Consider the following 54,451-nt stretch of genomic DNA (forward strand, 5'->3'; position numbering starts at 1 on the left):
GGGCCCCGCGTCCCACCCTAGCGCCTCCGGGCGCCCGCCGGGGGTCTCTATGTTCCACCCGCCGCCGTTGGGGGTCTGCGGGGGTTTTTGTTGGGGGGGGGCGCCCCGGCCCCCCCCGCCCCTCTCCTTATTCCGGCTTTACCAAAAACTGACCGGGTGGTCTTTCTCACCTCCCGTCAACCCTTTATTACGGTCGCGTAGGTCACAATCGAAGGTGCAAGATAAGCCCTTGTGGCAGACGATTCGAGAAACAAACAACGAGGCATCATCGGGTCGTACGCAGCGATTGGCGACAGCTTCACCGAAGGCGTCGGAGACCCCGGCCCAGGCGGGACACTCGTCGGCTGGGCCGACCGGCTCGCGGTGCTCCTCGCGGACCAGCTCCCGGGCCCCGACGCGACGGTCGCCCCCGCGGACGACACGCACGGCAACTTCCGGTACGCCAATCTCGCCGTACGCGGACGGCTCCTCGACCAGATAGTCGAGGAACAGGTCCCCCGAGCCAAGCAGCTGGCACCTGATCTGGTGAGCTTCTGCGCCGGCGGCAACGACATCCTCCGTCCCGGCTCCGACCCGGACGACGTGGCAGAGCGCTTCGAGCGCGCGGTCGCCGACCTGACGCAGGCCGTCGGCACGGTCTTGGTCACCACGGGCTTCGACACCCGTGGCATCCCCGTGCTCAAGCATCTGCGGGGCAAGATCGCCATGTACACCGCTCATGTCCGGTCCATCGCCGACCGCTACGACTGCCCGGTACTGGACCTGTGGTCCCTGCGGTCCGTGCAGGACAGGCGGGCGTGGGACAACGACCGGCTGCACCTCTCGGCGGAGGGGCACACCCGCGTCGCGCTGCGGGCCGCCCAGGTCCTCGGCCTCCAGGTGCCGGCCGACCCCGACCAGGTGTGGCCCCCGCAGGCACAGCGCGGAGCGCTCGAGGTCCGGCGCGACGACATCCAGTGGGCGCGCGAATACCTCGTCCCGTGGATCGGCCGCCGACTGCGCGGGGAGTCCTCCGGGGACCACGTCGAGGCCAAGCGCCCCGACCTCCTGCCGCTCTGACCGCTCGGCCGCTGCCCCGTCGTCAGGGGCCGGCCATGGGGAGCGGACGCCGGGCCGGGCCCGGCGGAACGAGCCCGTCCGATGCGGATACCCGCACCGGACGGGCGGGTATCCGCTCCAGCACGCCGCCCGCGAAGACGTCGTACAACGGCAGTGTCTCCAGGTGCACATAGCCGATGTGGCAGTCGCAGACACCGAGCGGGCAGCCACGCGGGCGGAGCGAACCCCGATAGCTGCCGTCATAGAGATTGCCCAGCTCGGCACGGACGAAGTGACAGCGCCGCACGGTCCCGTCACCGTCCACCGAGATCACCGACTCACCGGTCCGGCAGGGCAGGCCGGCCGAGCGGTGCGGGTGCCTGCTGTAGGCGAACAGCGGGTCCAGGGCCGTCCAGCGGGCCGCCTGCTCGTCCGTGTAGGTGTGCCCCTCCGCGGCGTTGACCCAGAGATACACCTCGGGCGGCAGCGCGGACCGCAGTCTTGCGGCCTCCTCCAGATGTTCGTCGAGACCGACGACACCCACGCTGAAGCGCACCCCGAGTGCCGTCAGCTCCCGGCACCTGCCGAGGAACCGTTCGTACGGCGTCTGCCCCGGGTGGTAGGTGCACCACAGGGCGACCTTGTCGCGGTCCGCGCCGGCCAGCCAGCCGGTACGGCCGCTGAGGTTGGTCTGGATGGCGACCCGGCCGATGTGCTCCAGCCGCGACAGCTCGACGATCGCCTTCCGGTACCAGGACCGCACCAGGCCCTCACCCCACGGGGTGAACAGCACCGACAGACGGTCACCGGTCTGTGCGGAGGCCCACGCGGTGAACCGCTCCAGGGCCGCACGGTCGGACCGGAGCTGCTCCACGCTGTCCCGCCGCTTGGCGAACGGGCAGTAGGGGCAGTCGTAGTCGCACGAGGCGAGCGGACCCCGGTAGAGGATCGTCAGATCCATGGGGGTGGCGGGCGCGTCGCTCATCGGCCCGCTCACTTCGCCTCGTACGCGGCCATCGCGGCCCGCACCGCCGGGGAGAACAACTCCGGTCCGAGGGCGTCGGAATGGGCCAGACCCTCGGGGGAGAGGCGCAGCAGCGCAGGTCCCGTCGTCCCGTCCAGCCATCTGCGCGCCGAGAAGAGCTCCAGCTCGGCGGGGAAGTCCTCGTACGGATCGGTGCCGAATCGCTCGTGGTACTCGGCGAGCCGCATGCCCTCGGCCTGGAGCAGCGACTGGAGCAGGTGACGCCGGCGCGCCTCGCCCTCGTCGACGTACCGGCCGACCTCCGCCCGGGAGAAGTCCCCGGCGGTGGTGAAGCCGTCGATGATGCCCCGGATCTCCCGCATCTCCACCGCGTAGTCGAAGGAGTAGTGCAGGGAGGAGGTGTACGAGCGAGCCCCGCAGCCGAGCCCGATCATGCCGTCGGTCTGGCACGCGTAGTCGTCGGGGCCCGCGTGCGGCGCGTCGGTGCGGCGGAACATGCGCATCGACACCTGCTCGTAGCCGTGGGCCAGCAGATGGTCGCGGCCCGCTCGGTACAGCCGCAGCCGCTGTTCGTCCCACGCGGTGTCCGGCCCTTCCGGTGCCTCCGCCCCGGGGCCCAGCCGCCCGAGCCCGGTCAGCGGGCGTACGTACAGCGGATAGAGGTAGAGCTCCTCCGGGCGCCAGGCCAGGGCGGCGTCCAGCGAGGTGCGCCAACTGGCCTCGGTCTGGCCCTCGATGCCGTAGATCAGGTCGATGTTGAGGACCGGGATGCGGGCGTCGCGGATCCGGCCTAGGGCCGCCTCCACCTCGGAGCGGCGCTGCGGGCGGACCGCGGCCCGGGCCTCGGCGTCCACGAAGCTCTGCACACCGATGCTGATCCGGGTGGTGCCCCGGCCGGCCAGGACGGCCAGCCGGTCCGCCGTCGCCGTCGACGGCGAGGTCTCCACCGAGAGAGGCACGGCCCTGAGGTCGGCACCCATCCGCTTCTCCGCGATGTCGCAGAGGCGCTCCAGCTCCCCGGCGGTGAGGAAGGTGGGGGTGCCGCCGCCGAACGCGGCGGCGGCGAAGCGCACCGGCTCGTCGTCGCCCAGCGCGTCCCGGACCGTGGCGGCCTGCCGGTCGAGCGCGTCGAGGTAGCGCGTCGTCAGCTCGTCGGGGGCGCCGATCCGGGTGAACAGGTTGCAGAAGCCGCAACGGACCTCGCAGAACGGTATGTGGAGGTAGAGGGAGAGCGCGTCCTTGCGCTCCGCCGCCCAGAGCTCGCTCAACCTGGGACGCCCGGCGGGGTGGCCGTCGAGCGGGCGGTAGGCCGTCTTGTGCGGGTAGGCGTAGACATAGCTGCGGTACGGGCTGGTGCTGTGCGTGGTGACGGTCATCGGGGCGCCCCGGGTTCGAGGAAGAAATGGGCATAGGGCACGGTCCATACGGCTTCGTGACCGATCCGGTGGCCGGTCCAGCCGTCGTCGCCGTATGCCGTGCCGTGATCGGAGCAGACGATGGCGAAGCACCGGCGTCGGCTGCTCGCCGCCGCGAAGAGGCGTCCTATGTGCCGGTCCACGTACTCCAGGGCAGCGGCGTGCGTGGCCATGGAGTCACCCGCCTCGGCGGTGGCGCCGGGCAGGTGGAACCAGTTGGGCTGGTGCAGCGCCGACACATTGACGAAGAGGAACAGCCTCTGGTCCTCCGGGAGTCCCGCGACCACCTGCTCGGCGCGTGAGACCTGTGACTCGAAGGACGTCGGAGACGCGACACCGAACTCCGGCTCCCAGTGGCTCTCCTGGAACATGCCGGGCAGCACCGAGCCGAGCGGCGGGCGGCGGTTGAAGAATCCCACGCCTCCGACGCACACGGTGCGATAGCCCACGGCGGCCAGTCCGGAGAGCAGATCGGGGGTCTCATGGACGAAGGTGCCGTCCGCGGTCGACTCACTGCCCGCGAAGCGTGCGGCGAACAGCCTCGGATGGGGACCGGGCACGGCGGGCGTCGGCAGGAAACCGGCGAAGATCGCCTGGTGGGAGGCGTAGGTGAAGCTGCCCGGCGCGTGCCTCTTCTCCCAGACGCCGCCGGGCAGATGCCGGGCTAGATGAGGGATGCGCCCGGCCGCGGCCAGTTCCGCGGCCACGTCGAACCGAAGGGTGTCCAGGGTGACGAGAAGGAGATCGTGGCTGCCCACGATCGCGTTCATGTCGGGGTCCGGGGCCCGGGCGTCGCCGGACATGGAGTCAGAGGGCGTCGATGGCACGGTCGTTCCTTGCTCGGTCGTTGCTCGCGGGACCGGGCCGGCGGCGGTCGCCGCCCGCCCGGTCCTCCTGTGAAGAAGCCGCCAGGACGGCGGCGATCTGCGCGCCGTACGTGTCCAGGCCCTCCGCGCCGCTGCCCGGCAGGCCGGTCAGCCGGGGGAGGAGGTCCCCGAACGCGTTCACCTCGCCGACGGCGAAGCGCCGCCAGCCGGCCGTGGGCAGCAGATCGACGCCCACGCACAGCGTGTCCGGGAAACAGGCGGCGGCCCGCTCGCACACGGCCAGGGCAGCCCTCCAACTGCCGCCCGCAGCCTCGACGGCGGCCCGCACCTGGTCCAGGTCGCCACGGGCCCCGCCCAGATGCAGATTGGTCATCGGGGACCGGCTGGTCCGGACGACCGCGTGCGTCGCCCGTCCCGCGACCACCACGACGCGGAGGTCGGCCGCCCGCCCCCGCTGGGAGGCCTTGGGCAGCCAGCGCTCGATGTGCAGCCCGTCCGGGGCCAGGGTGTCCACGAGGGCCGCCACCTCGCGCTCCGTCGTGCAGCGGCGTACCCGCAGCGAGTTGAACAGCCGGCCCTCCTCGTCCCGCTCCACCGAGGTGGCCGCCCGGATCCTGCCCGCGCCCGCCGTCTCCAGGGCCATCACGCCGGAGGCGGACGAGCCGTGCGCCGGCTTCACGAACACCCTGGGCATGCGATGGTCCGTCATCAGCCGGCGCACATCCGCCCACCCCCGCACGGGGGCCACGCCGGGCCCCGAGGTCGGGGATTCGGGCACCGGCACCCCCGCGGCGTCCAGTACGCCGTGACAGAGCCGCTTGTCGAACATCACCGCGATGTCCTCGGGGTCGTCCAGCAGCACCGCACCCGCCGCCGTGGCCGCCCGCGCCACCTCCCGCACGGCCGAGGTGAAGCGCGCGTACCAGCGGGCCGAACCCTCGACCCTGGTCGGATCGTCGACCCCGCGCAGGAGGCGGTCCACCTCGGCGTCCTCACCTGGCGAATCGATGCGCACGGTCTCCCCCGGAACGAAGCACGCCTCGCCCCGCAGCACCTCCAGCCAGGACACCGTGCGCGCGGCGGGCAGCCCGGCGGCGCGCACGGCGTCCTGGAAGAGGCCGACCCTGCGGTTGGCGGGAACGCCCACGACCGCGAGGCGCGGCGCCCGGTCAGGCGCTGAGGGCGACACAGCGCGCCTCGTGGTCCTCGGCGGCCCGGACGAGGACCGGCAGGCCGCGAAAGGTGTCGGGTCGAATGACGTCGGTCATGGCGGCGTCACTCCGCGACCGCGGTGTAGCGCCCCTCGGGGCCCTGTCCGTCCCACGGCTCGCAGCGACCGGACAGGTCGACCGACACCCCGTGCGGCTCCAGGGCCTCCGCGAGGCGGCGCTCCATCGGCTCGGTCAGGAAGTGGTGGTGCAGGTCCAGCGAGGCGAGATGGGTGAGCGGCTGGCCTTCGAGCAACGCCGACGCGCCCTCGTCGCCCAGCGTGCCGTTCGACAGGTCGAGCGTCCGGAGCTGCGCGACGACCGGTGCGGAACCGATCGCGGCCGCGATCTCGTTCTGCAACTCGCTGTTGCGCAGGCCCAGGTGGTGCAGCCGGGGGAAACGGGCACCGCTGAGCAGCGGCGCAAGGTCCGGGACCACCGCATCGCCCCCGTACGCGGACACGCCGAGCCACAGGTCCAGACGCTCCAGGGCCGGCAGCTCGCTGCCCAGCACTCCGCGCAGCGCCTCCCCGGGCAGGCCGCCGCTCTCGATGGTGAGCTCACGCAGGGCTTCGTGCGCGACGGGCGGGAAGACCAGGCCCGTGCCGCCGCGTATGCCGAGATGGGTCAGTGCCGGGAAAGCGGTGAGCAGAGCGGTGACATCGGACTGCTCGATCCACGAGATCTCGGCCTCCTCCGCCACGAGGTCCCCGACGAAGACGGCCTTGAGCGAGGTCAGCCGGTCCGCCGCGGCCACGACGAGCCCGATGGGGTAGGCGGAGTCCTCCTCGTACGACTCGCCCCACTGGCCGATGATCAGGGCGCCGACACGTGACGGGTCGACAGCTTCGAGGAAGGCGTGGAACTCCTCCTCCCACGTGCCGTCCTCCTCGTACGGATCGACGCTGACGCGCCAGGCCGCGGCATCGGCCGGGGGAAGGGGCGACCCCTCGTCCTCGCGCCGGAAATCGACGGCCGGAAGGCCGAGCAACTCGTGCAGACGGTCCGCGTCGGACATGACACCGATCTCCTGATGCTGGGGAGGGCTGATGTCCGCAAGGTTTATCAAGCGGCACTGACAACGGAGCGACCGGCCCCGGGCCGCCGTCGATGTCAGACCCCTCTCGTAGCGTTTTCCCTGTGACCGGCGCAGTGGGTGCCGGGGCGGAGGGGAGACGTCTGTGTATCGGCAGGGCGACGTACTGATGGTGGCTCTGGAGGAGGCGGACGTGCCCGCACCCTTCCTCGACGCACCGGGCGAACTGCGCGACGGCCGGGGGAGGCTGGTCCTGGCGCTGGGTGAGGTCACCGGCCACGCGCACGCGGTGCAGGGACCGGGACGGCTGATGCGGGAGGCCGGGCCGTTCGGCCCGATGCTGCTCCATCTCCCCGAGGGGGGACGCGTGGTCCACGAGGAGCATGCCGCGATAGCGCTGCCCAAGGGCTGGTTCCGCGTCGTGCGTCAGCGTGAGTACGCCCCGGGGGCGGTCCGGATGGTCGCGGACTGATCCTCCCGGGGCTCAGGACGGCCCGGCGATGTGCGGTCGGGAAACGGGAACAGGAAACGGAACAGGGGACGGGGAACACCGATGCAGTACGTGAACGCGTGGCGGGCCGTGGCGGCGGCGACGGGCAGGGCCGACCGTGGGGCGGCCGAGGGCGGGGTGCGGCTCGCCTACCGCAGCGCGGGGCTCGCGGAGCCGGAGCGCGTCATCTGGGCGGCCTCGCCCAGGGCGGCCGTCGAGGTGGTCGAGAAGCTGTCCGGCGCGGGACGCTCGGTGCGCGAAGAGGTCCGCACCCGCCCCTGGGCGGAGGAGCGGCGCCGGATGTACGACGAGCTGGGCCCGGCCGGCTGGTCCGCCCTGTGGTCCGCGACCGGCGCCCAGTTGTGGGAGACCACGGGCGCGCTTGCCGAGCGGATACGGGCGGGGATCGTCGCCGAACTCGCCACGCGGCCCGAGGACGAGCCCGACGTCCGCCTCCTGCTGCTCGACGCGGTCCTCGGCCAGCACGACGCGGCCTGGCTCGCGGCCTTCGACGGCCGGGGTCACCGCCTGACCGGACTGTCGGAGGTCGCCAGGAACGCCGGCTGGTGGTGGCCGTACGAGCACGCCGTGGTGATCAGCGAGCGCCCCGCGGAGCTCCACCGCGACGAGGCGGGGCGGCTCGACCGTGGCGACGGACCGGCTGTGGCCTATCCGGACGGCTTCGCCCTGTACGCCTGGCGCGGCATGCCCGTGCCGGTCGACTTCCTGGACGGCCTGGCGAGCCTGACTCCGGAGCGGATACGTGCCGAGGAGAACGCGGAACTGCGCCGTGTGATGCTCGAGTACTACGGCTACGACCGCTATCTCTCGGAGTCGGGCGCGGAGCCGGTGCACCGGGACGAGACCGGGATCCTCTGGCGCATCGCGATGGACGGTGACGAGGACGTCGTCATGGTCGAAGTCGTCAACTCCACCCCCGAGCCCGACGGAACGCACCGCGTCTACTGGCTCCGGGTGCCGCCGAGGACCCGGACCGCGAAGGAGGGCGTCGCCTGGACCTTCGGGATCGAGGGGGAGGCCTACGCCCCGGTGCGCCAGACCTGACCCGCCCGGCGGCCCCTCAGGCGGTCAGGGCCTCGTGGTCGATGCCGAGTTCGCGGGCGAGCGCCTCCTCGGTCCACTGCAGCATGGTGGCCCGGGAGAGCGGACCCGCGTACGACGTCATCTGGACGGCCAGCCCGTCCAGGAGCGCCGTCAGCCGCCAGGCCACGGACATCGGGTCGTCGCAGTGGAACTCACCCGCCGCCGCCCCCTCTTCGATCACCTCGGCAAGCTCGGCCTTCCACTGCTGGTCGAGGTCTTCGGCCACCTCGCGCAGCACCGGGTCACGGAGGGCGGAGGCCCAGCCCTCGATCCACAGCCGCCAGCCCTTCGCCTGTCCGGTCGGCGCGTACCAGCGAACGGCGGACCTGAGCCGCCGGACCGCGCTGGTACGCCGCGTCAGCAGCTTGCGCAGATGGGCGAGATCGGCCTCCGCCGCGTACGCGAACGCGGCGGCCACCAGTTTCTCCTTGGACGAGAAGTGGTAGAGCACCAGCGCGTTGCTCACCCCGAGAACGGCGGCCACATCGGCGATCCTCACCGCGGACACGCCCCGGACCTCGATCTGCTCGACGGCAGCGCGCAGGAGCTCCTCACGTCGCTCCGCCACACTCAGCCGCACTCTCGCCACGCCGTTACCCTAACCAACGCTCCGGCGCCGGTATCCGGCCCCCGTGCCCAGGGGGCTACCGGTACCAGCCGAACCGCTCCGCCATCACCGGCAGGCGGTCCGCGACGAGCGAGTGCGCCGCCGCCCGCGGGGTGCAGCCGTCCGCGGCCGCCCGCTCCAGAACGCCGTCCATCAGGACACGCATGGAGCGACGGGTGTGTCCGAACGCCTCCTCCGCATCGGGTCCGATGTCCCCGAACAGCGTCCACCACCACCACGCGTTCGTACCGGAGTTGACGACCACGTCGGGAAGAACCGTGATGCCGCGCTCGGCGAGCAGTGTCTCCGCCTCCGGGAGCACCGGCATGTTCGCCGCCTCGACCACCCAACGCGCTCTGACGGAGGCCTGGTTCACGGCGTCCACGGCGTACGACACCGCGGCCGGGACCAGCACCTCGGCGTCGGCGGCCAGCCAGGCGTCGGCCGGCAGCTCCTGGTCCCCGTCGCGCAGCGCGCGCCGGTCCACCGCCCCGTGCGCGTCCCGGGCGGCCAGCAGTGCCTCGACGTCCAGGCCGGCGGGATTGGCGATGGTGCCCCTGATGTCCGCGACCGCGACGACCGACAGCCCGGCCCGGGAAAGGAAGCGGGCCGTCGCCCCGCCCATGGTGCCGAACCCCTGCAGGGAGACCCGGGCACCGCCGTGCGCCACACCCGCGCGGTCCAGCGCGGCGAGCGTGGATTCCGCGACCCCGCACCCACCGACGAGCTCGTCCAGCCCGATCCCGTCGACCGTGACCGCGAAGGCGTCCGCGAGCCGTCGCCGTGCGCCCGCCTCGTCGTCCAGCAGGGGGTAGACCGCCTGGACCGTGGAGACGAGGCCGGCCTCGGCCGCCGCCCGGTCGACGAGATCCTGGCTCAGCCCGAGATCCTCGCCGGTCGTCCAGACGTTCTCGATGTAGGGACGCATCGCCCGCAGGAAGCGGACGAGCACCTCGTAGGCGGACGGGTCGCGCGGGTCGCAGTCGATGCCTCCCTTGGAGCCGCCCAGCGGGATGTAGCGCGTCCGCGGGGCGCCGGCGTCGAAGTGCAGGGCCTCCTTCATGGTCATGCCCCGCGCCAGGCCGGCCACCTCCGCGAGCGTGCAGCCCTTCCTCATCCGCAGGCCCCCGCTCGACACCCCGCGCACCAGCCGGTCGACGACGAGGTAACCCTCGGTGCCGGTGACGTGGTCCGTCCAGGTCAGGGACACCAGCGGGGCGGGGGAGAGGGACTGCATCGGGCGGCTCCTGGATTCACCTGTGTCGATGTACTGAACAGCGAGTCAGTATCAGGAGGATGGGAGGCGGCTGTCAACGTGTGCGGAACCCGGATGTGACATCGCCGTACGCCCGATGCGGAATCCTGCGGGGGGTACGGACGTTGGAGTCGGCATGACGGAACCCTCGCGTGCGGCGCTGCTACGACTCTTCGGGGAGTACGACGGCGGGGTGCTGGTCACCCTCAAGCGTGACGGCAGGCCCCAGCTGTCCAATGTGAATCACGCCTACTACCCCGAAGAGGGGGTGATCCGCGTGTCCATCACCGAGGGGCGCGCGAAGACCCGCAATCTCCGCCGGGATCCGCGGGCGAGCTACCACGTGACCAGCGAGGACCGGTGGGCCTGGACCGTCGCCGATGTGACCGCCGAGCTGACCCCGCCCGCCGCCGACCCGCGCGACGCGGTCGTGGAGCAGCTGGTCTCCCTCTACCGGGACGTGCGGGGAGAGCACCCGGACTGGGACGACTACCGCCGGGTGATGGTCCAGGACCGCAGAGTCGTCCTGACCCTGCGGATCGAGCATGTGTACGGTCAGCCGCGTGCCTGAGGCGGGGCCCACGTGGCACGGTTCCGGGTGATCCCCGACCGTGCTCCGTTCACCGCCGAGCTCTCGCTCGGTCCTGAATCCAGATCATAATGACGACACCGACTCCCTCAGGAGATGTTGTGACCGGCCCCGACAACCAGCCTTCGATCCGTACCAGACTCCGCTCGCTGCGCCCCGACGCCTTCGGCGCGGACCCGGCGGGGGTGCGGATGGAGCGGATCCGCCGCTCGCCCAATTTCGCCGACGGTGTCTTCCAGAACCCGGAGGGGGCGCGCACCAGGCCCTCCGGCTCCATGCTCGAATTCGCCAAGGTGTACTTCCACAAGGAGCAACGGGCCCGCAGGTCCCCTCTCGGCACCGTCCCGGTCCATGCCACGACCTTGGCCGATCTTGCCGCGCCGCCGGCGTCGGGCCTGCGGGTGACCTGGCTGGGCCACTCCAGCGTCCTCACCGAGATCGACGGCCGCAGGGTGCTGTTCGACCCGGTCTGGGGTGAGCGCTGCTCCCCGTTCGCGTTCGCCGGGCCCAAGCGGCTGCACCCCGTCCCGCTGCCGCTCGCCTCGCTCGGGCCGGTCGACGCCGTAGTGATCTCACATGACCACTACGACCACCTCGACCTGCCCACGATCAAGGCCCTGGCGGGGACGGACACGGTCTTCGCGGTGCCGCTCGGTGTAGGCGCCCACCTGGAGCGCTGGGGCGTGCCCCTGGACCGTATCCGCGAGCTCGACTGGAACGAGACCACGGAGATCGCGGGCGTCAGCCTGACCGCCACCCCCGCACGGCATTTCTGCGGCCGAGGGCTGCGCAACCAGCAGCACACGCTCTGGGCGTCGTGGGTCGTCGCGGGTCCGGAGCACCGGGTCTACCACAGCGGGGACACCGGCTACTTCTCCGGTTTCCGGGACATCGGCGCCGAGCACGGCCCCTTCGACGTGACGATGATCCAGGTCGGCGCCTACTCGGAGTACTGGCCCGACATCCACATGACACCGGCCGAGGGCCTGCGTGCCCACCTGGACCTCCAGGGCGGCAGGGCACACGGCGCGCTGATGCCGATCCACTGGGGCACCTTCAACCTCGCCCCGCACCCGTGGGCGGAGCCCGGGGAGTGGATGAAGGACGTGGCCGAGGAGGCGGGGCAGCCGGTGGCCTTCCCCCGCGCGGGCGAGCCGTTCGAACCGGCCGGCGAGCTTCCCACGGATGCTTGGTGGCGCGCGGTGTCGGCGCCCGTCGCGCACTGGTGGCGCCGTCCCGAGGTGGCGGACGCGGCACCACCGGTGCACCGGGAGGAAGTCGACCTCGCCGGCGAGCGGTGACGCAGGGCAAGGATGACGGGTGATGTGCCGCGCGAGGAGCCGGGCGGCCGTCGACGACCGGTCCTGACCGACAGTGCGGCACTGCCACGCCCACATGCCCGGGCGACGCGACGGGCCGGGTGAACGCACCACAACACATCCCGCGGCATCCGTGAGGAGTTTCCCCGCAGCACCCCTTCTGTTGGCCTGGTCCGGCTAGCTTCGCCTCGCCCGGTCCGGCACAGGAGAGGTACGTCCATGAGCACCCCGATCCACCGCTCCTCGACACGGCAGTCCGCAGCCGTCCTGAGCTCGGCCCGGCACCGTCGGGCAGGGAGCCGGACCGGGGGTACGTCCGCGCGCTCGACGGAGCACGCCCTCCTCGAGATGCAGTCCCGCGCCGGTAACCGTGCCGCGACCGCGGCGGTGCAGCGCGCCCAGGACACCGGGAACGGGAGGGCGGCGGGGAACGGCGGCACGCCCGCCGGAGCGAAGAAGAACTATCGCGACCGGATCGCCGGACTCCTCGACAGGTTCAAGAAGAACCTCGAGCCCGTCGACACCTTCATCAAGGGCGTCCAGACGCCCACCAACGCGGCCTTCACCCAGCAGGCCGCCGCCGCGGCCGACGAGGGCCTGAAGAACTCCGCCGCCGCCTCCGGCACGTCCGCGGCGTCGGGGAACCTCCTCACGGAGGCCGCCGGCACCGTGGTCAGTGGCATGGACGCGTACAAGAACATGAAGGACGCCACGAAGCACGGGACCGGGGCCGGTCACCACACGGCGAAGAAGAAGGCCAGGACCAAGGGGGCCGACACGGCCGTCGGCGCCGTCGCTTCGGGAAGCTACAGCGCCGCCGTCGCCAAGGAGGTGACCAAGATCCAGAAGGCTGCGGACGCCGCGGTGGCGTCCGAGGCGAGCGGGATCGCCAGCGCTTCCATCGGTGCGATCAAGGGTGTGCGGTCCGCATTCCGCGTCGGGGGAGCGGCCCGCAAGTACAAGCAGATCAAGGAGTTGGGGGATCCCCACCTCGTCCACGCGGGGTCGCTGGCCCGGCTGAACGAGTCGCGGGAGCAGGCCAACTGGGCCGCGGCGGAGGCCTACGTCGCGCTGGACGCCTACTGGAAGGCCGACGAGGGCCAGGGGCGGCTGGAGCTCGTCTCCGAGGCCGTCGACGCCGCGTGGGAGGCGATGGGGGAAGCCCGTGACGCCGCCGAGAGCCTCCAGCGCGCCGAGAAGGACGTGGAAAGGCTGAGCACCTTGCAGGGGTACGCGAAGAAGAAGCAGCTCACCAAGATCGGCAAGGAGACGGTCGGCGGCGGGTTGGGCGAGACCACCAAGGCCGCGGCCGGCGTCGTGACGGCGGTCGCGGCGGGAACGGCCGGGCTCGCGAGCAACCCGGTCGGATGGGGCCTCGCCGGGGCAGGGGCCGGCCTCGTCCTCGGCGTCACCATGTACAAGGCGCTCCGCGCCGCCACGAAGCGCTACGAGGAGGTCCGTCACCCCGAGCGCTGGGGGCCGCAGGGCGAGACCCCGGCGGAGGCCGCGTCCCGCAAGGAGTCGCTGCAGCATGCCCTGAAGTTCTGGAAGAAGGTGTCGAAAGGCGAACGCCTGGCCATGGCGCGCGAGATCTACGCCCTGGCGGCAGGTCCCGACATCTCCGGCAGCGGCAGCACGGCGGCCGAGATGCGCGAGTCCGCCAGGGCCCTGCTCATCGCACTCAAAGCAGGCCCGGCCAAGCACAATCTGGAGCCGGAAGCGTGGGCCGAGACCCTCAACGACCCCACGAGGAGCGCCGGCTGGGTCCAGGAGATAGCGGAGCAATTGGCCTCGGGGTGACCGGGCGGCTCGACCGCCGTGGACATGCGCCTGCGTGCTCGCTGGTCCTGGACCGCCGACCGGCTCATGACGTCCGGCCTTCCACGGCCGCGTACACGAAGACCAGCATGAACGCGCTGCCGATCGGCGTGTCGGTCCAGGCGTTCACCCCGTCGACCCCGATGTGCTCCGGCATCCGCCCCGGTCCCGGCTTCTGCCGCTGATCCGTCGAGCAGGCGGCCCCGGGCTCAGGGCGTGCCGGGCGCCGGGCGCTCGGGACGCGGCGTTGCCGCCAGAGGCGGGGAGAGGAGCGGTTCGAGCAGCTCGGCGAGCTGCTCGCGCTGCCCCGGACCGAGCCGGCCGGTGGCCGGCGCGAGGGCGTCCCGGGCTTCCTCGTACAGGCGCTGGGTGAGGCCGCGCCCTTCCTCGGTGATCAGGACCACGACGGCGCGCTTGTCCTCGGGGCTGGTGCCGCGTGTCAGCAGCCCACGCCGTTCGGCACGGGCGACGAGGCCGGACAGGGTCGACTTGTCCAGCCCCAGGAAGGCCGCGAGGTCGCTCATGCGAGGGCTCCGGTCGCGCAGGATGCCGAGCACGCGCAGCTGGGTGAGGGACAGGTCGTACTCAGCGCCGACGCGGGTGAGTACGCCCATGACCTGGAAGGCGCTGCGGACCAGGCCGTCGATCAGGTCGTCCGTGGAGTCGTCGGGAGCCATGGGGGCAACCCTACTTGACATTGTTTGCATTACCAATAACTCTGATTCTGATTGGTAATGCAAACCAACCGGGGGAGCCCCTCATGCATGCTGCTGTCATCACCGCGTACGACGCACCGCCCGTCCACGGCGAGCACCCCGAGCCCATGGCCCGGGGTGAGCACGAGATTGTCGTGGACGTCCTGGCCGCGGGCCTGCACCACCTGACCCGGGCCAAGGCGGCCGGCACCCACTACTCCGCCACCGGCGTCTTCCCGCTGGTGCCGGGCGCCGACGGCGTCGTGCGCGACTCCTCGGGCCGCCTGCGTTACGCGGTCCTGGAGGACACGAACCTCGGCACCTTCGCCGAGCGCACGGTGATCGACGTACGCCGAAGCGTCGTCCTGCCCGACGACGTGGATCCCGTCCGGATCGCCGCAGCGATGAACCCGGGCATGTCTTCCTGGGTCGCCCTGCGCCGCCGCATCGCCTTCCGTGAGGGGCAGCGGGTGCTCATCCTCGGCGCCACCGGCAGCGCCGGACGCATGGCCATCCAGATCGCCAAGCGGTTCGGCGCCGCCCAGGTGTTCGCCGCAGGCCGCGACGCCACCCGCCTCGAGGCACTGTCCGGCCTCGGCGCGGACCGGGTGCTCACCTACGACGACATCGCCGCCGCGGCCGACGTCGACGTGGTCCTCGACTTCGTATGGGGCGCTCCCGCCGCCGGAGCCGTGCTTCCGATGCTCACCGCCCGTGCCGACCGCTCCGCCCCGCTGACCTGGATCCAGATCGGCTCCATGGCGGGCGAGTCCGCCCCGATCCCCTCCGCGGCGCTGCGTGCGGCCCGGCTGAACATCGTGGGCAGCGGCATCGGCTCGGTCTCTCCCCGTGACTTCATCGCCGAGCTGCCCGAACTGGCGCAAGCGGTGACCGAGGGCGCCCTCGACGTCCGGGCCCGTGCCGTGCCGCTGGCCCGGATCTCGCGGGCATGGTCCGAGAAGACCGGCGAGCGGCTGGTCCTCGTGCCCTGAAGCCCTTGGCACGCGCTCGCGCGGCGCGGTGGAGCAGGCGCGACGTCACCCGACGGGGGACTGCGTCCCCAGAACGTCGAGGAGCGCCAGACCGTCGGCGTCCACGGTGCCGGGCTGAGCCGTGTAGACCATGACACGCAGGTCGCTGCCGGCCACGCTGAGCACGTCGCAGTCCAGGGTCAGGGCGCCGACGTGGGGGTGGTCGATGGTCTTGCGGGAGGCCCGGTGCTCGCTGACGGGGCCTGACTTCCACAACGCGTCGAAGTGGGCGCTGCGACGGCGCAGCCCGGCGATGAGGGACCGCAGGTCCGCATCGTCGGGATAGCGGCCGGCGGTGCGGCGCAGGTCGGCGGCGTGCGCCGCCTGGAGTGCCCCCTTGGACTCAGGAGTGTGGCGTACGCGGCTGTGCGGACTGAGGAAGTTGCGCCGGACCGCGTTGAGGTCGTCGCCGTGCCATTCCCCCAAGAGTGCCGTGTACAGAGGGTTGGCGAGCAGTTGGTTCCAGGCGGCGTCGAAGACGGCGACCGGTGTGCCGGTCAGACGGTCCAGCATGCGGTGGACGCCGGGGGTGATGTGCTGCGGGATCGTGCCCGGGCCGGGCGGGGCGAGGCCGGCCAGGCGGAAGAGGTGGGCTCGTTCGTCCTGGGTGAGTCGCAGGGCGCGGGCGAGCGCTTCGACGACCTGGGGGGAGGGGTTGGCGGCGCGTCCCTGTTCCAGCCGGACCAGGTAGTCGGTGGAGATGCCGGCCAGCTGTGACAGCTCCTCGCGGCGCAGTCCGGTGGCGCGCCTGCGTGAGCCCACGGGCAGGCCGACGGCCTGGGCCGGGATGTGATCGCGCCAGTGGCGCAGGGCCGTGCCGAGTTCCGTGGTCGCCATGCCATCGATTGTGGCAAGAGAGCCGTCACCTGTCCTGGTACCGCCATTCCCATGAGAACGGGTCTACTGGCTGATCACGCGCTTCCCGCCGACCATGAAGGCATGAAAGAGGTACGAACGCCCGCACGGCCCGTCGTGGGGTTCCTCGGGCCGGTGGCCAGGGCACACGCGCCGGCGCGGCTCGTGCACCGCCTCAACGCCTGAACGAAAACCTCGGCCACCTCCCCCTCGCTCGAAGCGACTCCAGGCCTCCACCTCACTCCGTCAGAGACTCACTCCGGCCGCTTCGGCCGGCACCCGAAAGGCACATACCCCCATGGACAAGCTCGCCCTCGTCACCGGTGCCACCTCCGGCATCGGCAAGGCATTCGCCGACCGCCTTGCCACCGACGGCCATGACCTGATCATCGTCGGCCGCCGCAAGGACCGCCTCGAGGAGTTCGCGGCCGCCCACCCCGGCGTCACGGTCCGCGCCGTCGCCGCCGACCTGTCCACCGACACCGGCATCGACACCGTCGCCGGCATCTGCGCCGCCGAGCCGCTGACCATGCTCGTCAACAACGCCGGCGTCGCCCACTACATGCCATTGGCCGAACTGCCCGCGGACAAGGCCCGTGAGCTCGTCCACGTCAAGGTGCTCGCCCCCACCCTGCTCACCCGCGCCGTCGTCGCCGGCATGCGGGAACGCGGTGAGGGGAAGATCATCAACGTTGCCGGAATGATCGCTTTCAGCGGTCCCGCCGACACCTCGGTCATGCCGCGCCGCGCCGTCTACGCCGGCTCCCTGGCCCACCTCGTCGCCATGTCCCAGACCCTCAGCGCCGAACTCGAGGACACCGGCGTCCAGGTCCAGGTCCTGTGCCCCGGTGTCGTCGCCACCGAATTCCACGAGCGCCAGGGCCTCGACATGAGTGTCGTTCCCCGTATGAGTGCCGAGGACGTCGTCACTGCCGGCCTGCGCGGACTCGAACTCGGCGAGGTCGTCTGCGCGCCCGGCGTCGAGGACACCCGCCTCCTCGACGCCGTGTTCCGGGCCGACCTCGCTGCCTTCGGCGGGCAGAGCCCCGAACTCGCCTCCCGCTACCGGACCGACTGAACCTCCGCCGGTAGGTGCTCACCACGGGGAAGACGCCGGGGGGCCCCGACGGGGGTCAGGGTGTGGGCGAGGCCTCGGTGAGCGACATCCACTCCCGGACCGTGTCCTGGTGCGAACCGCTCGCTGTGCTCACGCTCACGGCCTTCGCGTCCTCGACGGAGCACGGCGTACCTGCCCGGGTGAGCAGGACGAGTGGCCACTCAGGGCCCGTACCCTCCGACCCCCCGTCGAAGGCGGTCCAGTCCCAGGGGCCGCCGAACAGCCAGGCCCGGCCGACGGCGTCAGCGACTTCGTCGCCCGCCTGGAGAGACGCGTAGGGGCGCATCAGCAGTTCGAAGGTGAAGGGGATTCCGTCGCCGGGGTGAATGGCGTAACCCGAGCCGTCGAGATGGCTCTCGTCCGGGAACTCGCGATAGGACAGTCCTCGGGGCAGCACGCTCACGCTCCGGGTGGGGTGCGGCAGCCAGGCTGTCTCCAGCGGAGGATCGTGGTGGTCGACGGCCGTCACGTGCACCACGGTGGGTGGCACGCCGACACGGCAGACGTCTCCTGCCTTGAGTCGCTCGGGCGGAGGATCTGTCCGGAACAGCTCCGCCTCCACCTCAGGCGCGGCGTTCCCCTTGCTGACCACGCCGAGGGCGACGATCCCGTTCCAGTGCGCGAACTCGTTGTCCCTGTCGATCTCCCACCACGGCCACCGGACCGCTACGTGGTCCCGCGTCACACCCTGCTCGACCCTGGTAACCGTGAAGGGGCAGGCCACCAACAGCACGTCACCGGCCCTGAAGTCCCCCTCACCCGTCATGGGGCCAGCGTAGACGAGCCTTTGGGCGCTCCCGGCGGACCTACCGGCCAGGCCGCCACGTGGTCCCGGGGGCCGGCCGGGGGCCCCACGGTCCGAAAAGCCGACGCACGCTTCGGTTTCCGAGGCGGGCGTCCGCGCCTCAGTGCGGGAAGCGGCGGGGCGGGCGAGTCACTGTGGATTCGCGGAACTCGGCTATGCGCGAGTGGACTTGGCGCATCAGGTAGGTGTCCTCGATCCGATCCAGGTACAGACAGCGGGCAGCAAGGCCCGGGAGGTCGAAGGCGAAGTACAGGGACATCAGCGGGTTCACGAACAACTCGCCGCCCCGGGTGCGTTCGGTGAACTGCACGTCCCCGAACGAGCCGCGCACGGCTGCCGCGATCGAACCGTTCACGATGCTCGGGTGCTGTGGGGTGTGATGCTGAGCGTGCTCCACCGCGTCGAGGTAGAGAGCCCCCTCGCGGGTGGCGCGCGGTATCGAGAACGCGCCGAGGTACGCGCCGTCGCGCTCCAGAGCGGCGATGTTCTCCAGTACGAGTGAGTGGTTGACGCCGTGGTACGCGTCCACGCCGAACCCGACCGACACGACGAGACGCGTCGGTATGTCGTCCAGCGCGGCCAGCGCCGCCACGCTGGCCAGATCCTCCTCCGGAGTGCCGAGTCCGGCTTCGTCACCCCGCATCAGGATGTCCGTACCGCCGTCGACCAGCACCACGGCGTCGATCCGGTGCAGCCCGACCAGCGCCTGGTAGGCCGAGCGCAGCGGACGCACCCCGGTCTGGGGGAAGGCGTACACGGTGGACGGGTAATCGTGCTGGTGCAGCCACTGGGCAAGTGTCCGCTCCGGGAAGTAGCTCTGGTGCAGAGCGGAACCAGGAGTGACGGCGGCCAGGTCGGGGGCAGCCCAGTCATCGGTCGGGAGGCCTTCGAGCGCGCTGAAGGAGAGGTTGGCGAGATGCACCTGCTTGCCTTGATGCAGGAGGGAGAGAGCCAACGGCAGGCCGGAGTAGATGTCGAAGCCGCCTCCCGCGCCCGCGACGAGGATCCGTTCGGCGTCCGCGAGCCGGGTGAAGAGCGGGTTCGAGTGAAGGGACGTCATGCGGGTCATTGTCCAAGGCCGGCACCCCTGAGTGGTTGTCGCGGCGACGGAGCCACGGAGCAGCCGGACTCCCGGCCTCCGGCTCTGTGATCCCCTCCTCGACCGCGACGACTTCGAGCGGTGAGTACGATCACGTACGCCGGTGTGAGTACGCGAGCGGTTGCCCGCCGCACGCGGCGCCGAAAGGGTGAACGCATGCGCCGACTCCTCCTGCTCGCACCGTTGTTGTCGTTCACCGCCGCCTGCGGGGTGGTGCAGTCCTCCGAGGGTGAGGCGACCGATGCCGCACGGGAGGTGGCCGGGAGGGCGGGCGAGCTGCTCTACGGCCAGCGTCCGCGCACGGCGGAGGAGGTCGGGCGCTCCGCCTCCGGCATCGACGGGGTCGAGGTGATGCGGTTCACGGGTACCTCGACACACGACGGCGACGGGGTCGACGTGGTCGTCCGCACGTCCGGCTCGGCGTACAACAGCTGGTTCGACGTCGAGGAGGTCACCGTACGGCGCTGTTTCGAGGTGCGGGTGTCGCCCGAGTCGGAGTGGCGTGAGCAGCCCCGTGACGTGGACTGCCCGGACAGCCGTCCGCTGACCTTCGCCCCACCGCCCGAACCGCCCCGGCTGCCGTACGAGGAGCTACGCGCGAAACTTCCCCGGGTGACGGAGAGCGGCCGCGTGGACGAGGCCGAGATACGCCGTGTGCTCGCCGCCCTGGACCTGGATCCGGCGATCCGTACCGAGGTGAAGGCCGAAGGTGGCCGGGTCGGCGTTCTCCTGTCGGTGAAGGGCAACCACTTCGACCCGCAGGACTGCCTGCTCGCCCGCGTAGGCCCCGGCGCCACCGAAGTGCGGGTGCCGTCCCGGATCCAGCGGATGCCCGGAGAGGGCGGCTGCACCGTCGGCAACGCCCTGCACCCGGCACCGGCACCGCACTGAACACGGGGGGTGCCGCTGTCTCTCTGGTCAAGGTGAAGGGGTGCTGTTCAGGGCGTCTGGAACGATGTGCCCGTGCATGTTGATGACGAGACGGTGGCAGGGGGCGGGAACGGACCGGAGTGGACGGGTGCGGTGAGTCAGCGTCTCCGTTGCTGTGTCTGCGGTGGGTCGACCGATGGCGCCGAGGACTACGTGCTCGTTGAGCTGACGGCGCGGTTCTCCGACGCGCGCCAGTGGCTGGGTGCGCATGCGGAGCACCTGAACTCCGTCCTTGCCGAGGGGTTCTCCGTGGAGGTTCACGAGATGTAGAGCTGCCGTCATGGGCCTGCACGATCTTCTCCCCATCCGCTGATCCGCCGCCACCGAAGGGCCCTGCGGCTCTGCTTCGCGATACCCGGCCTGTCGCTCGCCACCGCGGGCGGATCCGCGTACGGACGAGGGTTGTGACGGCTGTGGCCCCGCAAGCGGCAGTATGGCCGCATGACGACACGACCGACGATCACCCTCGTACGCGGGGACATCACGGAGCAGCACGCCGACGTCCTGGTCAACGCCGCCAACTCCTCGCTCCTCGGCGGCGGCGGGGTGGACGGCGCGATCCACCGGCGTGGCGGGCCCGAGATCCTGGCCGCCTGCCGCGATCTGCGGGCCTCGCACTACGGCAAGGGACTGCCCACCGGGCAGGCGGTGGCGACGACGGCCGGCCGGCTGCACGCGGAGCACGTCGTCCACACGGTGGGCCCGGTCTGGTCGAGCACCGAAGACCGTTCCGCATTGCTGGCCTCCTGCTACCGGGAGTCCCTGCGGGTGGCGGCGGAGCTGGGAGCCCGGACGGTTGCCTTTCCGGCGGTCTCGACGGGCATCTACGGCTGGCCGCTCGACGACGGGGCCCGGATCGCCGTGCGTACGGTCCGCGAGGCAGCGCTCCCACCGATCACCGAGGTCCGGTTCGTGCTGTTCGACGAGGAGGCGTACGCCCGCTTCTACCAGGCGCTGAAGGAATAGGGCGGACCGCGTCGGCGCGGCTCCCGCCCCGGCGCCTGCGGCTGGTGCTGCTGACCGTGGCTGTACGGCTCATCCGGCCTTCTCCGTGGGTTCGCCGGGAGCGGCTGACGGAGTCGTGAGGGCCCTGGGGCGAGGGTCAGTCGACCGTGAGCACGATCTTGCCCTGGATATGTCCCCCGGCGGCGCGTTCGTGCGCTGCCCGGGCGTTCGCCAGCGGAAACGTGCTGTCGATCGCGACGCGGACCGTGCCCGTGTCGAGCAGGCGCCCCAGTTCGGCGAGCTGCGCGCCGTTGGAGCGGACCTGGGTCCCCGTGACCGTGACGCCGAGCTTCGCGGTTTCCTCTTCGTCGAACTCGCCGAAGAAAACCGGGAACTGGGACCCGCCCCGCTTGAGCGTGCGCAGGAAACGGCTGCTGTGTGGGCCGCCGACGGTGTCCAGGACGAGGTCGACGTCGCGTACGAGTTCTTCGGGACGTTCCCTGGTGTAGTCGATGAACTCGTCGGCGCCGAGCTCGCTCAGGAACGATTCGTGCGCGCCCGACGCCACGGCGATGACGCGCGCGCCCTTCCACTTGGCCAGTTGCAGCGCCAGGTGCCCCACGCCGCCCGCCGCACCGTTGACCAGCACGGTGACGCCGGCGCCGAGTGGGACCGGGTGATGTCGCGCCGCCTGGAAGGGCGAGGGGTGATCGTGGCCGAGCTCGATCAGGAACTGCCACGCGGTGAGCCCGGCCATCGGCGCCCCTGCGGCGTGCACGTGATCGATACCGGGCGGCTTGAGGGCGAGGTCCGACGCGGGCGCGGCCACGTACTCGGCGTATGTGCTGCCGTCGAAGCTGGGGAAGCGGAGGAGGCCGAAGACCTCGTCACCCACGGAGAAGCCGTCCACATCCGCGGCGACGGCCGCGACGACGCCCGAAAGATCCGTCCCCGGGATCACGGGAAGGTCGAACGTCGGCCTCGTCTCCGGAGGCAGGTTGGACATCCCGTCGCGCAGGTACCAGTCCGGCGGATTGACGCCGACCGCGTGCACGCGGACGAGCACCTCACCGGGCCCCTGCTCGGGAATCGGCACCTCGTCGTAGCGAAGGACTTCGGGGCCGCCGTGCTCATGGAGCCGGACTGCTCTCATCGTGCGTGTCAGCATCGTCTTCTCCTGCCCGCGCTGCGGGATAGGCTTATCCGGATCAGCGATCCGCATAAACGGATCACTGGTACGAATATATGGACCACTGATCCGGATAGTCAAGGGGAACAGATGCGGGCCGACGCCAGGAAGAACCGCGACCACCTGCTCGCAGTGGCGGGCGACGCCCTCGCCGAACAAGGCGTCGACGTGTCCCTGCGCGACATCGCGCGCAGGGCGGATGTCGGGCTGGCGACGCTGCTGCGTCACTTCCCGACGCGAGAGGCACTGCTCGACGCCCTGCTCCGGACGAGTTTCGACGAGCTGACGGCGCAGGCGGCCGAGCTGGAGGCGTCGAGCTCACCGGCAGACGCCCTCGTCTCCTGGCTGCGCGACTGCGTCGCGTGGACGACCGAGTACCGGGGCGTGACCGTGCTGATGGCGGCCGCCATCGAGGACACCGCGTCCGCTCTCCATGCTTCGTGCGTGACTCTGCGCGCGGCCGGCGCGCGGCTCCTGACCCGCGCCCAGGCCGCAGGCGTGGCGCGGACCGACATCGACGGCGCCGACCTGTTCGCGCTGGTGGCGGCGCTCGCCTGGCTCGGCGATCAGCCCGCGCTCGCGCCGCGCGCGGAGCGCCTCTTCGGGGTTGTCGCGAGCGCGGTCCTCACGGGCGCGGGGAGCGGCGACGCCGAGGGGGAGCGCGGGGTCCGTAGCTGACGGATCGGCGATCGGCGGCTTCCGGGCTCAGGGCTTCCGCGGAGAAGCCAGGGTGTACCGCGTCTCCTCCGGGACGTGGGTCGTGTCCCGGCGTGCCAGCAGCCAGTACAGAGCCGCAGGGACCGCCAGGCCCACGATCCAGGAGATGTCCGCGCCGCCCAGCGGGTCCGCCAGCGGCCCCGTGTAGAAGTGCGTGACGAGGAACGGGAGCTGGGCGAGGATTCCCACCGCGTAGACCGCGAGGGCGTCCCAGCGCCAGGCGCCGTAGCGGCCATCGGGGTCGGACAGCGCCGGTATGTCGTACCGCTCCCGTGAGATCAGGTAGTAGTCCACCAGGTTGATCGCCGACCACGGCGTGAAGAACGTCAGCAGGAACAGCAGGAAGTCCTTGAAGGACGTCAGGAAGCTGTCCTTGCCCAGGAGCGCCACCACCGTCCCGGCCACCATGATCAGCGCGATGTACGCGGTCCTGCCGCGTCGCGACAGTGTCTTCTGGCCGCGGAACCCGCTGACGCCGGTCACCATCGACATGAAGCCGCCGTAGGTGTTCAGCACGTTGATGGTCAACTTGCCCAGCGCGATCACGAAGTACAGGAACGACGCGATCAGACCCGTGCCGCCCAGGCCGACCACGTAACCGACCTGGTTCGCGAGGAACGCCTCGCCCGCGCCCGCCGCCACGAGTACGCCGAACGTCATCGACCACTGCGAGCCGACGGCCGATCCGGAAAGGGTCCACCAGAACGTGGCCCGCCCCGACGTCGTACGCGGCAGATAGCGCGAGTAGTCCGCGACGTACGGCCCGAAGGCGAGTTGCCAGGATGCCGAGAGCGACACCGCGAGCAGGAACATCGGCAGGTCGAAGTGCGCGTCACCGAGCAGCGCCGAGAGGTCCGCACGATCCAGGAGGCGGATGCCCAGGTAGATGAACGCGAGCGCGCAGACCACACTGGCCACCCGCCCCAGGACGTGGATCACCCGATAGCCGACCGCCGCCGTCACGGCCGTGACGAGGGCGAAGACGACGATGCCGGTGGTGTCGTCCGTGTGCGTGAGTTCCGCGGTCGCCTGTCCGGCGAGAACACTGCCGCTCGCGAAGAAGCCCACGTACATGAGGACGACCAGGAGGAGGGGGACGACCGCGCCGCGCACCCCGAACTGGGCGCGAGACTGGATCATCTGAGGCAGGCCGAGCTTCGGGCCCTGCGCGGAGTGCAGGGCCATGACGGCGCCGCCGAGGAGGTTGCCGAGCAGCAGGCCGACGACCGACCACACCACGTCGCCGCCGGAGACGACGGCGAGTGCGCCCGTGACGACCGCGGTGATCTGGAGGTTGGCGCCGAGCCAGAGGGTGAACTGACTGAACGCTGTCCCGTGCCGTTCGTCGTCCGGGACGACGTCGATGGAGCGCCGCTCCACCAGGTCTTCAGCTGCCATGACTCGTGTACCTGGCCTCTCAGTGGTGTGTCCTGCCGCTCGGTTCCGCGGCGGCTACTTCTTCTTGATCCCGTGCTCTGCCGCCCAGTCGTGCGCGACGTCCTCGGGGTCCTTCTTGTCCTTGTCCACCAGGCGGTTGAGCTCGGTGAGGTCCTCGGTCGTCAGTGCCCCGCCGAGCCGGGCGAGCGCCTTGCGGACCGTCGAGTCGGCCTTGCGGTCGGCGATGAGCGGGACGACGTGCTGGCCGGGGACGAGGTTCTTCGGATCGCTGAGGACGACCCAGTGCTCGGCGGCGATGTCGGTGTCCGTGGTGAAGAGGTTCGCCACGTCGACGTCGCCCTTCCTCAGCGCGCCCTTGACCAGCGGGCCCGAGGAGTCGAGGGACTTGAACTCCTTGAACTCCACGCCGTACACGTCCTTGAGGCCCACCGCTCCCACCGTGCGCTTCTTGACCTCCGGCGCCGCGCCGATGACGAGCTCGCCGTTGTGCTCGGCGAGGTCGGCGAGGGACTTGAGGCCGTACTTCTCGGCGGTCTCCCTGGTGACGACGAAGGCGTCGGAGTCCTCCGCCATGCCGTAGGGAAGGATCTGGAGGCCGCGCGGCAGGGCCATGGCGAGGGCGTTCTGCATCTCGCCCTCCTCCGTGGCCTTCGCCTCGGCGTCGAGGTAGTGGAGCAGGGCGCCCTGGTACTCGGGCAGGAGGTCGATGTCACCACCCTCGAGGGCGGGTATGAGGATCTCGCGGGTACCGAGGTTGGGGCGGACCGTGGTCCTCACGCCGGCGGCTTCGAGCGCCGCCGCGTAGAGATGACCCAGGACCTGGTTCTCGGTGAAGTTGGCGGTGCCGATGGTGACGCCGCCCTCGCTGGAGCCTCCGCCTCCTCCTCCGGAGCCCTGTCCGTCGAGAGAGGTGATGCCGCTGCTGCAGGAGGCGAGCGCGGGGACGGAGGCGGCGGCGAAGAGCCCGCCGAGGAGAGTTCTGCGGTTCATCGTGCTTGCTCCTAGGCCGACTTGGCGGGGCGGTTACGGAAAAGGGCGCGCTGGAGTGCGGAGAGCGTGAGATCGAGTACGACGGCGACGACCGCCACGAGCACGGCGCCCCCGAGCACCTGCACGAGGTCGCGCTGGGCGAGCCCGTCGAAGACGTACCGGCCGAGCCCGCCGAAGGAGACGTACGCGGCGATGGTGGCCGTCGCGACGACCTGGATGAGCGCGAGCCGGAGCCCGGTCATGATCAGTGGGAGCGCGAGGGGCAGTTCGACCTGGAGGAGGACCTGGTGCCGGCGCATGCCCTGCCCCCGCGCGGCGTCCCGCACCTCGGGGTCGACGGCGGCCATGCCCGCGTACGTGTTGGTGGCGATGGAGGGCACGGCGAGCGCCACCAGCGCGATGTAGACGGGCCACATCGACAGGCCGCTGGCGAGGAAGACCAGCACGACGAGGCCGACGGTGGGCAGCGCCCGGCCGAAGCTGGAGAGGTTGATGGCGACGAACGCGCCACGCCCGGTGTGACCGATGAGCAGGCCGATCGGCAGTGCGATGGCGGCGGCGACGAGGGTGGCGAGCAGCGAGTACTGGAGGTGCTCGGCGAGGCGGTGGCCGATGCCGTCCGGCCCAGCCCACTGTTCGCCGCTGACGAGCCAGGCGCCGAGATTCTTGAAGAGTTCGTACACGGGTCAGGCCCTCTGCTTCTGCCGGCGGGTCCAGGGGGTCAGGACGTACTGAAGGGCGACGAGAAGCGCGTCCGCGACGAGCGCGAGGAGCAGGGTCAGGACGACGCCGACGATCACGGGGGTGGGGAAGTTGCGCTGGAAGCCGTCGGTGAAGAGCTGCCCGAGTCCTCCGTCGCCGATGTACGTGGCCACGGAGACGAGGGAGATGGCCATCACCGTCGCGATCCGCACGCCCGCCATGATCACCGGGAGGGCGAGGGGCAGTTCGACCGTGAGCAGGGTGCGCAGCGGCCGGGAGCCCATGGCCTTCGCGGCCTCCTTCGTCCTGGCGGGGACGGAGTCCAGGCCTTCGACCGTGTTCCGCAGGAGCACGACGAGTGTGTAGATCGTCAGGCCGATGACGGTGGTGGTGCGGGTGAGACCGCTGACCGGCAGGAGGAGCACGAAGACGGCGATGGAGGGGATGGTGAACAGGACGTTCGACAGGCCGAGGAGGAGCCCGCGCAGTCTGCGTACCCGGTGCGCGACCACGGCCAGGGGGAGCGAGACGATCAGGCCGAGGAGTACGGCGGTGAGGGCGGCCTGGAGGTGGGAGAGGGCCAGGGTGGTGAGGTCACCGGTGTGGTCGGCTGTCCACGACCAGTCGAAGGTCATGCGACCACCGTGCTTGCCTCGCTGTGCACGTGCCCCGCGTGGTCGTGGATGTCCTCGCGGGACGTCACTCCGGTGAGGACGCCCTCCGCGTCGACCCGGGCGACCAGGCCGCTCGGCGCGGCGATCGACTCGTTGAGAGCCGAGAGGAGCGAGTCCGTGTCCCGCAAAGGCCGCACCGGGGTCTCCGCACGGGTCTCGCTGTCGCGCCAGGCCAGCGGCTTCCGGGCGGGGTCGAGGGCCAGCTGCCAGCGGGAGTCCAGAGGCGCGGGCCCCTGGGGAACCTGCGCCAGGGTCGACAGGGACAGCAGCTTGAGGCCTCGTTCCGCGCCCAGGAAGTCCGCGACGAACGCGTCCGAGGGCCGGGCCAGGAGCTCGGCGGGGCTCGCGCACTGGACGAGGTGGCCGCCGGTCCGGAAGACGGCTATGCGGTCGCCGAGCCGGACGGCCTCGTCGATGTCGTGCGTGACGAAGACGATGGTCTTGTTCAACTCTCTCTGAAGTCGCAGGAGTTCGTCCTGGAGCTGGGTGCGGACCACGGGGTCGACGGCGCCGAACGGCTCGTCCATCAAAAGCACGGGAGGGTCTGCGGCGAGCGCGCGCGCCACGCCGACCCGCTGCTGCTGGCCGCCGGAGAGCTGGTGCGGGTAGCGCTTCCCCGTGTCGGCGGAGAGGCCGACCGTCTCCAGGAGTTCCGCGGCCCGCGTCCGTGCCTTCCTGCGGCCCCAGCCGAGCAGCAGCGGCACGGTCGCGATGTTGTCCAGGACGGTGCGGTGCGGGAAGAGCCCGGACTGCTGGATGACGTAACCGATGGAACGGCGTAGTTCGGCGGCGTCCTGTTCCAGGACGTCCTTGCCGTTGACCCTGATCGTCCCGGAGGTCGGATCGACCATCCGGTTGATCATGCGGAGCGTCGTCGTCTTGCCGCAACCGGAAGATCCGACGAGGACGGTCACGCCCCCTTCCGGCATCTCAAGGGTGAGGTCGTGCACCGCGGTTGTGCCGTTCGGGAAGCGCTTGTGGACCGTGTCGAATTGGATCATGAGGAGTCCCTTGCCCGGCTGCATATCATCATGCAGAGTTCTCGGTGACTGAATAGGTTGTCAATAGGTGGTCGCCGTTCAGGCGTAAATCCCTGGTTACGAGCGGCCGTAAGGCAAGACGAGGCGCCTGATTGAGGAGGAATTACGAGTGATGTCGTCTCGTATGGTGAACACGACGGTCGACGACAGCGGTGCGATCGTCGTCCTCGACGGCCGCGGACTGATGGTCGCAGATGTCGTACGCATGGCCGAATCCGCAGCGAAACCCGTTCCCGCGGCAGACGGGATGAAGCGCGTCGAGGCGTCCTGGGTCGCCGCACGGGAGATCGCGTCGTGGGGTCGTGTCTACGGCCGTTCCACCGGTGTGGGCGCTAACCGGAATGAGTCCGTGCCGACGGAGGCCGCGGCCGACCACGGCCTCCGGCTGCTGCGCAGCCATGCCGGGGCGATCGGCGACGAGCTCCCGGCACGGCAGGTCCGCGCCATGCTGGCGGTCCGCGCCAACCAACTGCTCGCGGGAGGCGCCGGGCTGCGCCCCACCGTCGTCACGGCCCTCTGCGAGGCACTGGAGACGGGCGCCTACCCGAAGGTCAACGAATTCGGCTCGGTCGGCACCGGCGACATCGCCGCGCTCGCGCAGATGGGCCTCGCGCTGGCGGGCGAACACCCCTGGCAGGGGCCGGGGGCGGCCCCCGCCCCGCAGCCCCTCGACAACAACGACGCCCTCGCCCTGATCAGCAGCAACGCCCTCACTCTCGGCCAGTCGGCGCTCGCGGTGCACGAGTTGCGTGGCCTGATCGCGGCCACGCAGGTGGTGGCGGCGCTGTCCCTGATGGCGACCGACGGTTCGTACGAGGCGTACGCGCTGCCCGTGCACGAGGCGCGGCGGCACGCCGGTTCGTACGCCGTCGCGGAACGCATGCGGCTGCTGCTCGGCGCGCCCGACCGCCCCACGCCGCCGCTCGGCCGGATCCAGGACCCATACGGTTTCCGTTGTGTGCCGCAGATCCACGGGCCCGCGCACGATGCGGCGGACGCGCTCGAAGAGGTCCTCGCGGTCGAGATCAACGCGGCGGCCGAGAATCCGCTGATCTCGGCGGACGACATGGCGGCCTACCATCACGGCGGCTTCTACCTCGCCCAACTCGCCCTGTCGCTGGACCACTTCAGGCTGGCTGTGTCACAGGTGGCGCGCCTGTCGACCTCGCGCCTCTCCACGCTCAACGAACCGGGATTCACCCGTCTGCGGCCGTTCCTCGCGGACGGCGAGCCGGCGTCGTCCGGCGTGATGATCCTCGAATACGCGGCCGGAGCGGCCCTCGGTGACCTGAGGGCCTTCTCCGCGCCCGCGTCGCTCGGTCACGCGGTGCTCTCGCGGGGCGTCGAGGAGCAGGCCAGCTTCGCCTCGCTGGCGGCGCGCCAGACGCTGCGGGCGTGCGAGGCGTACCGCCTCGTCGTGGGCTGTGAACTCGTCGCGGCCGTAAGGGCGTTGCGGCAGCGTGACATGCGGCTCGACCCAGGCCTGCCCGTCGGGCGCGCCTTCGAGCTGGCGGACTCGGTCCTCGACGCGGAGCTGGCCGACCGGCCGCTGACGGACGATGTGACCCGCGCGGCCGGCCTGCTCGACCGGTTCACCGAGCTGTGGCTGGGCCTCGGCTCCGGGAGCGGAACGGCATTCGACGGCCAGGGTGTGGTGCGGGAGGCGCCCTGAGCGGCAGCCGAGTCGTCCCGGGGCGATTCCTCCATCGAAGCGCAGCTCAGGGGGGATGAGCGAGCAGCGACGCGCCCGGCTGCGGCTGGAGATCTCCCGTGAGGCGGCCCGCCTGTTCCGGTAGCAGGGGGTGGCCGCCACCAGCGGTGACCAGATCGCCGAAGCGGTGGGTCTTTCGACGCGGACCATCCGGCGCCACTTCCGCAGCAAGGAGAGCTGCGCCGAACCGATCGTGATGCAGGGCGTCGTCACCTTGATGACCGTGCTGCGCAGTTGGCCCCGGCAGAGCTCCCTGGAGGACCACCTCGCCGCCGAACTGGTCGGGCTCCACCACGGGACGCCGCCCGTCGGCCTGGCCGACGAGATGCTCGCGATGAAGATGATCCGGCTCGCCGACACCGAGCCGGCGCTCCGTACGGCGTGGTTGATGGCCTGCGACCAGGTGGAGCGCCAGCTGTGCGGCAGCATCGGCGACCGCCTCGGCCGTCCGGCGGACGACATCGAGGTGCGGCTGCACGCCGCGGCTACCGCGTCGGGCATGCGGGTGCTGGACGAGCACATCGGTGCCGCACTCCTCGCCGGCGCCGACCTCACGGAGTTCACCGACGTGGCGGCCGTCGCCCGGCGGTATGCCCATGCGATCCGCACGGCCACCAGGTCTTCACCGGCAAGGCGCGCCGCGCGCAGACCAGGCGTTCACAGCGCTCGCCGCCCGCTACGACGGCGTCGTGCCCGGCCTGCGCAAGGCGCTGCGCGACTCGTACCTGTCGAGCAGGGCGGTCGGAGGCGGCTGGGGAGCGTGAGCTCGGGCCCGGTGCACTCCGCCGCCCGCGCTGTCGGCTACGGGATCAGTACGATCCTGCCGAAGACCTCGCCCGCGTCCATCTTCCGGTGCGCCAGCACGGCCGCGTCCAGGGGGAGCGTCTCGTGCACCACTGTTTCGATCTCGCCGCGGCTCGCCGCCGCGAACTGCTCACTCCGTACGGTATGCCGCTCGGCTCCGGTGACCGTGGCTGCACTGAAAGCGGCGAAGGACAACGACTTCTGGAACGCCGCCATGATCTTCGCGCCGAAGTCCGCCGGCGGCTGACCTCCGACAACTCCCACGGTCACCAGGCGGCCGTTCGGGTTGAGCCGGTCGAGGAACGACGGCATGTCCTGACCCGCCACCACGTCGATGATGACGTCGTAGCCCGGGGGAGCCTGATGTCCTCCCTCGCCGGAGCGGTCCAGCACATGGCTCGCACCGAGGCGTCGCAGCCTCTCGCCGCGCTCGGCGGAGGAGGTGGTGACCGCCACTGCGGCGGCACCGCCGCGGGCGGCGAGCTGTACGGCCATGATCCCGATGCTGCCGGCCGCACCACGCACGAGGACCGTCTCCCCGGGAGCGAAACGGGCGTGGCGGAGCCCGAAGTGCGCCACCACGCCGGAACTGCCCAGGGTCACCGCGTCGACGGCGGAGAGTCCCACGGGCAGAGGAATGATCTCGTCGACCGGTGCGACGGCCTGTTCGACGTAGCCTCCGCCGGTCCCGGTGAACGCCCACACCCGCCGGCCGGTCCACGAGGCGTCGACCCCGCCGCCGACCGCGGTCACCGTGCCCGCCACCTCGCTGCCCGGGATGAAGCCCTCCTCGAAGCCGTAGGCGGCCAGGGCGCCGCTCCGGATCACGGTGTCGACCCCACCGACGCCCACCGCCTCGGTGGCGATCAGAACCTGTCCGGCGGCAGGCGTGGGGGCGGGCATGCGGACCACCGCCAGCCCTTCGGGGCCTCCGTACGTCTGGATCGTGATTGCCTTCAACGTCGTCTCCCATGTTCTCGGACCGTTCACATGCGGTCGTGCTCAGCCGCCGCCCCGTAGCCGACGACGGGGGAGGGGCTCACGGCACGGCCGGTGCCCGGCCCCGTGGTGCGCGCCCCCGATGACCCCGGTGGCGCCGCTTCGTTCCGGGACGGTAGTGGACGCCCCCGTCCGTTTAGGTAAAGTGAGAGCGTGGACGACGGTTTGCCTCACACACTGCGCTCCGACGCGCTGGACAACCGCGAGCGCATCCTCGAAGCGGCCCGGGCACTGTTCTCCGCCGACGGTCTGGACGTGCCGATGCGGGAGATCGCGCGCCGCGCGGAGGTCGGACCCGCCACTCTCTACCGTCGCTTCCCCACCAAGCAGGCGCTGGTCGCCGAAGCCTTCGCGGACCAGTTGCGCGCCTGCCGCACCATCGTCGACGAGGGGTGCGCCGATCCCGATCCGTGGCGTGGCCTCTGCCTGGTGATCGAGAAGATCTGTGAGCTGCACGCCCGGGACAGGGGCTTCACCGAAGCCTTCCTGTCGACGCTTCCCGGGGCGCCGGATGTCGCGGACCGCGCGTACACGGTGCAAACAATCGCCGGACTGGCGCGGCGAGCCCAGGAAGCCGGGCGCCTGCGGTCCGACTTCGTCCTGGACGACCTCATTCTCGTCCTCATGGCCAACAAGGGGATCCACACCAGGTCGACGGACACCCAGGTCATGGCCTCCCGGCGCTTCGCGGCGCTGGTGATCCAGGCGTTCGAGGCCTGTCCTCGTCACGCACCGCTGCCGCCGGCGGCACGGCTGGCATCCGAAGCTCCGCACAGCGCCTGACCGGGGGAGGGACGAGCTCCGCCAGGCCGTATCGGGGCCGGCTCAGCTGTCCAGGGAATCCAGGTACGGAGACAGCTTGGCGGGGTTCATCACCCACATGATGTGTTCGATGCCCCGCGCCGACACGTCGACGGACAGGAGCGCCACCGCTTCACCGCCGGCCGAGACAAGGACGGCCGGCCTGCCGTTCGCCTCGACCCAGCGGGTCTCCGCCTCGGGCCAGAAACGCGGGGCGAAGGCGGCAAGGTACTTGGAGACGTGTGTGCGCCCGATCACCGGGATCCTGGAGGCTCCGCGCACTCCTCCGCCGTCGGAATAGCTGACGACGTCCGCCGTGAGCACGTCCTCGAGCACCGACAGGCTGCCCGTCCGCGCCGCGGCCAGGAAGACCTTCAGCAGCCGCCGGTGCTCGTCGGAACTGACCGGCTCCCTGCGTTCCGCCGACAGGTGCTTCCGTGCCCGGCTCACCAGCTGGCGCGCATTGGCGTCACTCGTCTCCAGGATGTCCGCGATGCGCCCGTACGGATAGTCGAAGGCTTCCCTCAGGACGTAAGCAGCCCGTTCGACGGGGTTCAGCTTCTCCAGGAGGAACAGAACGGCCAGGTCGAGCGCCTCGGCCCGCTCGGCGCCCAGTTGCGGATCCGCGCTCGTGTCGACCGGCTCGGGCAGCCAGGGCCCGGTGTAGGACTCACGGCGGACCCTGGCGGACCGGGCGAGGTTGATCGCCAGGCGGGTGGTGACCGTCGCGAGGAAGGCCGCCGGTTCGCGGATCTCGGTGCGGTCGGCCTGCTGCCACCGCAGCCATGCCTCCTGGACGATGTCCTCGGCCTCCGCGGCACTGCCGAGGACGCGGTACGCGATGCCGAAGAGCTGAGGACGTGCTCCTGTGAACTCCCTCGTCGCGCGGTCGAGGTCGAGGGAGCCCGGGTCATCCGCCGAGCGCATCGGCATCCTCCAACTCTGCCGCGCCGAGCCCCAGGTCGCCGCGCGGTGCCGCGGCCGTCAGCACGCCGGGCCCGGGGGAGCCGCCGCAGTGGCCCTCAGCAGGTCGCGGACCAGGTCGAAGTCGATGCGTTCGGGCCTGCGGAACCTCAGACATCCCTTGCCCATGTCCTGCCCGGCCAGCCGCTCCTCGAACGCCTCCCTGACCTCGCTCCGCATGAGGTAGAGGGAGATGTACTGCTTCTGGCCGGCGAAGGCGACCTCCGCGGTGCCGCCCCGCTCGTACGCGGGCATGCCGTACGCCATGACCTCGTCGAATCCCTCGAGCTCCGCCCCGCACAACTGCCGCAGTCTGCCCAGGGCGTACCTGCGGCCCTCCGGGGCCTCGGCCAGGTACCCGTCGACGTCCTCCGCCGTGCTCCTCACCATGGGCCGAGCCTACTCCGGCCGGCAGGCGCTGATCCTGACAACGGGGCCGTCCCCCGCCGGGATGCAGCCGGCGGGGGCGGGACCGTACGGACCGGGGCAGGTCAGCCGAACTGGCCGGGCTGGTAGTCACCGGCGGGCTGCTGATTGATGACGTTGATGCGGTTGTAGGCGTTGATGACGGCGATGAGGGAGATCAGGGCGATCAGCTGGTCCTCGTCGAAGTGCTTGGCGGCATCCGCCCAGGCCTCGTCGGTGACGCCGCCTGCCGCGTCGGCGATGCGGGTGCCCTGCTCCGCGAGTTCCAGGGCCGCCCGCTCGGCCTCGGTGAAGACCTTGGCCTCCCGCCAGGCGGCGACCAGATGGAGACGCTGCACGGTCTCCCCGGCGTGTGCGGCGTCCTTGGTGTGCATGTCGGTGCAGAAGCCGCAGCCGTTGATCTGACTGGCGCGAATCTTCACCAGCTCCTGGACCGTGGGAGGCAGCGTCGAGTCCGCCACCGTCTTGTTGGCCGTGTTGATGTGCTTCAGCACCTTGCCCGCGAGGGGGTGGCCGAAGTAGTTGAGACGTGATTCCACGATGGTCTCCTAGCCGTGTTGCGGATACACACAGCTGACCGGGAAGACCTCCGAAGTGTGACAGGACTCCGGATGTGACGTGCGTTACTCCTCAGCGTGCCGCCAGCCAGTCCGCATACCGGGTGGGGGCGAGCGCGGCGTCGTCCTTGCCTGTGAGGACGTCTCCCTGGATCACGGCGAACATGCCGGCGGAGTCGTCAGTGGTGACCGTACGGCCGTCCGAACCGGCTGCGAGCGTGATCCTCCCGAGCTCGTCGAGAGGGAACACCTCGGGCCCCGCGATGTTGTGGATGCCTTGCAGGGGTGCGCCCACGGCGACATCGGCGACCGCGTCGGCCACGTCCTGGGCGGCGATCGGCTGGATCGGGGTGGCGGGCAGCCGGACGGTGTCACCGTCGGCCGTCCAGCTCATGACCGAGTCGATGAACTCCATGAACTGCGTGGCGCGGACGATGGAGTACGGGATCGGTCCCGCTGCGAGGATCTCCTCCTGGAGAGCCTTCGCACGGTAGTAGTCCAGTTCGGGTACCTGGTCCACGCCGACGATGGACAGTACGACGACGTGGCCCACCGCGGCCTTCTGCCCGGCGTTCAGCAGGTTGTCCATCGACTGCCGGAAGAAGGCCGGCGCGGCCTCGTCGAAGGTCGGGGAGTTGGTCAGATTGACGACGACGGCGGCGCCGGTCAACGCCTTCTCCAGGCCCTCGCCGGTGACGACGTCCACGCCCGTGGACTTGGAGTGCGGCACCGCCTCGTGCCCGTCGGCGTTCAGCTTCTCGACGACCTTCGATCCGATCAGCCCCGTACCGCCGATCACCGCGATCCTCATGACGGGCCCTTCTTCCGGAGGACGTTCTCACACCTGCTGCGATTCACCGGTCCACTGAAACACGCCCGCCACCGGCCCGCACTCGCTCGCCCCCGCCGGTGGTCAGCCCGCCGTCACGGCCGCACGGTGCTCCGCGAGGCGCTCCCCGGACACTTCCCTCGGGCAGACGGCGACCTTGCCGACGCCCCCGAGGAAGAAGGAGCAAGGGCCACACTCCCGATGCGCAGGGGAGAGGTGGTGCTGCCGGGGACGACGCCGTGGCCGTCCGGGGCCGTGCTGGTGACGAGGGCGTAAGGGATCCACTCGCCGGGCCGGAGGGTCCTGGAAGTACGAGCCCGCGCCCAGCCCGCCGGGGGGATTGCAGGCGTAGCCGGAGACGCGGTAGGCGCGCCCCTCGGTACTGTCCGCGGAGTGGACGCGCGCGGCCCACTCGCACGCCGAGTCGGCCGAGCGCTTCGACAACCACCACGTGGAGAGCGCCGCCTGGCGGCGGTTCGCGGTCTCGTGAGTAGGGCCGGTCCGACCGGGAAGGCGGAGGTGCATGCGTGCGCTGCACGCCATCGGGTAGTCGGCAGCGCACGGAGTAACCGAGCAAAAGAAGGAGCTGTTCCTCCATGTCCTCCTCCCTCGTGGAAACCGTCGACATCAAGGCACCGGTCAGCGTCACCTGGGCTCTGTGGAGCGATGTGACGCAGTGGCCCAAGTTCCTGAGCCACGTGCGACGGGTGGATCCGATGGACGAGCGCCGGTTCTCCTGGCAGTTGTCCCTGCCGGGCGCCGACAAGAGCTTCGTCGCGGAGCTCACCGAGGTCGTCCCGCAGGACCGGATCGCCTGGAAGACGATCGAGGGCGTGCACCACGCGGGCGTGGTCACCTTCCACCGGCTCGACGACACCTCCAGCCGGGTCGCCCTGCAGATCGAGTACGACCCCAACGGCTTCGTCGAGCACTTGGGCGCACTGACCAATCTCGACTCGGCCCTGGCCAACTACGACCTGGGTGAGTTCCAGAAGCTGGCCGAGTCCACGGCCGCGGGCGACGGCCCTCGGGGGGTGTGACGCCCCGTACGGCCCCCGCAGACGGGACCCGCCCGTGCGCACCTCCATGGTGCGCACGGGCGGGTCCCGTCTGTCGCCGTCGCGGGCCCGACAGGGGGTCAGCGTCGCGACGGAGCAGAGGAATCCGGCCGACCGGCCACCACCTGTTCACCGTCTGCGCCGGTGTCCGCCTCCGGTTCGTGCGGGGTCTCGGTCTCCGGGCCGGGCCCCGCCGCCCGCTCGCGCGCCTCGGCCGCCTGGCGGGCGGTGCGCAGCGGCGACTGCGTCCACTCGGCGAACCACCAGACGCCGGCCACCACGCACGCCCACATGAGGCCGCTCAGCACGGCGCTCGGCCACGGTGCCCGCTCCGCCCAGCGCTCCACGCCGGTCAGCACCGCCCAGCCGATGAGCAGGACGGTCACAACTCGTACACGCCTATATCTGAACATCCCCGCCCGGTACCCGGTCGGCGAGCGGGTACGCAGAGGGACCCGAAAGATTCCCGCCGGTCACTCCCGGCGGCCTCTGTCTCTTCCCATGGAACGGGGGTTGTCGGCAGCGGCCGGAGCGGGTGGGATGATTGCATGAAGAAAGCGCTTTCACCGGTCTCCGCCGAACCCCTGGCGTCCTTCGACCACCTCGATCACCGCTACCGCGGAGAGAACCCGGTCCGCACCCTCGGCCATCTCTTCCGCCCCGACCGCGGCAAGCTGGTCCTCGCGGTCGCCATCTTCGTCGTGAAGCACAGCCCCATCTGGCTGCTGCCGCTGATCACCGCGACCGTCCTCGACGTGGTCGTCCAGCACGGTCCCGAATCAGGGATCTGGAAGTCCACCGGGGTCCTGCTGTTCATCCTCGTGATCAACTACCCGCTCCACCAGTGGTACGTGCGGCTGCTCGGAGGCAGTATCCGACGTATGGGCACGACCCTGCGCTCGGCGCTCTGCCGCCGTATGCAGCAACTCTCCGTCGGCTATCACGCGCGGGTCAGTTCGAGCGTCCTCCAGGCCAAGGTGGTCCGCGACGTCGAAGCCGTGGAACAGATGGTCCAGCAGAGCTCCGACATGGGCCTCGGCGCCGTCGTCACGCTGATCGGCGGTCTCGTGGTCATCGGCGTACGGGTGCCCGAGTTCCTCCCCCTCTTCCTCGTCGTGGTCCCCGCGGCCGGCTTTCTCGTGATGAAGCTGCGCAGCCGGCTGCGCAGCCACAACGAGTCCTTCCGCCGCGAGGTCGAACACCTCTCCTCGCGTGTCGGGGAGATGACCACCCTGATCCCCATCACCCGCGCCCACGGGCTGGAGCGGACCGCGCTCGGCCGGGTCGACGGGTCGCTGCGCCAGGTGTTCGCGGCCGGGCTGCGCCTGGACATGATCAACGGCCGTTTCGGATCGCTGGCCTGGGTCATCCTCAACACGCTCGGCGTCCTGTGTCTTTCGGGCTCGGCCCTGGTCGCCTACCACGGCTGGATGCCCGTCACCGCCGGCGACGTGGTGATGCTCAGCGCCTTCTTCACCGTGCTGACCGGTTCCGTGACGACCCTGCTGGGTCTGGCTCCGGTCCTCACCAAGGGCCTGGAGTCGGTGCGTTCGGCAGGTGAGGTGCTGCAGGCGCCCGACCTGGAGAACAACGCCGGCAAGGCGCGGGTCGAGAGCGTCGTCGGCCGCATCGACTTCGAGGACGTGGGGTTCGCCTACGAGGACGGGGAGCCGGCGGTCGACGGGTTCACCCTCTCCGCGCGGCCGGGCGAGACCATCGCGCTCGTCGGGGCCTCGGGCGCGGGCAAGTCCACGGTGCTCAACCTGCTCATCGGGTTCATCAGGCCCACCTCGGGCCGCATCCTGCTGGACGGGACCGACATGGCCGGACTCGACCTCCGGACCTACCGGCGGTTCCTTTCGGTGGTGCCCCAGGAGTCGATCCTCTTCGAAGGCAGCATCCGCGACAACGTCACGTACGGCATGGGGGACACGGACGAGGAGATGCTGATGCGCGCCCTCCGGGACGCCAACGCGCTGGAATTCGTGAACGGTCTGCCGCGAGGCCTGGACACGGTCATCGGGGAGCGCGGGGCACAGCTGTCGGGCGGTCAGAAGCAGCGGCTCGCCATCGCCCGGGCACTGATCCGCGATCCGAGGGTGCTGGTGCTCGACGAGGCGACCTCGGCGCTCGACAACCGTTCCGAAGCCCTCGTGCAGGAGGCGCTCGCCAGGCTCGTGGACGGCCGGACGGTCTTCGTCGTCGCCCACCGGCTCTCCACCATCCAGGGAGCCGACCGCATCGTGGCCATGGAGGGCGGCAGGATCGCCGAGGTGGGGACGCACGAGGAGCTGCTGAGCACGGACGGTGTGTACGCGGGGCTCCAGCCCTCCCGCCCGAGGTGATCTGCCGCGTCATGACCTCGCGTCGGAAACCCCGCTTGATAGGCAAGTCGATACTTGCCTATGGTGGTGGTCATGGCGGAGGATGTCTTCAAGGCCCTGGCCGACCCCACCCGTCGGCGCATTCTCGACGAGCTGGTGGAACGCGACGGCCAGACCCTGTTCGAGATCTGCGCGCGGCTGGTGACCAAGCACGGTCTCGGGCTGTCCCGCCAGGCGGTCAGCCAGCATCTGTCCGTGCTGGAATCCGCGGGTCTGGTCCTCGTGCGCCGCCAGGGCCGCTACAAGTTCCACGACCTGAACACCGAACCCCTTGAGCACATCGTGACCCGGTGGCTCAGGCCCGACACGCCGGAGAGCACCGCATGAAGATCCATCTGTCCAGCGTCTTCGTCGATGACCAGGAAAAGGCCCTGCGCTTCTACACGGATGTGCTGGGCTTCGTGAAGAAGGCCGACGTCCCGCTCGGGGCGGACCGATGGCTGACCGTCGTCTCGCCGGAGGCCCCCGACGGGACCGAACTGCTGCTGGAGCCCGACGGTCACCCCGCGGTGAAACCGTACAAGGACGCGCTGGTCAAGGACGGGATCCCGGCCACCTCCTTCGCCGTGGACGACGTGCGCGCGGAGTTCGACCGGCTGCGCGGGCTCGGTGTGCGCTTCACCCAGGACCCGCTGGAGATGGGCCCGGTCACCACGGCGGTTCTGGACGACACCTGCGGCAACCTGATCCAGATCGTGCACAGCGCGCAGTGACCCGACGGCGGGGGTGGGCGGGCCGACCACCCGGGTCCTCCGCCGGCGTGCGTACCAAGGAGCGGTGAGCCCCGGAAGGTCCGGGTCCCACCGCTCCTTCGCGCGTACGGGGAACCTCGGTGCACCCGCCCCGCGCAATCCGCACACGTGGTCGATGCGCGGCCACCCGTGCGGAGCTGACGGCGGACGGATTCGGCTGCCCGTGCGAGGCGTCATACCAGAGCGGGACGCCTGGCGGGCAACTTCGACAACTGCACGTCGAGCACGGGCCATTGACGACTACCGTGTGTGGCCGGTGATCAACGGTGGGCTCATATCGGTCGAGCCTGCCCCAGCCGTTGACCCGGGCCTGACCGACCACCGTAGGTGTCACCACACGAATGCCGATTCCTGGTGCCCCACGTACCGAGGACGATGATGTCTCAACTTCGCGCACCCAACGCGCGACCGGAACGCCGCGAAGGTGGACGGCACGGCCGTCCGGGTGGCCGTTCGCACTCGGCCGCGAGCCGGCCGCGAGCCGCGCAACCCGTTCCCGACAGCAGGCTGCGACCGCAGCTGCTGCGTACCGCCCTCCTTCCGACCGTGGCCGCCGTGCTCAGCGGAGCGGCGGCTGTCATCTTCACCATCCGGGCCTCCGGGGTGCGTCCCTCCGGGAGCCTCCTGGCGGCGCTCGGAGGGTCCGGGGCGCTCGCCGTGGCGGCCGTGGCCGCGGCCTTCCTCGGCTCCGGCCGTGTCGCCACCGGGGTCCTCGACCGTGCTCTGGCGCTCCGGCGCACCGGCGCCCAGCACCAGGCCGACCTCCAGCGCGTCGTGGAACAGCTCCGCGACGGTGAACCCCTGCCGGCCCGCCGGCCGACGCCGGCCGCCGCCGACGACGCGGACGCCTTCGACCTCCTCGCCCAGGAGATGGGCCGCTCGCAGGACGAGGCGGTGGCGGCCGTCGTCCAGGCCTCACAGCTGTTCCGCAGCAACGGGAACGAACAGAAGGTCGAGGTCTTCGTCAATCTCGCCCGGCGGCTGCAGTCCCTCGTGCACCGGGAGATCCAGATCCTCGACGAGCTGGAGCACGAGGTCGAGGACCCCGACCTGCTCAAGGGCCTCTTCCACGTGGACCACCTCGCCACCCGCATCCGCAGGCACGCCGAGAACCTCGCCGTGCTCGGCGGCGCGGTCTCACGGCGGCAGTGGAGCAATCCCGTCACCATGACCGAAGTGCTGCGCTCGGCGATCGCCGAGGTCGAGCAGTACCCCCGGGTCAAGCTGGTACCGCCGATCGACGGCACCCTGCGCGGACACGCGGTCGCCGACGTGATCCACCTCCTCGCCGAACTCGTCGAGAACGCGACGGTGTTCTCCGCCCCGCACACCCAGGTCCTGCTGCGCGCCCAGCGCGTCACCGCCGGGCTGGCCCTGGAGGTGGAGGACCGGGGACTCGGCATGCCCGGTCCCGAGCAGAAGCGGATGAACACCCTGCTCGCCGACCCCGACCAGGTCAACGTCGCCCATCTGCTTCAGGACGGGCGGATCGGACTGTTCGTCGTCGCCTCCCTGGCCCGGAGGCACGGCATCGCCGTTCGGCTGCAGAGCAACATCTACGGGGGCACACAGGCGGTGCTCGTGCTGCCGGAGGTCCTCCTGGGCATCGACATCGATGCCACGGCACCGGCCGGGGCGACGAAGGCCCCGCCGTCCGGGACCCACGACGCATCGCCCGTAGTCCCGCCGCAGGCGGCGGCCCAGCCCTCACCGCGGCTGGACCGGGCCCCGGGGGAGGGGCCGCCGCTGCCGCTGCGTGCCGAGCGGGTGGACCGCCCGAACCTCGCGGCGACCCCCTCGGGCGTCCGGTCCGTCGAGACCGCCGAGCCCACGCCGCCGCCCGCCGGGCCCGCGCGGCCGGCAGGGCAGAGCCCCGCGGCCGTGCCCGCCCCGTCGGCTGTGTCCGTGCCCGCGCCCGTGCCCGCCCCGTCGGCTGTGCCCGCGCCCCCGGTCGGGTCCGCCCCGCCGGCTGTGCCCGCCTCCTCGGTCGGGCCCGCCCCGTCCGCCGGGTCCGTCGCTTTCGTCCGGACCGCCACGGACACCGGCGCCCCCGCCGAGGCGCCCGCAGCCGCCCCGGACCGCCCCCAGCTCCCCAGGCGCAGCAACCAGGAGCATCTGGTTCCGCAGCTCAGGGAAGCCCCGGTGCCGCGCGCCGAGGACGGGAACGCCTTGCACGACCCCGGCCTGATGGCGGCCTTCCGGCGTGGGGTCGACCTTGCGGAGGCCCAGACCGCGGAGGAGCTTCAACCGTCGGACGCCTACGGCTCACCGGGCGCCGAGCCCGCCGCCCCCGGCCCCGCCGTGACCGTCGGGGCGCAGCGTTCCCACGGCCTCGCCCCGCTGCCGTTCCGCAGCCCCGCGGCCACCACGACAGCCGGTAACGAGCGGGCGGACCCGGGACACCGGGGACCGCAGACGCCCGAACCGGATCCACGAACCGAGAACATGTTCAAGGAGTAGATACACCATGACGAGCGAAATGCCGTCCGGTCAGGTCTCGGACCTCGACTGGCTGTTGAGCGGCCTGGTCCAACGGGTGCCCTACACCCGCAGCGCCGTCCTCCTCTCTGCGGACGGCCTGGTGAAATCCGTACACGGCATGGACGCCGACAGTGCCGATCACATGGCCGCCCTGGCCGCAGGCCTGTACTCACTCGGCCGGAGCGCCGGTGCCAGATTCGGTGACAACGGCGACGTCAGGCAGGTCGTGGTCGAGCTCGACTCGACGCTCCTGTTCGTCTCCACCGCCGGCTCCGGCACCTGTCTCGCCGTCCTCGCCGGCCGTGAGGCGGATGCCGCCGTACTGGGGTACGAGATGGCCATGCTGGTCAAGAGCGTGCGCCCCTACCTGATGACGCCGCTCCGGCAGCCGGCCGGAGCGCCGTTCACCCCGGGGCTGTGAGGATGCCGGCCCCGCAGGACGGGCCGTTGCTCGACGACGCGGCAGGCCGGCTGATCCGCCCGTACACCGTGAGCAACGGCCGGACGAGGCCGACCACGGTGCTCGACCTGCTCTCCCTGGTGATGGCCACGGGGAGCGTGCCCCAGGCCCACCTCGGCCCTGAACACGCCGTGGCCCTCGAGCTCTGCGGCGGACCCACGTCCGTGGCGGAGATCGCCGCCCATCTGCGGCTGCCCGCCGTCATCACCAAGGTCCTCCTGTCCGACCTGGTCGACTGCGGAGCGGTCACCGCGCACGCCCCCGCGTTCCATGACATGCCCACCGACCGATCCCTGCTGGAGGCAGTGCTCGATGGTCTACGACGACAGCTCTGACAGCTCCGGAAGCTCCGAATACTTCCCCGTGGCCCTCAAGATCCTGGTCGCGGGTGGTTTCGGCGTCGGCAAAACGACGTTCGTGGGCGCCGTCAGCGAGATCGCACCGCTGAGTACCGAGGAGCTCCTGACGCAGGTCAGCGCGGCGACCGACAGCCTCGAAGGCATCGAATCCAAGTCGGCCACCACCGTGGCCATGGACTTCGGCCGGATCACGCTGTCCGAGCAGCATGTGCTCTACCTCTTCGGAACCCCCGGGCAGGAGCGCTTCTGGTTCATGTGGGACGAGCTGTCCAAGGGCGCCCTCGGAGCTGTCGTGCTCGCCGACACGCGCCGGCTGGCCGAATGCTTCGCGGCCGTCGACTTCTTCGAGCGGCGAGGCATCGGGTTCATCGTCGCGGTCAACGAGTTCGACGGCGCCTACCGTTACGAACCGGAGGAGGTGCGGGCGGCTCTCGACCTGGGGCCGGCGGTGCCGGTCGTCCTCTGCGACGCCAGGATCGCCAGCTCGGGCACCGGGGCGCTGGTCACGCTCGTCCAGCACCTCATCAACGCCACGGCGCCGGCGCCGCTCTCGGGTTTCGGAGCCCAGCCGTGATCCCGTACGGGACGGGCCGGCCGCTGCTCACCCCCGTCGACCGGGACGGGGCGCGCAGGAGCGCACGGCTGCGGAGGCTCGGCCTGGGGGAGCGTGCCGACGCCTCGTTCGACAGCTTCGACGCCTTCGCCGACCGGGTGGCGGAGGTCACCGCGACACCCTTCTCGATAGTCAACTTCATCGACGAGAACAGGCAGTTCTTCGCGGGGCTGCACACCCCGGCCGGCATCCGGGGCGGAGCGGACCTGGGTGCCGCTGCCGCGGCCGGAAGCGGCGGCCGGTATCTGCCCCGGGATCACGGCTACTGCCCGCACGTCCTCGTCCGGCGCAAGGCCCTGGTGCTGGAGGACGTCTGCGACTACCCGCGGTTCGCGGGCAACCCGGTGGTGGACGACATAGGCATCCGCTCCTACCTCGGCGCCCCGCTGATCGACCGTATGGGCGTCGCGCTCGGCACCGTCTGCGCCGTGGACACCGTGCCGCGGGCCTGGGGCCGGGCCGGACTCGACACCATCAAGCTGCTGGCCCGGGAGTTCGTCGTAGAGATCGAGCGCCGGGAGGCCGTGAACCCCTGACCTCGGGGGCGGGCGCTCAGTCCAGTGCGAACGCGTCCGCGAACAGGTGAAGTTGGATGGCGAGCAGGACGTCGCCGTCGTGTCCCATGCCGGTGAACACTCCCGTCGCCTCCAGCCGTACGTGTACGGCGCCCGCCGGACCGTATGCCGCGCGGCGCGGTGTCCGAGGCCGTGTGCGCGGCGTACCGGTCGACGTGTACCGCTCTGCACACTCCTGCGTACCGGGTGGGTGCTCATGAGGGCGCTCCCGGTGCGGCCCGGCCGGGCTGATCGCCGCGGAACCGGCGCCGTTCTTCGTGCGTGAAGGGCATGACGACACGTACACCCGGCTGCGGGTGCGGCTCGTCGCCTCCGACGACGTGGCGGAGCTGACGGCGATCCTCGCCGACTCCGCCGACCACCCGGAGCTCGGTCTGCCGCCGGGGCAGGGCTGAGGTGTCGTGCTCGGTCCGTGATCCGTCGTGCACGTGGGGACATCGAGCGAGGTCGAGGTCCGGCCACCGGAAACGGGTTCGTGAGCACCGGCGTAAGTGCGGTATTGTTCTCATGCGCGTTCGGCCAGGGGAAACCCCAGGTCAGGCGGGCATCGGGACGTGGCGCAGCTTGGTAGCGCACTTGACTGGGGGTCAAGGGGTCGCAGGTTCAAATCCTGTCGTCCCGACTGGAGACAGTCGCAGGTCAGGGCCGGTTTCGGAGAAATCCGAAACCGGCCTTCGGCATTCCTGGGGACCAGCCGGGGCCACATGAACCTGGACCCCGGCATCGGTGAACCAGGTCAGCCCCGTCACCTGTGCGTAGCCGAGCAAGCGAGCGACGATGCCGGCCCGGCGAATGCGCTCGATCCGCCCGTCGAACCCTCGCACCCTGCGAAGCGACGAGTCTCCGGCCCGGTGGAGGGCACCAGGCGCATCGCATCCGTGTGATTCCATGTGCAGCACAGCTGCATCGGACGGGGCGAGGGGGCGCAACATGCCGATGGCGCGAAGGAGGGCCGCGCCTTCTGAGTGGGAACCGCGGGCGGGACACCACTCCAGCGTGGTTTCCTCCGACGACCGGCAGTGGGCCGAACATCTCGGCGCCTCGGTCCGCGGCGGACCGGAGGTCGTGGACCGATGACAACCTACGGGCCGACCTCGGCCGGCCCCGGCCGGCAGGCCGCTTTCCACCATCCGGCACTGTTCTACGGCACCGAGGACGACTACCGCGACGGAGTCGGGACCTTTGTCCAGGATGCCCTGGACCAGGAGCACTCGGTGCTGGTGGCTGTGCCCGGGCGGCGCCTTTCGCTGCTGCGGGACCTCGTGGAGGGCAACCACAAGCACGTCAAGTGGGTGGATATGCGCCAGGCAGGGCGCAATCCAGGACGTATCCTCTCGATGCTCCAGGAGTTCGCGGACCGTGCGGGGGACGCACGCGCACAGGCGTCGATCGTGGGAGAGCCGATCTGGGTCGGGCGTACACCGGCGGAGGCGTGGGAGGCGACTCGCCACGAGGCGCTGATCAACGTCGCTTTCACCGGGCGCCCGGTCAGCATCCTGTGCCCCTACGACACGGCGCTGCCCGACGACGTGCTCGCACAGGCGTACCGCACCCACCCGACGGTCGGGGATACGGGGGCGTACCGTGCCAGCTCCCGCTACGCCGATCCCCACGAGGTCTGCCGCGACTGCGACACCCCGCTGCCCGAGCCGCGGGACGCCGTCGTCGTCCCGTTCGGCGAGAAGGGTCTGGCGTTCGTACGCGACGAAGCTGCTCGCTGGGCGGCCGGCGCAGGCCTGCCGCCGGCCCGCCGCACGGACTGGCTCCTCGCCGTAGGAGAGGCGACCAGCAACTCCGTGCGTCATGGGGGCGGCCGCGGGACGCTGCGCATGTGGTGTACCGACGGCGAGCTCGTCGCGGAGATCCGCGACCAGGGCCTCCTTGCCGATCCCCTCACAGGCCGCCGCCGCCCCGACCCCCGGGGGACGACCGGAGGCCGAGGTGTGTGGATCATGCACCAGGTATGCGATCTGGTCGAGATCCGAGCGGTGGAGCAGGGGCTCGTCCTGCGTCTCCACATGGGCCTGGAGTGATCCGGGCAGCCCCCGTGACGGACCGGACTCGGCCGGCCCTCAGCGTTGTGCTGCCGCTCGGCGCAGAGCCGCGACGAGTTCCTTGTTGCTCGCGCCTTTGAGCACGTACTCGGTGACGCCGGCGCTCATCATCTGCTCGACGGAGCCCTTGTCGTCGTACGCGGAGAACGCGACGATCCGGCTGGCCGGTGAAGACCGTCCGATGTCCCTGGCGACGGAGGGGCCGCCGCCGGGGAAGCGGACGTCCAGGATCACGAGGTCAGGTTGATGAAGGTCAGTGAGTCGAAGCGCCTGCTCGCCGTTGCACGCGGTGCCCACGACTTTCAGATCGGGCTGTGCCTGCACGACCTCGCTCAGGGTGCCCAGGAGCGTCACGTTGTCATCACACAGGATCACGCTGAACGGTGAGCCGGGGGAGCCGTCCGGTGCCGCCGGGGTCACGGTGCTCCGTCCGTCGGCGCCGAGTCCGGAAGCGGCAGGGGATTCGGCACCCAGAACTCGACCGTCGTCCCCGTTCCGGGGTGGCTGTGCATGGACCACCATCCGCCTGCCGTCTCTGCTCTCTCCCGCATCTCGATGACCCCGAAGTGCTCGCGGCTGCCGTCCTGGGACATCGGCGCGCCGGTTCCGTCGTCTTGGACACGCGTCACGATGCCCCTGTCAGCCGACGTGACGCGGATGTCGACTCTGCCGGCACGTGCGTGCTTGTGCACGTTCAGCAATGCTTCCTGGACGATACGGAAGATGGTGATGGCCGTCTCGGGCGTGGGGGCTCGGTCCAGTTGGTGCTCGAACGAGTAGGCCATCCCCCAGGAGGAGCCCACGACGTCGTCCAAGTGACTGGAAAGCGCTTCGACGAGGCCATGCCTGTCGATCCCGGGCGGGTGCAGCCGGAAGGTGAGACTGCGCAGCCGGCCGATGGCCTCACGCACCGACGCGTCGAGACGCTGCAGCTCCGCGGAATGCGACTCCGGCACCCGCTCCGCCAGCAGTTCCAGCCGCATGCCCACAGCGACCATCGCCTGGATGGAGTCGTCGTGGACATCCCATGCGATGCGTCGTCGCTCGGTCTCCTGCGCCTGGACCAGGTGATTGAACAACCGGCGTCGCTCGATGAGGGCGTCCTGCGCTGCCCGCCGTTCGGACATGTCCCGGGTGACCTTGCCGAAGCCCTGCAGCACGCCCGCCTCGTCCCACAACGCGGTGATGACCACGTTCGCCCAGAATCGGGAGCCGTCCTTGCGGACGCGCCATCCCTCGTCCTCCAGTCTGCCTTCGGCCACAGCGGTCTCCAGCTCCCACTGCGGCTTGCCCGACGACTTGTCCTCAGGCGGGTAGAAGACCGAGAAGTGCTGTCCGAGGATGTCCGAGGCTCTGTATCCCTTGATCCGCTCGGCCCCAGCGTTCCAGCTGATGATGTAGCCCTGCGGGTCGAGCATGAAGATTCCGTAGTCCATCACACCCTGAACCAGCAGTGTGAACGCCGCTTCCGACAGCGGAGCGGCCTGTTTCCGCTCAGGCCCCTGCTGTCCAGGCTCTGGCGTCACTTGAGGAGCCCTTCACGTCGCGCGATCGTCACGGCTTCCAGCTGGGAACGGGCGCCGAGCTTCTCCAGCACCCGCTGTACATGGTTGCGGCCCGTGTTGAGGGCGACCCCCAGCCGATCGCTGATCTCCGCGGTGCCGCAGCCCTCCCCGAGCAGATGAAGAGCTTCCCGCTCCCGCGGAGTCAGGTTCGCGCCGAGCCCCGGCGCCCTGCCGGTCAGCCTTTCCAGCACGTCGCCCAGCCATTCCTGGCTGAACACCACCTCGCCCGCCGCCACCCGACGGACAGCGTCCTCCAGTTCGTGCAGACCGCGGGCCTTCAGGATCAGGCCGGCTCCGCCCGCCTCGGCGACGCGCGCGGCCACCGACCCGCTGCCCTCGCCCGTCAGGACCAGGACGCGTACGTCCGGAACGAGTGCCAGCAGATCGGCGATGGCCGTGACTCCGTCACCGTCCGGCAGGCGCCGGTCCATCAGTACGACATCCGGCTCGCATCGCCTCGCGTCGGCCAATGCCGACGCCACCGACGCCGAGCGCGCCACGATGTGCAGATCGGGCGAGCGCTCCAGGGCGAGGCAGATCGCCTCAGCCACCATGTCGTGGTCCTCGACCAACAGGATCCTGACCGGGCGGCTGCGGGAAGGTGAAGGCATCGGTGCTTCCTTGCAGGTGGCGGATCGCATGATCATGCCAGAAGGCCGCGGAGCGGCGACTCCGCGGTAGCCGCCGGCTCTGCGTCACCGCGCGTTGCGGCCGCTTCCGAAGGGCGGCGAGCCAGCTCCGTGTCCGTGCGCCCGATCCTCTCGAAGAGGATCTCGTCGGCCCCGATGAGGGTGAGCAGCCGTGCCGGCTGGCTTCCGACGCCTTCCACGACAAGATCCACGCCTGCCCGAAGGGCGGACGTCCGTGCCCTGAGCAAGGAACTCAGGCCGGCGCAGTCGCAGAAGGAAACACCGGTCAGATCGAGGCAGAGGCTCGTCGGCTGCTTCGCCAGACAAGCTGTTACCGCTTCCAGGACGTGGGGGGCGGTGTCCAGGTCGAGTTCGCCGGCGAGAGTCACTCGCGCGGCGCCCGCATGAACCACGACATGCGACGTGAACGGGTGAACGGTCACAGCGTCCCGCACCTCTCCGTGCCCACGTGCTGCGCGTGCCTGCGCGGCACGGTCCCACGAGCCCCTCCTGCGGAGGGGCCACCTGCCGTCAGTTGCCGCATCACTACCTCATAGTGCGATGGCATCAGTACGGATCTAGTGAATCTGCACTAGGTGTGGAAGTCAATACGCGCCGACCGGAGACAGCGGCGGGCCGCGCGGAAAGCGTGGACAGAGGATCGAGTTGCCTGCGGGCTTCAACCGGGCCGGCCGAATTCTGTTTTCTCGGGCGCGTCAGCCGACGGGCACCCACCCGGTCTGTCCGGATGGGTGCCCGCGTACAGCTGTGAGGTTCAGTGCGCCCGGACGACCGCGCGGACACTGTCGATGGTCCCGCAGTCGGCCTTCAGATGCTTCGCCCGGTCGCGGAGGAAGACCGCGCCGAGTTCGGCGCGGCGCCCGTCAGGCACGTTCTCCCGGGCTCCGTTGAGGATCGTGCGCTCCTCCTCGTCGAGGTGGTGGGTCACGGCTGTGGCGAGCTCCTCCAGCTTCTCGTCCCACTCGTCGGAGCCGACCTCCTCCACTTCCATCAGGGCGAGGAGGGCCTCGTTGCCCTCGTGGTGCTCCTCTTCTCCATGCTCGACTTCCTCGTTGTCCACGTTCCGGAATCGCTTGAGTGCGGGGTACACCTCAGCTTCTTCGGCCTCTCCGTGGGCGATCAGGAGCGCGGCAAAGTCGCGCAGGGCCGATTCTCGGTCCGCCTCGACGCTCCGCATGCGCCGCAGCAGCTCCTCCATGCTGCGATGGTCCTCAAGAATCACGGCCACCACGTCACGCGCTTCGGACACCACGAGCTCCTCTCCTCAACCAGTGGCTTGTCTGCTACCCCCGAGAGAAGCAGACAAGCGAGGACAGCCCGACCGGGGCGGCCCCGGCGCGAGACCGGTGCCACCCCCCTGGCCATGAAAGGCGGGAGCCGGAGCCGGTGATCGACACGGCGGAGCGAACATGCCGTGGGCCGCCGCTGCGCCGACCGGTACGGGGATCAGCCTGCGGGGCAGTACGTGTCCTTGCCGGGCATCCGGCCCTCGACGAGGTAGCGGGTGGTGGTGTTCAGCGCGCAGGCGTTGTCACCCAGGACGTAGGCTCCGTGCCCGCCGTCATCGACGCTGAGCAGCCGGGAGCGGTCCGCGAAGTTGTGACGCAGCATCTTCCCGCCGACGTGCGGTGTCGGCGCGTCGCGCAGGTTCTGTACGAGGAGGACGTTCCTCGGCCCGTCGTCGTCGACCGCGACGGGCGGCTCGGCCGGGTCGTACGGCCAGAAGGCGCAGGGTGTGATGTTGGCGGTCGCGGCGCCGAGGAGCGGGTAGCGCTCGCGGTCCCCGGCAACGCCGCTCCGGTAGGTGCCGACGTCCTCGGGCCACTTGATGTCGTTGCAGGTCACGGCCAGGAACACCGACAAGGAATTGTCGAACGAGGAAGGCGCGTCGCCTGCGGTGGCGTTCTCGGACAGCAGGCGGCGGGTCGCCGTGGAGTCACCGTCGGCCAGTGTCTGCCACTGCTGAGCCAGCTTCGGGTACTGCATCTTCTTGAACAGCTGGCCGAAGGTCGACAGTCGCAACAGATTGCCGTCGAAGCCTGCCACCGGAGCCTTGTCGAGCCGTTCGGCGAGCGTGAGGTAGGTCCTGCGGACCTGCGCGGGAGTGCGGCCCAGCCCGTAACTGTCGTGCCGGGCGGCTGCCCACTTCGCGAAGTCGGGGAACGACTGCTCCATCCCGAGGGCGTAGCGGCGCATGCCGTCGCGGTCGAGGTGGGTGTCACCGATGTTGCTGTCGAGCACGATGCGGTCCGACCTCTCGGGGAACATCGACGCGTAGGCGGCGCCCAGCGCTGTGCCGTAGGAGTAGCCCAGATAGCTGGTCCTCTCCTCGCCGAGCGCGGCCCGGATGAGGTCCAGGTCGCGGGCGGTGTTCGCCGTGGTCAGGTGGCGCAGCAACCCGTCGCTGTCATGGCTTGCGCACTGCTCGGCCACCTGTTCGGCCACCTTCGCCTGCGCGGAGACCGCCGCGTCGTCCACCGCGTACGGAGGGATGTTGGAGATGTAAGGGCCGTCCGGGGTGAGCCCGCACGAAACAGGGGCCGAGTGCCCGATGCCGCGGGTGTCCATGCCGATCAGGTCGTAGCTGTCCAGGACGCCGTCGGGCAGGCCCTGGGCCACCAGCAGCGCGGGCAGTGCCAGTCCGGACCCTCCCGGGCCGCCCGGGTTGAGCATGAGCGTCCCGCGGCGCTTGTCCGGGTTCGTACTGGCCAGCCGGGAGATCATGAGGTCGATACGGGCGCCCCCGGGGTCGGAGTGGTCCACCGGCACGGGCACGGTGGCACACCGCAGCACCGTCGGAGCCGCTTCGGCCACGACGTCGTCGGGGCAGACGTCCCAACGCACCTGCGGGGTCTGTGGTCCTGCCGCGACGGCCGGGGGCACGAGCAGCGAGCCGGCGAGGCCGAGGACGACCACCAGGGCCGAGCTGCGGCCGATACCGCGTTGTCGTTTCATGTCCGGTCTCCGATTCCCGTTGCGCGGCTGTGGTCGCCACCCATCGCACTCCGTGCCCTCGGGGCATGGTCAAGCCGGTGTGGTCGAGGGTTGACCATGCCCCTGGGGCACGGTCTTGAATGGGACCTCTCCCGGAGACCGCCCCGCCGGCCGGCAGGACGCCGACGGCGACGGCGGCGAGGAGCGGAGCACCCCAGGAAAGGGTCTGCCGGTGGCGTGGAGCACGAGACAGCTGGCCGAACTCGCGGGCACGACACTGAAAACCGTCCGGCACTACCACGAGGTCGGACTGCTGGACGAGCCGGAACGGGCGGCCAACGGCTACAAGCGGTACGGCATCAAGCACCTGGTCCGCCTGCTGCGCCTCCGCAGGCTGGTCGATCTCGGCGTGCCGCTGTCGGACATCCCCTCGGTCGAGGCAGCCGACGAGAGGGGGAAGCAGATCCTGCGTGCCCTGGACGCAGAGCTCGCGGCGAGCATCGAACGCCAGCGGCGGATGCGAGGGGAACTGGCGGCGATCCTGGACGACCGGGCCTCGATCGACCTGCCCGCGGACTTCGAGCCGCTCGCCCGCGATCTGCCGGAGGCTCAACGGTCCTTCCTGCTGGCCTACTCCAGCATTCTCACCCCCGTGGCGATGTCGGCGCTCCAGGAGCAGCTCGCCGCGCCTCGCAGCGACGTCGCCGAGCAGTTCGACGCCCTCCCCGCGGACGCGCCCGAGGACATGCGGCAGCGGATCGCGGAAGGCCTCGCTCCCGAAACGCGCCAGCAGCAGGAGGACCGGCCTTTCCTGAGCGACCTGGAGGCCTCCTCCCGCCGGGAAGCGGAGATCACCCAGTCGGTTGTCGTCCACACATTGGTCGAGTTCTACAACGAGGCCCAGCTCGACGTCCTCCAGCGTGTCCACGCGTTGCTCGCGGAGGACGACGCCGCCGGGACGTGACAGCGTGGACGGTGCGTTCCAGCGCGTGAACCGAACGAAGGAGGCCGTACCGGAACTCTCCGGTACGGCCTCCGTCCGTGGTCGGACGCCTCAGGCGGTCTCACCCGCGTCGGAGCCGGAACCGGCGCCCTCCGCCTCCTTGATGCCCTTGGTGATGTCGTCCAGCACCGAGAGCTTCGGCGCCTCGGCGTTGATGTCGAAGCCCGAGCGGACAACCACCAGCATGCCCTCGACGTTGGGGGAGGGGAACGCGAGCGACTCGACGTATCCGTCGTCGCCGTTCTTCGTCACCACCTTCCAACGCACCTGATAGCCCTTCTGCCCGGCGACCGTGACGGCCTCGGACTTGAGCTCCTCGTGAGAGGTGATGCCGCCGTAGATCTTCTCGCCGTACGACTCCTCGGCGTTGGCCTTGATGTCGGCCTCCGCCGCGGCCTTCGCCGTGGTCGCCTCGACCTTCAGGGCCTGAGCCGGTGCGGAGAACACCCCGCCGCGCACACACTTCTCGGACTCGTCGCCTGGGCAGGCGTATTCGCCGGTCGTCACCCCCGCACCGATCGGTCCGGACTGGCCTGTCCAGCCGTCCGGTACGGGGATGCTTATGCCGCTGGCCGCGTCGGTCGCGTATCCCTCCTCGGTCTGCGGCAGCTGCTGATCGGGGCTCTGGCCCCCGCCGCCGTCCTGTCCGCCGCTCCCGCCGCCGTCCTGCCCGCCGCCGTCCGGGGCGCCCGGCATGCGCGGGCTCCCCGAGGGGGCGGGGCCCGTGGACGCGGTCCCGGCGCGGTCGTCCGAGCTGTCGCCCAGCAGGTACGCGCCGCCACCGACGGCCGCGAGTACGACGATGCCGGCGGCTATGCCCGCGCCGATGCGTATGCGGCGTCGCCGGACCGTCGCAGGAGGTATCCGGAGCTGGTCGGTCCAGTGGCTCCCGTCCCACCAGCGTTCATGAAGGGGGCCGATTCCTGAGTGCCCGGGGTCTGGATGCCAGCCGGGCGGGGTCGTCTGGGTCACGAGAGCACCGTAGGCGCACTGGGTGAGAATCCTATGAAACGCACAGCGTGGTCGTAGTCACCCCCGAGGTCGCCGTGCCCGTCGGAGCCGGGCGACCCCGCGTGCACCGCCAGGCCGTCCTGCGGCCGATGCCGTGGCACGAGCATCTGGACGGCTCCTCGCCGTGCCGCCCGAAAGCACCGGCGCTCCCGGCCGGGAAGCTCCGCGTCCGCAGGCACCCCGGCATCACGTGGCTCTGGCTCGCCGTCGGAATCTGTGGTCCGACCACATGTCCTGTGTGACATAGTCGGGGTATGCGTATCGCCCGGAACAGGGAGTAGCGGATGCCCGTCGAGTGGCAACCCGTACGGCAGTCCCGCACCCATGAGCTCGTCCTCCAGAGTATCGAGGAGCAGGTCTTCGCCGGAGAGCTCAAAGCGGGTGACCGCCTGCCGCCCGAGCGGGAGCTCGCGCCGGTGCTCGGCGTCAGCCGGTCCGCGCTGCGCGAGGCGCTCAGGGTGCTGGAGACCATCGGCGTCCTGGTCGCCCAGCCCGGCCGGGGCCCGGACTCCGGGGCGCGCATCGTGCGCAACCCGGACGACGCGCTCGGCCGTCTGCTGCGCCTGCACTTCGCGCTCGGCAGCTACAGCCTGCACGACGTCCTGGAGGCACGCGTCGTCCTGGAGCGGTCGAGCTGGGAGGCCGCCGCCCGGCACGCCCGGGCCGAGGACTTCGACGCGGCGGAGGAGCTCGTCCGGCGGATGGGGGACCCGGGCGTGGACGTGGACGAGTTCAACGATCTCGACACCCGCTTCCATGTGCTGATCGCCGGGAGTTCCGGCAACGCGCTCACCTCCACACTCACCTCGGCGGTGCGCGAATCGGTCCGCCCGTTGATCCTTCGGGCCCTGGAGGACGCCGACGACTGGCCGCGGACGGCGGGCGCCCTCAATGCCCAGCACGCTCAACTGCTGCGGCTGGTACGCGAGGGCCGGGGTGGCGAGGCCGCGGACCTGGTGGAGGAACACATCCGGGGCCTCCACGGAACGCTGGTCGACGAGAACGGCGCCCGGTAGGAACGGGACGGCTCAAGCCGAACGGGAGCGGGGACGGTGCACACGCACCGTCCCCGCTCCCGTTCGGCGTTTCCCCGACCCGGCGTGCCCGCAGACTTTCCCATGCGGACCGAGGCTAGTATGGTCGGACCATAAATCGATCGAGGAGGCCCCATGCGTATCGGACTCTTCGCCACCTGTCTGGGAGACACGCTGTTCCCGGAGGCGGTGAAATCCACCGCGGTGCTGCTCGCCCGCCTGGGCCACGAGGTGGTCTTCCCGCCGGACCAGACCTGCTGCGGCCAGATGCACGTCAACACCGGCTACCAGCGCGAACCCGTCCCGCTGGTGCGTAACTTCGCCGAGCAGTTCGGGGACGCCTCGATCGACGCGGTCGTCATGCCGTCCGGATCGTGTGCCGGCTCGGTGCGTCATCAGCACGAGATCGTCGCCGAGCGGTACGGCGACGCCGCGCTCCGCGCCGGGGTCGCCACGGTCAAGGCCAAGACGTACGAGCTCTCCGAGCTGCTCGTCGACGTCCTCGGAGTCACCCAGGTCGGCGCGTACTTCCCGCACCGTGTCACCTACC

58 protein-coding genes, 1 tRNA gene and 1 pseudogene (1 of these 60 cut by a window edge) are annotated in these 54,451 nt (G+C 70.7%); 30 read left to right on the forward strand and 30 right to left on the reverse strand.

The features are described from left to right. Positions 1-231: 231 nt before the first annotated feature. On the forward strand, positions 232-1,059 hold the full coding sequence (locus ACIP63_RS35105; RefSeq protein ID WP_401524174.1) for an SGNH/GDSL hydrolase family protein: 828 nt from the start codon (positions 232-234) through the stop codon (positions 1,057-1,059). 22 nt (positions 1,060-1,081) lie between these two features. Here ACIP63_RS35105 and ACIP63_RS35110 read toward each other — a convergent pair whose 3' ends face one another. The 5 genes from ACIP63_RS35110 to ACIP63_RS35130 form a co-directional block, all read right to left on the reverse strand. Next, positions 1,082-1,999: an STM4011 family radical SAM protein gene (locus ACIP63_RS35110; RefSeq protein WP_401524528.1), complete on the reverse strand. Its 918-nt coding sequence runs from the start codon at positions 1,997-1,999 to the stop codon at positions 1,082-1,084. Positions 2,000-2,031: 32 nt separating this feature from the next. Next, positions 2,032-3,399, reverse strand: coding sequence for an STM4012 family radical SAM protein (locus ACIP63_RS35115; RefSeq protein ID WP_401524177.1), 1,368 nt, complete (start codon positions 3,397-3,399; stop codon positions 2,032-2,034). After that, positions 3,396-4,208, reverse strand: coding sequence for an STM4013/SEN3800 family hydrolase (locus ACIP63_RS35120; RefSeq protein ID WP_401524531.1), 813 nt, complete (start codon positions 4,206-4,208; stop codon positions 3,396-3,398). Before ACIP63_RS35120 ends, ACIP63_RS35115 begins: the two co-directional genes overlap by 4 nt. Positions 4,209-4,245: 37 nt before the next feature. Continuing rightward, the gene (locus ACIP63_RS35125; RefSeq protein WP_401524180.1) at positions 4,246-5,454 is read right to left on the reverse strand and encodes an STM4014 family protein; all 1,209 of its coding nucleotides are present in this window, start codon (positions 5,452-5,454) and stop codon (positions 4,246-4,248) included. A gap of 86 nt (positions 5,455-5,540) precedes the next feature. Further along, complete coding sequence (locus tag ACIP63_RS35130; RefSeq protein ID WP_401524183.1) at positions 5,541-6,491, reverse strand: STM4015 family protein; 951 nt, start codon at positions 6,489-6,491, stop codon at positions 5,541-5,543. A 163-nt stretch (positions 6,492-6,654) separates the two neighbouring features. Between ACIP63_RS35130 and ACIP63_RS35135 the strand changes: the two genes are divergently transcribed. Together ACIP63_RS35135 and ACIP63_RS35140 are read left to right on the forward strand one after the other, a co-directional pair. Continuing rightward, on the forward strand, positions 6,655-6,981 hold the full coding sequence (locus ACIP63_RS35135; protein ID WP_401524186.1) for a hypothetical protein: 327 nt from the start codon (positions 6,655-6,657) through the stop codon (positions 6,979-6,981). Between the two features lie 81 nt (positions 6,982-7,062). Then, positions 7,063-8,064 carry a DUF6745 domain-containing protein gene (locus ACIP63_RS35140; protein ID WP_401524189.1) on the forward strand — a complete coding sequence of 334 codons (1,002 nt, stop codon included), beginning with the start codon at positions 7,063-7,065 and terminating at the stop codon, positions 8,062-8,064. Positions 8,065-8,080: 16 nt separating this feature from the next. On the opposite strand, the gene ACIP63_RS35145 is transcribed toward ACIP63_RS35140, so the two are convergent. After that, a complete protein-coding gene (locus tag ACIP63_RS35145) occupies positions 8,081-8,671 on the reverse strand; it encodes a TetR/AcrR family transcriptional regulator (RefSeq protein WP_401524533.1) in 591 nt (196 codons plus the stop codon). Positions 8,672-8,747: 76 nt separating this feature from the next. Beyond that, positions 8,748-9,947 carry a Glu/Leu/Phe/Val dehydrogenase dimerization domain-containing protein gene (locus ACIP63_RS35150; protein ID WP_401524192.1) on the reverse strand — a complete coding sequence of 400 codons (1,200 nt, stop codon included), beginning with the start codon at positions 9,945-9,947 and terminating at the stop codon, positions 8,748-8,750. A 154-nt stretch (positions 9,948-10,101) separates the two neighbouring features. On the opposite strand from ACIP63_RS35150, the gene ACIP63_RS35155 reads away from it, so the two are divergent. From ACIP63_RS35155 to ACIP63_RS35165, 3 genes are all read left to right on the forward strand, one after another. Next, entirely contained in the window at positions 10,102-10,536 is a 435-nt protein-coding gene (locus tag ACIP63_RS35155) for a PPOX class F420-dependent oxidoreductase (protein WP_401524195.1), read from the forward strand. An 89-nt stretch (positions 10,537-10,625) separates the two neighbouring features. Beyond that, positions 10,626-11,855, forward strand: coding sequence for an MBL fold metallo-hydrolase (locus ACIP63_RS35160; RefSeq protein ID WP_401524198.1), 1,230 nt, complete (start codon positions 10,626-10,628; stop codon positions 11,853-11,855). Between the two features lie 237 nt (positions 11,856-12,092). Next, complete coding sequence (locus ACIP63_RS35165; RefSeq protein WP_401524200.1) at positions 12,093-13,673, forward strand: hypothetical protein; 1,581 nt, start codon at positions 12,093-12,095, stop codon at positions 13,671-13,673. A 227-nt stretch (positions 13,674-13,900) separates the two neighbouring features. Here ACIP63_RS35165 and ACIP63_RS35170 read toward each other — a convergent pair whose 3' ends face one another. Then, positions 13,901-14,368, reverse strand: a complete 468-nt coding sequence (locus ACIP63_RS35170; RefSeq protein ID WP_401524203.1) for a MarR family winged helix-turn-helix transcriptional regulator — start codon at positions 14,366-14,368, stop codon at positions 13,901-13,903. Between the two features lie 83 nt (positions 14,369-14,451). Between ACIP63_RS35170 and ACIP63_RS35175 the strand changes: the two genes are divergently transcribed. Then, positions 14,452-15,378, forward strand: coding sequence for a zinc-binding alcohol dehydrogenase family protein (locus tag ACIP63_RS35175; RefSeq protein ID WP_401524205.1), 927 nt, complete (start codon positions 14,452-14,454; stop codon positions 15,376-15,378). A gap of 45 nt (positions 15,379-15,423) precedes the next feature. Here the strand turns inward: ACIP63_RS35175 and ACIP63_RS35180 are convergent, their stop codons facing one another. Further along, positions 15,424-16,254, reverse strand: a complete 831-nt coding sequence (locus tag ACIP63_RS35180; protein WP_401524208.1) for a helix-turn-helix transcriptional regulator — start codon at positions 16,252-16,254, stop codon at positions 15,424-15,426. Between the two features lie 316 nt (positions 16,255-16,570). Here ACIP63_RS35180 and ACIP63_RS35185 point away from each other — a divergent pair, with 316 nt between their 5' ends. After that, a complete protein-coding gene (locus tag ACIP63_RS35185) occupies positions 16,571-17,350 on the forward strand; it encodes an SDR family NAD(P)-dependent oxidoreductase (protein ID WP_401524210.1) in 780 nt (259 codons plus the stop codon). A 55-nt stretch (positions 17,351-17,405) separates the two neighbouring features. Here ACIP63_RS35185 and ACIP63_RS35190 read toward each other — a convergent pair whose 3' ends face one another. Further along, positions 17,406-18,155: a hypothetical protein gene (locus tag ACIP63_RS35190; protein ID WP_401524213.1), complete on the reverse strand. Its 750-nt coding sequence runs from the start codon at positions 18,153-18,155 to the stop codon at positions 17,406-17,408. A 139-nt stretch (positions 18,156-18,294) separates the two neighbouring features. Next, entirely contained in the window at positions 18,295-19,254 is a 960-nt protein-coding gene (locus ACIP63_RS35195) for a DUF1152 domain-containing protein (RefSeq protein WP_401524216.1), read from the reverse strand. Positions 19,255-19,449: 195 nt separating this feature from the next. On the opposite strand from ACIP63_RS35195, the gene ACIP63_RS35200 reads away from it, so the two are divergent. Beyond that, positions 19,450-20,184, forward strand: a complete 735-nt coding sequence (locus tag ACIP63_RS35200) for a translation initiation factor IF-2 (RefSeq protein ID WP_401524219.1) — start codon at positions 19,450-19,452, stop codon at positions 20,182-20,184. Between the two features lie 480 nt (positions 20,185-20,664). Next, positions 20,665-21,189, forward strand: coding sequence for an O-acetyl-ADP-ribose deacetylase (locus ACIP63_RS35205; RefSeq protein WP_401524222.1), 525 nt, complete (start codon positions 20,665-20,667; stop codon positions 21,187-21,189). Between the two features lie 136 nt (positions 21,190-21,325). On the opposite strand, the gene ACIP63_RS35210 is transcribed toward ACIP63_RS35205, so the two are convergent. Next, entirely contained in the window at positions 21,326-22,336 is a 1,011-nt protein-coding gene (locus tag ACIP63_RS35210; protein ID WP_401524224.1) for an NADP-dependent oxidoreductase, read from the reverse strand. 111 nt (positions 22,337-22,447) lie between these two features. On the opposite strand from ACIP63_RS35210, the gene ACIP63_RS35215 reads away from it, so the two are divergent. Beyond that, entirely contained in the window at positions 22,448-23,035 is a 588-nt protein-coding gene (locus ACIP63_RS35215) for a TetR/AcrR family transcriptional regulator (RefSeq protein WP_401524227.1), read from the forward strand. A 27-nt stretch (positions 23,036-23,062) separates the two neighbouring features. Here ACIP63_RS35215 and ACIP63_RS35220 read toward each other — a convergent pair whose 3' ends face one another. The 5 genes from ACIP63_RS35220 to ACIP63_RS35240 are packed head-to-tail and all read right to left on the reverse strand — an operon-like array spanning position 23,063 to position 27,863. Then, on the reverse strand, positions 23,063-24,472 hold the full coding sequence (locus ACIP63_RS35220; RefSeq protein ID WP_401524229.1) for a purine-cytosine permease family protein: 1,410 nt from the start codon (positions 24,470-24,472) through the stop codon (positions 23,063-23,065). Positions 24,473-24,526: 54 nt separating this feature from the next. Further along, positions 24,527-25,462 carry an ABC transporter substrate-binding protein gene (locus ACIP63_RS35225; RefSeq protein ID WP_401524231.1) on the reverse strand — a complete coding sequence of 312 codons (936 nt, stop codon included), beginning with the start codon at positions 25,460-25,462 and terminating at the stop codon, positions 24,527-24,529. Positions 25,463-25,473: 11 nt separating this feature from the next. Next, positions 25,474-26,145 (reverse strand): ABC transporter permease, encoded by a 672-nt coding sequence (locus ACIP63_RS35230; RefSeq protein WP_401524234.1) that lies wholly within the window; start codon positions 26,143-26,145, stop codon positions 25,474-25,476. Between the two features lie 3 nt (positions 26,146-26,148). Next, positions 26,149-26,799 (reverse strand): ABC transporter permease, encoded by a 651-nt coding sequence (locus ACIP63_RS35235; protein ID WP_362940351.1) that lies wholly within the window; start codon positions 26,797-26,799, stop codon positions 26,149-26,151. Next, entirely contained in the window at positions 26,796-27,863 is a 1,068-nt protein-coding gene (locus ACIP63_RS35240; protein WP_401524238.1) for an ABC transporter ATP-binding protein, read from the reverse strand. The genes ACIP63_RS35235 and ACIP63_RS35240 overlap by 4 nt, the downstream gene beginning before the upstream one ends. Before the next feature lie 127 nt (positions 27,864-27,990). Here ACIP63_RS35240 and ACIP63_RS35245 point away from each other — a divergent pair, with 127 nt between their 5' ends. From ACIP63_RS35245 to ACIP63_RS35255, 3 genes and pseudogenes are all read left to right on the forward strand, one after another. After that, positions 27,991-29,550 (forward strand): aromatic amino acid ammonia-lyase, encoded by a 1,560-nt coding sequence (locus ACIP63_RS35245; protein WP_401524241.1) that lies wholly within the window; start codon positions 27,991-27,993, stop codon positions 29,548-29,550. A 166-nt stretch (positions 29,551-29,716) separates the two neighbouring features. Beyond that, positions 29,717-30,061: pseudogene (locus ACIP63_RS35250) on the forward strand (TetR/AcrR family transcriptional regulator); the annotation flags it as partial. A 124-nt stretch (positions 30,062-30,185) separates the two neighbouring features. Then, complete coding sequence (locus ACIP63_RS35255; protein ID WP_401524544.1) at positions 30,186-30,353, forward strand: hypothetical protein; 168 nt, start codon at positions 30,186-30,188, stop codon at positions 30,351-30,353. 37 nt (positions 30,354-30,390) lie between these two features. Here ACIP63_RS35255 and ACIP63_RS35260 read toward each other — a convergent pair whose 3' ends face one another. Then, the gene (locus ACIP63_RS35260) at positions 30,391-31,353 is read right to left on the reverse strand and encodes a zinc-binding dehydrogenase (protein WP_401524244.1); all 963 of its coding nucleotides are present in this window, start codon (positions 31,351-31,353) and stop codon (positions 30,391-30,393) included. Between the two features lie 192 nt (positions 31,354-31,545). On the opposite strand from ACIP63_RS35260, the gene ACIP63_RS35265 reads away from it, so the two are divergent. Then, a complete protein-coding gene (locus tag ACIP63_RS35265) occupies positions 31,546-32,175 on the forward strand; it encodes a TetR/AcrR family transcriptional regulator (RefSeq protein WP_401524246.1) in 630 nt (209 codons plus the stop codon). 42 nt (positions 32,176-32,217) lie between these two features. On the opposite strand, the gene ACIP63_RS35270 is transcribed toward ACIP63_RS35265, so the two are convergent. From ACIP63_RS35270 to ACIP63_RS35285, 4 genes are all read right to left on the reverse strand, one after another. Next, complete coding sequence (locus tag ACIP63_RS35270) at positions 32,218-33,120, reverse strand: RNA polymerase sigma-70 factor (protein WP_401524248.1); 903 nt, start codon at positions 33,118-33,120, stop codon at positions 32,218-32,220. Positions 33,121-33,177: 57 nt separating this feature from the next. Next, entirely contained in the window at positions 33,178-33,546 is a 369-nt protein-coding gene (locus ACIP63_RS35275; RefSeq protein WP_401524250.1) for an iron chaperone, read from the reverse strand. Positions 33,547-33,647: 101 nt separating this feature from the next. After that, positions 33,648-34,121: a carboxymuconolactone decarboxylase family protein gene (locus tag ACIP63_RS35280; protein ID WP_401524253.1), complete on the reverse strand. Its 474-nt coding sequence runs from the start codon at positions 34,119-34,121 to the stop codon at positions 33,648-33,650. Between the two features lie 91 nt (positions 34,122-34,212). After that, positions 34,213-34,950, reverse strand: a complete 738-nt coding sequence (locus ACIP63_RS35285; protein WP_401524256.1) for an SDR family oxidoreductase — start codon at positions 34,948-34,950, stop codon at positions 34,213-34,215. A 614-nt stretch (positions 34,951-35,564) separates the two neighbouring features. Between ACIP63_RS35285 and ACIP63_RS35290 the strand changes: the two genes are divergently transcribed. Further along, positions 35,565-36,008 carry an SRPBCC family protein gene (locus ACIP63_RS35290; RefSeq protein ID WP_362940333.1) on the forward strand — a complete coding sequence of 148 codons (444 nt, stop codon included), beginning with the start codon at positions 35,565-35,567 and terminating at the stop codon, positions 36,006-36,008. A gap of 98 nt (positions 36,009-36,106) precedes the next feature. On the opposite strand, the gene ACIP63_RS35295 is transcribed toward ACIP63_RS35290, so the two are convergent. After that, on the reverse strand, positions 36,107-36,412 hold the full coding sequence (locus ACIP63_RS35295; RefSeq protein ID WP_401524258.1) for a hypothetical protein: 306 nt from the start codon (positions 36,410-36,412) through the stop codon (positions 36,107-36,109). A 162-nt stretch (positions 36,413-36,574) separates the two neighbouring features. On the opposite strand from ACIP63_RS35295, the gene ACIP63_RS35300 reads away from it, so the two are divergent. From ACIP63_RS35300 to ACIP63_RS35350, 11 genes are all read left to right on the forward strand, one after another. After that, a complete protein-coding gene (locus ACIP63_RS35300; protein WP_401524261.1) occupies positions 36,575-38,371 on the forward strand; it encodes an ABC transporter ATP-binding protein in 1,797 nt (598 codons plus the stop codon). Between the two features lie 72 nt (positions 38,372-38,443). Next, entirely contained in the window at positions 38,444-38,737 is a 294-nt protein-coding gene (locus ACIP63_RS35305; RefSeq protein ID WP_401524263.1) for an ArsR/SmtB family transcription factor, read from the forward strand. Next, complete coding sequence (locus tag ACIP63_RS35310) at positions 38,734-39,123, forward strand: VOC family protein (protein ID WP_401524266.1); 390 nt, start codon at positions 38,734-38,736, stop codon at positions 39,121-39,123. The genes ACIP63_RS35305 and ACIP63_RS35310 overlap by 4 nt, the downstream gene beginning before the upstream one ends. A gap of 417 nt (positions 39,124-39,540) precedes the next feature. Beyond that, the gene (locus ACIP63_RS35315; protein ID WP_401524269.1) at positions 39,541-41,622 is read left to right on the forward strand and encodes an ATP-binding protein; all 2,082 of its coding nucleotides are present in this window, start codon (positions 39,541-39,543) and stop codon (positions 41,620-41,622) included. A gap of 7 nt (positions 41,623-41,629) precedes the next feature. Next, positions 41,630-42,064 carry a roadblock/LC7 domain-containing protein gene (locus ACIP63_RS35320; RefSeq protein ID WP_014152748.1) on the forward strand — a complete coding sequence of 145 codons (435 nt, stop codon included), beginning with the start codon at positions 41,630-41,632 and terminating at the stop codon, positions 42,062-42,064. Between the two features lie 2 nt (positions 42,065-42,066). Beyond that, positions 42,067-42,438, forward strand: a complete 372-nt coding sequence (locus ACIP63_RS35325) for a DUF742 domain-containing protein (protein ID WP_401524271.1) — start codon at positions 42,067-42,069, stop codon at positions 42,436-42,438. Then, on the forward strand, positions 42,416-43,036 hold the full coding sequence (locus ACIP63_RS35330; RefSeq protein WP_401524274.1) for a GTP-binding protein: 621 nt from the start codon (positions 42,416-42,418) through the stop codon (positions 43,034-43,036). The genes ACIP63_RS35325 and ACIP63_RS35330 overlap by 23 nt, the downstream gene beginning before the upstream one ends. After that, on the forward strand, positions 43,033-43,611 hold the full coding sequence (locus ACIP63_RS35335) for a GAF domain-containing protein (protein WP_401524276.1): 579 nt from the start codon (positions 43,033-43,035) through the stop codon (positions 43,609-43,611). The genes ACIP63_RS35330 and ACIP63_RS35335 overlap by 4 nt, the downstream gene beginning before the upstream one ends. Before the next feature lie 296 nt (positions 43,612-43,907). Next, positions 43,908-44,045: a hypothetical protein gene (locus tag ACIP63_RS35340; RefSeq protein ID WP_401524278.1), complete on the forward strand. Its 138-nt coding sequence runs from the start codon at positions 43,908-43,910 to the stop codon at positions 44,043-44,045. A gap of 153 nt (positions 44,046-44,198) precedes the next feature. Further along, positions 44,199-44,272, forward strand: a tRNA-Pro gene (locus ACIP63_RS35345). Between the two features lie 451 nt (positions 44,273-44,723). Continuing rightward, positions 44,724-45,683 carry an anti-sigma factor RsbA family regulatory protein gene (locus ACIP63_RS35350; protein ID WP_401524280.1) on the forward strand — a complete coding sequence of 320 codons (960 nt, stop codon included), beginning with the start codon at positions 44,724-44,726 and terminating at the stop codon, positions 45,681-45,683. 39 nt (positions 45,684-45,722) lie between these two features. Here the strand turns inward: ACIP63_RS35350 and ACIP63_RS35355 are convergent, their stop codons facing one another. From ACIP63_RS35355 to ACIP63_RS35380, 6 genes are all read right to left on the reverse strand, one after another. After that, the gene (locus ACIP63_RS35355; protein ID WP_401524282.1) at positions 45,723-46,124 is read right to left on the reverse strand and encodes a response regulator transcription factor; all 402 of its coding nucleotides are present in this window, start codon (positions 46,122-46,124) and stop codon (positions 45,723-45,725) included. After that, positions 46,121-47,230 (reverse strand): PAS domain S-box protein, encoded by a 1,110-nt coding sequence (locus tag ACIP63_RS35360; RefSeq protein ID WP_401524284.1) that lies wholly within the window; start codon positions 47,228-47,230, stop codon positions 46,121-46,123. The genes ACIP63_RS35355 and ACIP63_RS35360 overlap by 4 nt, the downstream gene beginning before the upstream one ends. Beyond that, the gene (locus ACIP63_RS35365; protein WP_401524287.1) at positions 47,227-47,880 is read right to left on the reverse strand and encodes a response regulator; all 654 of its coding nucleotides are present in this window, start codon (positions 47,878-47,880) and stop codon (positions 47,227-47,229) included. Before ACIP63_RS35365 ends, ACIP63_RS35360 begins: the two co-directional genes overlap by 4 nt. Positions 47,881-47,912: 32 nt before the next feature. Continuing rightward, entirely contained in the window at positions 47,913-48,341 is a 429-nt protein-coding gene (locus ACIP63_RS35370; protein WP_401524289.1) for an STAS domain-containing protein, read from the reverse strand. Positions 48,342-48,673: 332 nt separating this feature from the next. Further along, positions 48,674-49,168 carry a hemerythrin domain-containing protein gene (locus ACIP63_RS35375; RefSeq protein ID WP_401524291.1) on the reverse strand — a complete coding sequence of 165 codons (495 nt, stop codon included), beginning with the start codon at positions 49,166-49,168 and terminating at the stop codon, positions 48,674-48,676. A gap of 197 nt (positions 49,169-49,365) precedes the next feature. Continuing rightward, on the reverse strand, positions 49,366-50,874 hold the full coding sequence (locus ACIP63_RS35380; protein WP_401524294.1) for an alpha/beta hydrolase: 1,509 nt from the start codon (positions 50,872-50,874) through the stop codon (positions 49,366-49,368). 115 nt (positions 50,875-50,989) lie between these two features. Between ACIP63_RS35380 and ACIP63_RS35385 the strand changes: the two genes are divergently transcribed. Continuing rightward, entirely contained in the window at positions 50,990-51,817 is an 828-nt protein-coding gene (locus ACIP63_RS35385; RefSeq protein WP_401524297.1) for a MerR family transcriptional regulator, read from the forward strand. 90 nt (positions 51,818-51,907) lie between these two features. Here ACIP63_RS35385 and ACIP63_RS35390 read toward each other — a convergent pair whose 3' ends face one another. Then, positions 51,908-52,828 carry a DUF2510 domain-containing protein gene (locus ACIP63_RS35390; RefSeq protein ID WP_401524301.1) on the reverse strand — a complete coding sequence of 307 codons (921 nt, stop codon included), beginning with the start codon at positions 52,826-52,828 and terminating at the stop codon, positions 51,908-51,910. 323 nt (positions 52,829-53,151) lie between these two features. Here ACIP63_RS35390 and ACIP63_RS35395 point away from each other — a divergent pair, with 323 nt between their 5' ends. Together ACIP63_RS35395 and ACIP63_RS35400 are read left to right on the forward strand one after the other, a co-directional pair. Beyond that, positions 53,152-53,883, forward strand: coding sequence for a FadR/GntR family transcriptional regulator (locus ACIP63_RS35395; RefSeq protein WP_401524304.1), 732 nt, complete (start codon positions 53,152-53,154; stop codon positions 53,881-53,883). Positions 53,884-54,036: 153 nt separating this feature from the next. After that, positions 54,037-54,451 carry the 5' portion of a (Fe-S)-binding protein gene (locus ACIP63_RS35400; RefSeq protein WP_401524308.1) on the forward strand. The gene runs 353 nt beyond the window's last position, so the window shows 415 of its 768 coding nt (coding positions 1-415); its start codon is at positions 54,037-54,039; its stop codon lies beyond the right edge, outside the window.

Origin of the sequence: Streptomyces sp. NPDC088746, from assembly GCF_044751065.1 — a bacterium.
Classification (GTDB): domain Bacteria; phylum Actinomycetota; class Actinomycetes; order Streptomycetales; family Streptomycetaceae; genus Streptomyces.

Bases quoted from the DNA above. Each gene is read 5' to 3' on its own strand.
- ACIP63_RS35155 (WP_401524195.1), top strand. From the start codon at position 10,102: ATGACGGAACCCTCGCGTGCGGCGCTGCTACGACTCTTCGGGGAGTAC.
- ACIP63_RS35170 (WP_401524203.1), bottom strand. From the start codon at position 14,368: ATGGCTCCCGACGACTCCACGGACGACCTGATCGACGGCCTGGTCCGC.
- ACIP63_RS35330 (WP_401524274.1), top strand. From the start codon at position 42,416: ATGGTCTACGACGACAGCTCTGACAGCTCCGGAAGCTCCGAATACTTC.
- ACIP63_RS35310 (WP_401524266.1), top strand. From the start codon at position 38,734: ATGAAGATCCATCTGTCCAGCGTCTTCGTCGATGACCAGGAAAAGGCC.
- ACIP63_RS35200 (WP_401524219.1), top strand. From the start codon at position 19,450: ATGCGCCGACTCCTCCTGCTCGCACCGTTGTTGTCGTTCACCGCCGCC.
- ACIP63_RS35275 (WP_401524250.1), bottom strand. From the start codon at position 33,546: ATGGTGAGGAGCACGGCGGAGGACGTCGACGGGTACCTGGCCGAGGCC.
- ACIP63_RS35235 (WP_362940351.1), bottom strand. From the start codon at position 26,799: ATGACCTTCGACTGGTCGTGGACAGCCGACCACACCGGTGACCTCACC.
- ACIP63_RS35240 (WP_401524238.1), bottom strand. From the start codon at position 27,863: ATGCAGCCGGGCAAGGGACTCCTCATGATCCAATTCGACACGGTCCAC.
- ACIP63_RS35325 (WP_401524271.1), top strand. From the start codon at position 42,067: ATGCCGGCCCCGCAGGACGGGCCGTTGCTCGACGACGCGGCAGGCCGG.
- ACIP63_RS35320 (WP_014152748.1), top strand. From the start codon at position 41,630: ATGACGAGCGAAATGCCGTCCGGTCAGGTCTCGGACCTCGACTGGCTG.
- ACIP63_RS35130 (WP_401524183.1), bottom strand. From the start codon at position 6,491: ATGTCCGACGCGGACCGTCTGCACGAGTTGCTCGGCCTTCCGGCCGTC.
- ACIP63_RS35205 (WP_401524222.1), top strand. From the start codon at position 20,665: ATGACGACACGACCGACGATCACCCTCGTACGCGGGGACATCACGGAG.
- ACIP63_RS35160 (WP_401524198.1), top strand. From the start codon at position 10,626: ATGACGACACCGACTCCCTCAGGAGATGTTGTGACCGGCCCCGACAAC.
- ACIP63_RS35365 (WP_401524287.1), bottom strand. From the start codon at position 47,880: ATGCCTTCACCTTCCCGCAGCCGCCCGGTCAGGATCCTGTTGGTCGAG.
- ACIP63_RS35210 (WP_401524224.1), bottom strand. From the start codon at position 22,336: ATGCTGACACGCACGATGAGAGCAGTCCGGCTCCATGAGCACGGCGGC.
- ACIP63_RS35315 (WP_401524269.1), top strand. From the start codon at position 39,541: ATGTCTCAACTTCGCGCACCCAACGCGCGACCGGAACGCCGCGAAGGT.
- ACIP63_RS35270 (WP_401524248.1), bottom strand. From the start codon at position 33,120: ATGCGCTCGGCGGATGACCCGGGCTCCCTCGACCTCGACCGCGCGACG.
- ACIP63_RS35180 (WP_401524208.1), bottom strand. From the start codon at position 16,254: ATGGCGACCACGGAACTCGGCACGGCCCTGCGCCACTGGCGCGATCAC.
- ACIP63_RS35305 (WP_401524263.1), top strand. From the start codon at position 38,444: ATGGCGGAGGATGTCTTCAAGGCCCTGGCCGACCCCACCCGTCGGCGC.
- ACIP63_RS35245 (WP_401524241.1), top strand. From the start codon at position 27,991: ATGTCGTCTCGTATGGTGAACACGACGGTCGACGACAGCGGTGCGATC.
- ACIP63_RS35395 (WP_401524304.1), top strand. From the start codon at position 53,152: ATGCCCGTCGAGTGGCAACCCGTACGGCAGTCCCGCACCCATGAGCTC.
- ACIP63_RS35225 (WP_401524231.1), bottom strand. From the start codon at position 25,462: ATGAACCGCAGAACTCTCCTCGGCGGGCTCTTCGCCGCCGCCTCCGTC.
- ACIP63_RS35220 (WP_401524229.1), bottom strand. From the start codon at position 24,472: ATGGCAGCTGAAGACCTGGTGGAGCGGCGCTCCATCGACGTCGTCCCG.
- ACIP63_RS35175 (WP_401524205.1), top strand. From the start codon at position 14,452: ATGCATGCTGCTGTCATCACCGCGTACGACGCACCGCCCGTCCACGGC.
- ACIP63_RS35185 (WP_401524210.1), top strand. From the start codon at position 16,571: ATGGACAAGCTCGCCCTCGTCACCGGTGCCACCTCCGGCATCGGCAAG.
- ACIP63_RS35195 (WP_401524216.1), bottom strand. From the start codon at position 19,254: ATGACGTCCCTTCACTCGAACCCGCTCTTCACCCGGCTCGCGGACGCC.
- ACIP63_RS35290 (WP_362940333.1), top strand. From the start codon at position 35,565: ATGTCCTCCTCCCTCGTGGAAACCGTCGACATCAAGGCACCGGTCAGC.
- ACIP63_RS35300 (WP_401524261.1), top strand. From the start codon at position 36,575: ATGAAGAAAGCGCTTTCACCGGTCTCCGCCGAACCCCTGGCGTCCTTC.
- ACIP63_RS35285 (WP_401524256.1), bottom strand. From the start codon at position 34,950: ATGAGGATCGCGGTGATCGGCGGTACGGGGCTGATCGGATCGAAGGTC.
- ACIP63_RS35380 (WP_401524294.1), bottom strand. From the start codon at position 50,874: ATGAAACGACAACGCGGTATCGGCCGCAGCTCGGCCCTGGTGGTCGTC.
- ACIP63_RS35190 (WP_401524213.1), bottom strand. From the start codon at position 18,155: ATGACGGGTGAGGGGGACTTCAGGGCCGGTGACGTGCTGTTGGTGGCC.
- ACIP63_RS35120 (WP_401524531.1), bottom strand. From the start codon at position 4,208: ATGAACGCGATCGTGGGCAGCCACGATCTCCTTCTCGTCACCCTGGAC.
- ACIP63_RS35165 (WP_401524200.1), top strand. From the start codon at position 12,093: ATGAGCACCCCGATCCACCGCTCCTCGACACGGCAGTCCGCAGCCGTC.
- ACIP63_RS35115 (WP_401524177.1), bottom strand. From the start codon at position 3,399: ATGACCGTCACCACGCACAGCACCAGCCCGTACCGCAGCTATGTCTAC.
- ACIP63_RS35215 (WP_401524227.1), top strand. From the start codon at position 22,448: ATGCGGGCCGACGCCAGGAAGAACCGCGACCACCTGCTCGCAGTGGCG.
- ACIP63_RS35255 (WP_401524544.1), top strand. From the start codon at position 30,186: ATGCGATCCGCACGGCCACCAGGTCTTCACCGGCAAGGCGCGCCGCGC.
- ACIP63_RS35150 (WP_401524192.1), bottom strand. From the start codon at position 9,947: ATGCAGTCCCTCTCCCCCGCCCCGCTGGTGTCCCTGACCTGGACGGAC.
- ACIP63_RS35350 (WP_401524280.1), top strand. From the start codon at position 44,724: ATGACAACCTACGGGCCGACCTCGGCCGGCCCCGGCCGGCAGGCCGCT.
- ACIP63_RS35110 (WP_401524528.1), bottom strand. From the start codon at position 1,999: ATGGATCTGACGATCCTCTACCGGGGTCCGCTCGCCTCGTGCGACTAC.
- ACIP63_RS35140 (WP_401524189.1), top strand. From the start codon at position 7,063: ATGCAGTACGTGAACGCGTGGCGGGCCGTGGCGGCGGCGACGGGCAGG.